Raw genomic sequence first — 57,348 nt, 5'->3', positions numbered from 1 at the left:
GGGTGCTGGAAGACAAGTTCGTCAATGGTCGCCCGGAGTGGGAAAAAGTCGGCGTGCAGTTCACCGATGACGTGACGCCCTATGAAGAGATGAAGATCAAACTGCTCAACGGCAGTCATCTTGCACTGACCTACCTGGGCTTCCTCAAGGGTTATCGTTTTGTACACGAAACCATGAATGACCCGCTGTTCGTGAGCTATATCCGCACCTACATGGACCTGGACGTGACCCCGCAACTGGCGTCGGTGCCAGGTATCGACCTAGAAGGTTACAAGGACACGCTGATCGAGCGCTTCTCCAACCAGGCGATTGCCGATCAGCTGGAACGGGTCTGCTCGGACGGATCGTCGAAATTTCCCAAGTTCACCATTCCGACGATCAATCGTCTGATTCTGGACGAAGGCAACCTTGCGCGCGCTTCACTGGTGGTCGCCGCGTGGGCGCTCTACCTGAAAGGTGTCGACGAGAACGGCGCGATCTACAAAATCCCTGACCCGCGAGCCGAGTTCTGTCAGGCGCTGGTGGCTGATGACGCGCTTATTACTCAGCGCTTGTTGGCAGTGGAAGAAATCTTTGGCTCGGCCATTCCGCAATCCGCAGCATTCGTGGCGGCCTTCGAGCAGAACCTCGATGATCTGCGCACACTGGGTGTGAGTGGCACACTGGAAAAACTTTTGGTTGCCAATGCCTGAGGGACTTCCCATGTTTCTTGGAATCGATTGCGGGACCCAGGGCACCAAGGTGTTGGTGCTCGATACCGAAAGCGGCACCGTACTGGGCGAAGGCTCGGCGCCGCACAGCCTGATCAGCGACCATAATGGCCGCCGTGAACAAGACGTACAGCAATGGCTGGACGCGCTGCAACAGGCGACCCGCGATGCACTCGCAGCGGCGGGCATTTCCGGCCAGCAGATTCAGGGCATCGGCGTCTCGGGCCAGCAACATGGCCTGGTGCTGCTCGATGCCCAGGGCCAGGTACTGCGCCCGGCCAAGCTGTGGTGTGACACCGAGTCGGCACCGGAGAACCAGCGCCTGCTGGACTACCTGGGCGGCGCGCAGGGGTCGCTGCAACGCCTTGGCCTGGTTATCGCCCCAGGTTATACCGTGTCCAAGCTGTTATGGACCAAGGAGCAATACCCGGACCTGTTCGAGCGGATCGACAAGGTGCTGCTGCCCCACGACTACCTCAACTATTGGCTGACCGGCCGCTGCTGCACCGAGTTTGGCGACGCGTCGGGCACCGGCTATTTCAACGTGCGCACTCGCGAGTGGGACCTGCCATTGCTCGCGCACATCGACCCGAGCGGTCGTCTGGGCAAGGCACTTCCACAGCTGTTGCAAGCCCACGAATCGGTGGGCGTACTGCGTCCTGAAGTCGCCAGATTGCTGGGCCTGAACCCTGACGCGCTGGTCTCCAGTGGCGGCGGCGACAACATGATGGGCGCGATCGGCACAGGCAATATCCAGCCGGGGTTGATCACCATGAGCCTCGGCTCTTCGGGCACGGTGTATGCCTACGCCGAGGAGGCGCGGGTCAGCGAGCATGAGTCGGTCGCGACTTTCTGCTCATCCTCCGGCGGCTGGTTGCCGCTGATCTGCACGATGAATCTGACCAACGCGACGACCGCCATTCGCGAGTTGTTCGCCCTCGACATCGCCGGCTTCAATCAGGCAGTCGCCCGGGCGCCGATCGGTGCCGAAGGCGTACTGATGCTGCCCTTTCTGAACGGCGAACGCGTGCCCGCCCTGCCCGATGCGACCGGCAGCATCGTCGGGCTGGACAGCACCAATCTGACCCAGGCCAACCTGTCTCGTGCGGTGGTCGAAGGCACTACCTTCGGCCTTCGCTACGGGCTGGACCTGTTGCGCGACAGCGGCATAAAAAGCGAAAAGATCCGTCTGATCGGCGGTGGCTCCAAAAGTGCAGTGTGGCGGCAGATCGTGGCCGACATCATGAACACACCGGTGATCTGCACCGACCACTCGGAGGCCGCCGCACTGGGCGCCGCCATTCAAGCGGCCTGGTGCTGGTCGCGCGCCAACGGCAAGGCTCAGGACCTGCAGCAACTCTGCGAACGCTGCGTGAGTCTCGACCAAGGCAGTGAGACGCATCCTGTGGTGCATAATGTGGCCGCCTATCAGCAGGTCTATCAGCGTTATCAGGCGCAATTGCGCAAGGTTTGAAGCGTTTTTTCATGGAGCACTTATGTTTCTGGTTTGTGGCGAAGCACTGTTCGATATTTTCACCCGCGCGGATGACAGCGGTTCCCTGAACAGATTGGGGTTCGATGCGATTGCCGGCGGCTCTCCGTTCAACGTTGCGATTGGCCTGCGCCGTCTGGGCGTGGACGCAAGCTTCCTTGCCGGGCTGTCCACCGACTATCTGGGTCGCCGTCTGCGTGCCGTGCTGGAAAAGGAAACGGTCAATACCGACCACCTGATCGACTTCGACGCGCCCACCACGCTGGCCATGGTCGCCGTGGGCAGCGATGGATCGCCGACTTACAGCTTTCGAGGCGAGGGCTGCGCGGACCGCCAGTTGCGTCTGGAACACCTGCCGGAACTCGACGGGCAGGTACGCGGCATTCACGTCGGCTCGTTTTCACTGGTGGTGCAGCCGATTGCCGACACGCTGTTGGCGCTGGTCGCCCGTGAAAGCGGCACACGGCTGATCTCGCTCGACCCCAACGTGCGCCTCAACCCGGAACCGGACATTCAGCGCTGGCGCAGCCAGGTCGCAGCGTTCGCCGAGCATGCGCACCTGATCAAGGTCAGCGACGAAGACCTGCACCTGCTGTACCCGGACAGCGATCCACAAAAGATCGCCGAAGGCTGGCTCGGCAAGCGTACGCAACTGGTCATCATCACTCGCGGCACACAAGGTGCCAGCGTCTTCACCCGCCAGCACGGCACCTGGTCGGTGCCGGCAAGAACCGTGGTCACCGCCGATACCGTCGGGGCTGGAGATACTTTTCAGGCCGCACTGCTGACCTTCCTCAGCGAACGCCAGCTCGACACGCCACAAGGCTTGTCAACGCTGTCACGGGAAACACTGGACGAGATGCTGAATTTCGCCGTCGGCGCGGCCGCGCTGACCTGCACAAAGGTCGGGCCGGACTTGCCGTACAGGCATCAATTGGGGTGAGAAGGCTTAAACGCTACCTCCATACACCCGCATCAACTGCGGTGTATGGACGGTAGTCTTCGTGAGCAAGCTCACGAAAAGGCCATCAAAGTCGCCGAACAAACATCAAGCCACCATACCGGCCTTGATACCTCTGATGCGGGTGTTGATGTCATCCGCAACGTCGTTCTGCTTGTCCTTGAGCGCGTCCTGAACCTTCTGGTCAATCGCCAGTTGGTCCTGAGGTGCCATGGCGTCATAGTCTTTCTGGGTAATACCCGTCAGCTTTTCGCGCACTTTCTCTTCGGCTGTCTGCTTCAGAGAGTCCATGAATTTCTGTTGCACCGAATCTGTCGATGCCGTGTCAGTGATACTGGTGCTGCCAGCCACTGAACCGATGACACCGTTGTCACGGTCAGCCGTCTTTTCCGACAGTGACGTATCACCGGCGGACTTCAGGTTGATCATCATCCGTGCAAAGGATTCGTTGTAACCGCTGTTTTCCTGCTTGCTGTCTTGCGATGTCGAACTGCTGGTCTGCGCGGTAACCGGTGCCGAACCTGATGTCAGGCCAGCGGCAGCGACCGAGCTGAAGGCGTCCTGGGACACCTCATCTACGGTCTTGCGCCCGACAACAGCCCGGGAAACAAGCTGCTCAAGCGCACTCGTGCCAATAATCATCTCTCACCTCCTGATGAACCTGTTGCGCAGGTTCAAAAGCAAGTCCAGTGCCAACTGTCTTGAAAACCAATAACCTGTTGATTTTAAAAGCTTAAATAAAAAACAGGCAAATCGAGCGCGTCAAAGAACGGATACAGCCTGCCGTCTGCGGCAAACTCCGGCCAAGTGTCAGCCTGCCGCAGGGCCGGTATTGATATCCAGCAGCTCAATCGGCAACGGCTCGGAAAAGTAGTAGCCCTGCGCCTGTGTGGCGCCGATTTCGCGCAGCAGCTCGAGCGTTTCAAGGTCTTCGACGCCTTCGGCCACTACGGTCAGATCGAGGGATTCGGCCATGCGCACAATGGCACGCACGATAGCGCGGCTACGCACACTGGAGGTCAGCCCGAAGATAAACGACTTGTCGATTTTCAATCCGCTGAAGTGGTACTGATGCACGTAGCTGAGCGAAGAGAAGCCTGCGCCGAAATCGTCGAGCATGACCGACATGCCTTGCTCGGCCAGGAGCTTCATTGACAGGCGTGCCTGCTCGGGATCGACCACCAGTGCGCCTTCGGTGAGTTCCAGGCACAGACGTTCAGGCGCGACATTCTGCTCGGCAAGCAGTGCCAGTACTTCCGCGGCGAACGCCGGGCGGGTGATGCTGTAACTCGAACAGTTCACATGTACGGGTGGCCAATGACTATTCTCGGGTTGCGCCAGGATGGAAATCACACGTTTGAGCATATAAAGGTCCAGACGGCCAATCAGGCGCAGTCCCTCGAGCGCAGGCAGAAAGCTCTCTGGTCCGACGATCCGCCCATCCGGCATACGCCAGCGGATCAACGCCTCGAACGCCAGCAACTTTCCGCTATTGACGCAGATCACCGGCTGAAAATAGGGAATCAACTGGTCCGTACGTTTCAGCGCCGTGCGCAGCGCACCTTCCTGCTCGACCTGATCAGACACCTCGCGGCGTAACGCCTGATTGAACACCGCGAAGCTGTCCCGCCCGCCGTTCTTGACCCGGTACATGGCGGTATCGGCATCGCGCAGCAGGTCAGCCGGTTCCTGATGGAAGCGACTGTCGGCACCCACCACACCGATACTGCAGGAAGAGAACACCGTGTGATCATCGATCACGAACGGCTGCTCTAACGCAGTCAGTATTCGCTGAGCGATCTCCGTCCCGGTCTGCAGCGGCGTGTCGATGCTCAACACGGCGAACTCGTCACCGCCCAGCCGCGCCAGCAGGTCGCGTTCGCGCATGCAACTGCGCAGGCGCTCAGCGGCCTGCACCAGAAGGATGTCGCCGCAGTGATGACCCAGGCTGTCATTGATCATCTTGAAGCGATCCAGATCGATGAACATTACGATCACTTGCTGGCCATTGCTGCAGAAGTCCTGCCATGCCTGCCTCAGACGATGTTGGAGATGGCTACGATTGGGCAGCCCGGTGAGTGAGTCATGGGAGTTTTCGTGCTGCAGCCTGGCGTTTGCCTGGTCCAGCTCACGGGTCCGGTCTCGAACCCTGGCTTCAAGCAGAACATTGGCGGTATGGATCGCTTCTGCCGCGCTGCGCCGGGACAGTGCCGTATCGATGTGACGAGAAACAAAGGTGAGCAGCTCCTGATCGCGCAAGGTATAGCTCACATCCTTGGAATAACTCTGCACCACCAGCACGCCGCGCACCTGCCCACCTTCGAACAGCGGAATGCCCAGCCATGAAGAGCAACGACCGGATTGTCGCTGTACCTCGATCTCGCCAAGGCCTTCCAGCCTGCGAGCTTCCTCGTAATCGATCAGGCACGGTCGCCGCTGGCCTATCACATACTCGGTAAACCCCCGCTGCCCGCGCCGTGAGCGCGGCGGCGCGGGCTTGAACTCGTCAATGTAGTACGGAAAGGTCACTTCGCCCGTCGCACTGTCGTAAAGCGCGATGTAGAAATTGAGCGCCACCAGCAACTCGCCGACGATCATGTGCAGGCTGCGAAAAAGCTCGTTCATGTCACCGGGCTGGCTGGAAAGCTCGGCAATCTGGAACAGGGCATTCTGCAGATGCTCGGCGCGCTCGCGGTCCCTGACCTCCTGACGTAACGCGTCGTTGGCTGCAGAAAGCTGTTGCGTGCGCAGAGCCACTACCTGCTCCAGGTCAGTGCGATGCAACTGCCGGTCCAGTGCCATGGCCACGTGGCGCGACACCACGGCGAACAATGCACGATCCTGGGCACTGTAGACACGAGACACGTCATAAACCTGCATCGCGACCATGCCAAAGACTTCGTCCGATGCGTTTTTCAAGGGCGCGCCCATCCAGAACTCGGGTAGACGTCCAACGCTGTAAAACCGGTTGTCGGCTTTGGCCTGTTCGATGCAGGCAGCATCGAGAAACAAAGGCTGCCCGCTGCTCAAGACATACCCGGTGAGCGACATCCGGTCAGCGTCGATAAACTCGAACGTCTCGTGTGCCATTGCCTCGCCATCGAATCGGTCAATGTAATAAGGATAGGTGATCTTGCCGCTTTGCCGGTCATACAGCGCAACGTAGAAGTTCTCGGCATCGATCAGAGTCCCGAGTTGCTCATGAATGCCTTGCAGAAAAGCGCTGCGGTCCAGCGTAGTGCTGGCCAGCAGGCTGATTTCATACAGAACACGCTGCGTGTTCTGCGCGCGGATCAACGCCGCGGTCTGCAACAGCGAGCCCAGCCTGACAGCCAGATCCAACAGCAAGGGATGGTCTTTTTCAGCCATCGGTGCCAACACCCAACCCAGCACGCCCTCGCCCTGCCCTGCGACCCGGCAATGCAGCTGCAATTGAGTGCAATACGTCTCGAAGTCTTCAGCGGCGATGTGTGCAGGCCAGACAACGGTGTCGTCGCCCTGCCCGAGCAGGCATTTCAGTTCACCCGCGGCGTAGGCAGCCCAGGCAATGGCTCCTGTCTGCTCCCTTGCCACGCTTATGAGGGCTTCGATAGAGGCCTGACAGGAGAATCGGTCGCGGTTGGCTGGCAACGCGCTGCAGGGAGCAATTGAGGTGCGAGCTACGCTTGAGCAGAGGCCCGTGGCCAGAAGTGAGACTGTCATGGAAACACCAGATGCATGAGCCAACGGCGGTCATCCTTTAAACCATGACCAAAGATTACAAGCGTAAAAACGCATTGTTGCAAAGTTCATACCTTTTTGGCAGACCCTTCGGCGTACCGATGACGCTTGTGTGACGCGGGGCACTACATGGCTGCCCCATGGGTCAGATTCATGTGCATCGCCAGACAGCGAGGTCAATGAGCGAGGCTCGGCTATGCTGTCGTACGGCGTTACACTTATCCCCATTGAACAGGTGACAGTAATGGTCAAGACATACAGCTACGCAGCTCAATCGGCTCAGGACACACTCAAGCCCCATCAATTCGAACGTCGCTCGCCCGGCGCTGACGATGTTCAGATCGACATCCTTTACTGCGGCGTGTGCCACTCCGATCTGCATACTGCGCGCAATGAGTGGCACAACACACTCTATCCTTCTGTTCCGGGTCACGAAATCGTCGGCCGGGTCACGGCGGTCGGCTCCGACGTCAAGCAATTCAAGGTCGGCGACCTGGCTGGCGTCGGTTGCATGGTCGACAGTTGCCAGCAATGTACATCGTGCGCCGAAGGTGACGAGCAGTACTGTGAGAGTGGCTTCACCGGCACCTACAATGGCCCGGTGTTTGGCGGCGAGAATACATTTGGCGGCTACTCCGACAAGATCGTGGTCAAGGAAAAGTTCGTCCTGCGCATCTCTCATGATGCCAACCTGGCTGCCGTCGCGCCGCTGTTGTGCGCAGGTATCACCACCTATTCCCCGTTGCGCCACTGGAAGGTCGGCCCGGGCAAGAAAGTCGGCATTGTCGGGCTTGGCGGTCTCGGCCACATGGGCGTCAAGATCGCCCACGCCATGGGTGCCCATGTGGTGCTGTTCACGACCTCCCCCAACAAGCGCGAAGATGGCTTGCGTCTGGGCGCCGACGAAGTGGTCGTATCCAAAGACGCGGCACAAATGGCCGCTCAGGCGAACAGTCTGGACTTTATCCTCAACACAGTGGCAGCGCCGCATGATCTGGACGCCTTTCTGTCTCTTCTCAAGCGCGACGGCACCATGACACTGGTCGGCGCGCCGGCAGAGCCGCATCCGTCGCCCGCGGTGTTCAACCTGATCTTCAAGCGTCGCAGCCTGGCTGGCTCGTTGATCGGGGGCATTCAGGAAACCCAGGAAATGCTGGACTTCTGCGCCGAGCACGGCATCGTTTCCGACATCGAAATGATCAACATGCAGGACATCAACGAGGCTTACGAGCGGATGCTCAAGGGCGACGTCAAGTATCGCTTCGTCATCGACATGGACAGCCTCAAGCAGGAAGCGGCTGCCGACTCGAACGCTGCCTGATGCGCACCTGGCAGCCATGGACGGCTGCGATTTGACATGCCGTACGTCGCCCCCGGTGAACCGATCGCCGCCAATCGCCCACTGATGTCCATACTCTAGTTGCAGGACTCTGATTGCAGGCATCGGCATCCCACCTGCTGCGCGATCCGCTTTGGCCGTTTCCCTTTACGGCCTGAGCGGCCCGCACTAAAAAATGAACTATTAATTACATTTTTGTGACTATTACTGACAGTCTTTGAGTCTCAAGTTCACGCAGTCCTTGCAGATACTCATGTCAACGGACGTTTAACAGGCCAACGGATTATGAAACAACGCGCGACAGTCATCTGCAAACGTGACGGCCAGGTCCTCTATGTGCGCAAACCGAAATCGCGCTGGGCGTTACCTGGTGGCAAGATAGAAGCGGGTGAAACGCCCTTTCAGGCCGCAGTACGTGAACTGTGCGAGGAAACCGGGCTCGCTGACCTTGATCTTCTGTACCTTGATGTGTACGAGAAGGATCAAGTGGCCCATTACGTTTTCACCGCCCAGGTCCCAGCCTCCAGCGAGCCATCGCCGCAGAACGAAATTGCCGCCTGCAAATGGCTTGCGCCGCAAAAACTTGGTGACTTGAAAGCCAGCAGTGCGACCAAAACCATCGTCAAGTCATATGCAACCGAGTCCGAAGGCGGTCCCGGTACCCGGAGCCACGTTACAGGGTAATCGGGACAATCGGGTTGAACGGTATGGCCTGATGCTGTTCTGAGACAGCAGACGGTTCATTACTTTCTTCCCCGTCTCAGGAGACCCCCATGACTCAGACCGCCCTGGTTGTTGGCGCAAGTGGCATTGTCGGCAGCGCAATCACGCAGTTGTTACTGGAAAACGATTGGCAGGTTGCCGCCCTCTCCCGTAGCCCGTCAGCGCGGCCCGGCGTGATACCGGTAGCTGCAGACCTGCAGAACCCGGAGTCCGTGCATGCGGCTCTGGCTGATGTGAAGCCCACCCACATTTTCATCACTACATGGTCGCGTCAGGCCACTGAAGCAGAAAACATCCGCGTCAATGCCGCGATGGTGCGTAACGTGCTGGACGCTGTGCGGCCCGCTGGCAGTGTTCAGCATGTTGCGCTGGTGACCGGCCTCAAGCATTACCTTGGCCCGTTCGAAGCTTATGGCAAAGGCACCCTGCCGCAAACGCCGTTCAGAGAGTCACAGGCGCGCCTGGATATCGAGAACTTCTACTACGCCCAGGAAGACGAAGTCTTCGCTGCCGCCGAGAAGGATGGCTTTACCTGGAGCGTCCATCGCCCGCACACCGTGACCGGTGTCGCCGTCGGCAACGCGATGAACATGGCGACGACCCTGGCCGTCTACGCCTCGATCTGTAAAGCCACGGGCCGACCTTTCGTGTTCCCGGGCTCACGCGTACAGTGGGACAGCCTGACCGACATGACCGATGCGCGGCAGTTGGCCCGCCAGCAACTGTGGGCCGCGACCACACCTGCAGCCGCCAATCAGGCGTTCAACATCACCAACGGCGATGTGTTTCGCTGGAGCTGGATGTGGGGACAGATCGCCAAATACTTCGGCTTGCAGCCAGCCGATTTCCCGAGCGAGCCTGCCCCGCTGGAAACGCAGATGGCCAACGATCAGGCGGTCTGGGATAACATCGTTCGCGAGCATCAGCTCAAGGAAAGTGACATCAACCGCCTGATTTCACCATGGCACAGCGATGCCGATCTCGGCCGTCCGATTGAAGTTGTCACTGACATGTCGAAGAGCCGCAAGCTTGGCTTCACGGCGTTTCAGGCCAGTGACGATGCGTTCTTCGACGTGTTTGAAAAGCTGCGTCGTGACCGCCTGATTCCCTGAGGCAACTTGCCCTCTCGTGCCAATGCTCGCGTTGGCACGAGAGCCGGCACTGGCTACGGGTAAAGCGAGCACAACAAAAAAGGGTCAACCTCTCGGTTGACCCTTTTTTTACCGCCCAGCAGAGCGGATTTTGTTTGGTAGGCGCGATTGGACTCGAACCAACGACCCCCACCATGTCAAGGTGGTGCTCTAACCAACTGAGCTACGTGCCTGCTGTGGGTCGGCATTCTACGGATATTCGAATGCCTGTCAAACGCTTTTTTGCAGTAACTCTCTGAATACGTGAATTTTTTAAGGCCCATGTCAATGATCGCGCAGCATCAGAAATTCCGCCCGTCCTTCCAGAGCCCTGATCGAGCGACCTCTCTGTGTTCACGCCCTTTTCGAAACCTTACCTAGCACGTTTACTAGTATCACTCATCACCCAGTCCCAATAACCTTGCTAGCGTCATAGGCGTCGAACTACACGTTAAGCAGGAGAAAAATCATGGACGATGACGTGGCCGCAATAGTGGTTGATAACGGCTCAGGCTCGGTTCAGAGCAACAATGAAAGCAACGCTGCCTCCGCAGACAGGGCCGCTATCACGAATCGCTATGCAAGAGTGGGAAGTGACGGGATCGTCATTATCATTCAAAACATCCCGGGCCCGCCCCCGACGCCTGACTGGAAACTATGCAAGGCAGATACAAAGGTGGGCTCGAAGTACTGACAGGCCACTGATGAGATCTTTGATTTCCTGGCTAGCCGGCGTCGTCAAAAGCCTGCCGGCAGTCAAACGCATCGTGGCCATTGTCGATGACAGAATCCAATCTACTGCCTGCAGCAATCCAGACAGAGCGTTTGTTGATTCGCGTCGCAAAGCCAGGTGACGTCATCGTGTTCAATCAGGCTGTTGCCGAATCGGCCGAGCATTTGCAGAAATGGTTGGCCTGGGCAACGCCGACTCCTGGTATCGATCAGTCCGAACTGATCTGCCGCGATGCCTACGCCCGGTTCCTCCTGAATGAGGATCTCAGGGCTCTTCTCTTTCTGAAAAACAACGGCGCATTAGTAGGAAGCAGCGGCTTGCATAATGCCAACTGGCAGTTGCGAAGCTTTGAAGTAGGCTATTGGGGCAGAACTCAATACCTTGGCGCCGGCCTGATAAGTGAGGGCGTTGCAGCATTGGTCAGCTATGCGCTGGACAACTTGATGGCTAATCGCGTGTTTCTGGCAATGGATGAAAGAAACCTGGCGAGCCAGAGACTCGCCGAGCGGGTCGGATTTGAGTACGAAGGCACGCTTAGACATGATCGCATGAGCATTCAGGGAGGATTGCGCAACACGCGCGTCTACTCGATCATTGGCACCTGACAGCAAAACAAAAAAGGGCCAGCCTCTCGGCTGACCCTTTTCTTACCGCCCAGCAGAGCGGATTTTGTCTGGTAGGCGCGATTGGACTCGAACCAACGACCCCCACCATGTCAAGGTGGTGCTCTAACCAACTGAGCTACGTGCCTGCTGTGGGTCGTTATTCTACGGATATGCGAATACCTGTCAATCTGTTTTTTTTTGCTAACCCTATGAAATACAGCGTTTTTTGCCAATCAACAGCCAACGGCTCTTTTTGCCCGCTGCTGGCAGAGCTTCTGTATCTCGGGTACGATTGCGGCCATCGTCAAGAATATTAAACGGAGTCTCAGGATGGCAAACACGCCCTACCCGCAGTCCTACTATGCGGCTTCAGCCAATGCCGCCCCGGAACGTCCCGTGCTGCAGGGCGAAGTCGAAACTGACGTGTGTGTCATCGGAGCCGGTTACACAGGCTTGTCCAGCGCGCTGTTCCTGCTGGAAAACGGATTTCGGGTCACGGTACTGGAAGCGGCGAAAGTCGGCTTCGGCGCATCGGGGCGCAATGGCGGGCAGATCGTCAACAGCTACAGCCGCGACATCGATGTCATCGAGCGAACCGTGGGGCCACGCCAGGCGCAATTGCTCGGGCAGATGGCCTTCGAAGGCGCGTCCATCATTCGCGATCGGGTTTCCCGTTATGGCATTCAGTGCGACCTGAAAGATGGCGGTGTATTCGCAGCGCTGACCAGCAAGCAACTGGCGCATCTCGAGGCCCAGCAGCGGCTCTGGGAGCGCTACGGGCATACCGGCCTCGAGCTGATGGACAAGCGCCGGATCAATGAAGTCGTGGCCTGTGATCAATACATCGGCGGCTTGCTGGACATGACCGGCGGGCATATTCATCCACTTAACCTCGCACTGGGTGAAGCCGCGGCCGTTGAAACGCTGGGCGGAACCATTTACGAGCAGTCGGCGGCGATTCGTATCGAGCGCGGGGCAAACCCTGTGGTGCATACGGCGCAAGGCAGGGTCCGGGCCAAGTTCATTATCGTGGCCGGCAATGCCTACCTGGGCAATCTGGTCCCGGAGCTGGCGGCCAAATCGATGCCGTGCGGCACTCAGGTCATCACCACCGAGCCGTTGAACGATGAACTGGCCAAGACACTTCTGCCGCAGGATTACTGCGTCGAAGACTGTAATTACCTGCTGGATTACTACCGCCTCAGCGCCGACAAGCGCCTGATCTTCGGCGGCGGTGTGGTATACGGCGCCAGAGATCCCGCCAATATCGAAGCCATTATCCGGCCGAAAATGCTTAAGGCATTCCCGCAGCTCAAGAACGTGAAGATCGACTACGCGTGGACCGGCAACTTCCTGCTGACCCTGTCTCGTTTGCCCCAGGTTGGACGATTGGGCGACAACATCTATTACTCGCAGGGCTGCAGCGGACACGGTGTGACCTACACCCACCTGGCCGGCAAGGTGTTGGCCGAGGCGCTGCGCGGTCAGGCAGAGCGCTTCGATGCGTTCGCCGACCTGCCACACTATCCGTTCCCCGGCGGACAGATGCTGCGCACCCCGCTGACTGCGCTGGGCGCGTGGTATTACAGCCTGCGTGACCGACTCGGTTTCTAGGTTCGCTGAACGTAAAACGGCACCTTCTCGGTGCCGTTTTTGTTCCTGCCGCGTTGATTTCATTTAACGCCGCGTGCCAGCGTTCTTTTCGCCTCGCCCGCCGCCTGCTCCTGTCCTGATGTGGATAACGCTTCAGCCGCCTGCAGCCAGCGCTGCGCATCGACATTGGCCGGCAACTGCCGAGGCGACTGAATCAGCACCGCCCAACTGCCCGCGTCTTTCCATGCCGACGTGAAGCTGCTGAAACTCATTGAATAGCGACGATCCATGCCTGCGTTGAGCAGCACGGTCTCTTTGACGCGGTTGTAGCCGATCAACACCGCATAACGCGGCCCTTTCCAAAGCACAGAGCCCTGGGCGAAACGCAGCATCACCGGGTACCCCGCCGAGACCTGGGTCAGCAGGTCCTGCAACTGGCCATCAAGCGGGTACACCATGAAACCGTACTCACGCGCGACCTTCTGCATGTTCTGCTCGAGCCGGTCCTCGGCACCCGGCAATTGCAACGGCTTGTCGAGCAAACCGGGCGTCGTCTGCACCTGCTGGTTGGCCAGCATGCTAGCCAGCACCATCGGGCCGCTTTGATAGGCATTGCCCCGAAAGAACGGAATCGACGTCAGCTCGACCCGGTCCGGAAGACGTTTCATCTCCGGCGTAACCATTGACGAACAACCGGCAAGGCCTATCAGCAAGGCCGCAATCAGCCATGAACGCAGCGCACCGGGAGTACCGGTAAAGAAAGAAACCGACAGCATGTTCACTCACTTCAACTGTTGTCGGGCAACCCGCGACCCGACCTGAACACCGATGATAGAGCCGACAGGGTTCCGGGGATAGCCGCGCGTGGCACCTCGGTCAGTAGAGTGACGAAAATAATTCATAGCCCGATGCCACTGGTCAATTAACCGAAACATGCCCCGTACTAGACTGTCAGTTATCAAGACCGCAACAAAAAGCAGGAATGTGGAGGCACTTATGAGCCTGGAATTGACAATAGTGATGCTGATCGCTTCGTGGCTTGCCGTCGCCAGCGCGATGCTGTGGGGGGTGATGCGTGTATCCCGTCGCCGTCATCAGCCGCGCAGCGTCGAACCGCGTGCGGTACAACCGGCTGTACTTGCAAAACACATCAAGGCCCCCGCTGTAACAGCCAGCTGATTTACAGGGGTATGCGCAGCGCTTAGCTGATCTGCCTGCGTCAGCGTATTTGCCCGCACCTTGAATGCAAAAGGTCGACCCTGTTGCCAAGGTCGACCTTTTTTACAGCTTCGCCAGTTATCAGTGCGTGGACACCTGGTTAACCGCTTTCTTGCGTCTTGCCCTGCGTACCAGCATGTTCAAGGCTTCAACGGCTGCCGAGAAGGCCATGGCCGCGTAGATGTAACCCTTGGGTACGTGGGCGCCAAAGCCTTCGGCGATCAGCGTCATACCGATCATGATCAGGAAGCCCAGAGCCAGCATGACCACCGTCGGGTTGTCGTTGATGAATTTCGCCAGCGGGTTGGCTGCGACAAGCATCACCACGACCGCAGAGATGACCGCGATGACCATGATCGGCAGGTGTTCGGTCATGCCCACGGCAGTGATGATACTGTCGATGGAGAACACCAGGTCCAGCATCAGGATCTGTACGATCGCCGCGCTCATGCTCAACATCACCACCGAACCCAGGGCTTTCTCTTCCTCGGTCTTGATGTCCATGCTGTGGTGAATTTCCGTGGTTGCCTTCCAGACCAGGAACAGGCCACCGGCGATCAGGATCATGTCCTTCCATGAGAACGCCTGACCGAACACCTCGAAAACCGGCTCTGTCAGTTGCACGATGTACGCAACGGTACTGAGCAGGCCCAGGCGCATCACCAGCGCCATGCCGATACCCAGCTTGCGAGCCTTCTCGCGCTGATGTTCAGGCAGCTTGTTGGTGAGAATCGAGATGAAAATCAGGTTATCGATGCCCAGTACGACTTCCATCACCACCAGTGTCGCCAGCGCGATCCAGGCTGCCGGACTTGTCGCGAGTTCCAATAGGTATTCCATAGATCACTGCCCTGCCTGCGCCAATAGTTGTAAGTCAGATTTCTTTATCAGACGTGTTTTCGGTTTCAGCCGAGTTTGGTGGTGATTCCTGCAACGAAAGTTCCTGCCTGGCCTCGTCCAGTGCCTGGGTTGCGGCTTTATGGGTGTCATCGACCACCTGTTTTGCACTGTCAGCGGCGGCGTTCACCACATGCTTGGTGGAGGACTCTAGCTGATCGCATCCTGCTACTACCAGCAGTGAACCGCTCAGTAATACAGCGTAAAGGACTTTGTTCATGGGCTCCTCAATCAGTGAAACCGGACGGCCTGTTCAGCCCGGCGTTGGAGCGGATTCTAGACATCTTGAAACATAAGGAAAATTCGATTTTATAAGGCATATACTTCGGTTTTACCGAATCGGCAGAAAATATGCTCAATTACCGCCAACTTCACTACTTCTGGGTCGTAGCCAAGACCGGCAGCATCGTGCGCGCCTGTGAACAACTGAATCTGACCGCGCAGACCGTCAGCGGGCAGATCAGCCTGCTGGAGGCGTCACTGGGCGTCGATCTGTTCCAGCGCGTCGGTCGGCAGCTGGAAATGACCGAAGCAGGTCGCCTCGCCCTGCCCTACGCCGAACAAATGTTCCAGCTAGGCAATGACCTGGAAAACCTGCTGCGCTCGCAGCCGGATGAACAGCAATTGTTGTTGCGCATTGGCGTAGCAGACGTTGTGCCCAAGTCCATTGTCTACCGCCTGATCGCTCCGACCATGACGCTGGATGAGTCCATCCGCATCACCTGTCGCGAGGACAAGCTGGAACGATTGCTGGCAGATCTGGCCATCCAGCGTCTCGACCTGGTGATTTCCGACAGCCCCATGCCGCCGCACCTGGACATCAAGGGCTATAGCCAGAAGCTGGGAGAATGCGGGGTCAGTTTTTTCGCCACGCGTGAAATGGCGGAGCGCATCGGGACCGATTTTCCGCAGTGCATGCACGGTGCCCCCCTGCTGATTCCGGGTCAGGAAACCGTGGTTCGCGGCAGACTGATGCGCTGGTTTGCCGAACAGGCCATCCAGCCGCGCATCATTGGTGAATTCGATGACAGCGCGCTGATGAAGGCGTTTGGCAAATCCGGCAGCGGCGTGTTCGTGGCGCCCAGCGTGATCGCCGACGAAGTGGAGGACCAGTATGGCGTACAAGTGATTGGCCATACTGACGCGGTGACCGAATCGTTCTATGCCATTACCGTGGAACGCAAGGTCAAGCACCCCGGCGTTGTCGCCATTGCCGAAAGTGCTCGAAACCAACTGTTCACCGATGCAGGCTAAGCAGGGAGCGGCCCCGGATCACGCTTGATCAACAACAGCGCCAGCACAATCGCCAGCACGATGATGCCCGCAGCGGCAAAACCGACGTTGCCCAGCCCCAGGTGATCAATGACCCTGCCGCCAATCATCGCGCCGATGCCTATGCCAAGGTTGGCACCGGCGATGTTCAGTGACGCCGCGAACGCAGGTGCCTGCGGCGCGGCCTTGATCAACCGCACATGACTGATCAGAAACAAGGCCGCCTGGGTGATGCCCCAGACCGCCAGCGCGAGTGGCAAGGCCACCACCGAATGGATACTCGGCACCACCGCGACCATGCCGACCACCATGAAGGCGCAAAACACCAGGCTGGCAATCAACGGGTGGCGGTCGACCATGCGCCCGCCCAGCGAGTTGCCCAGCAAGCCGACAGCGCCAAAGCCCATCAGGCACCAGCCCACCAGAGCGCCGTCGAAACCGGCAAGGCGCTCGAGCATGTCCGCCAGGTAGGTATATGCCGTGAACATGCCGCTGAACACCAGCACCGAGAGCAGCACGTGCCCCTGCATCATCCGGCTGCGCAAGATGCCGAACTGTTTAAGGATTGATACCGGGTTCAACTTGGCAGGCGTCTTCGGCAGATAGACCGTCAGCAACAGTGCCTTGGCAAACGCCAGAACGGCCAGCACCAGAAAGGCCGTGCGCCAGCCGAATGCGTCGGAGATCAGGGTGCCGATGGGAATGCCAAACACCGTGGCGCAAACGATACCGAAACCGATCCTGGCAATCGCCCGGCCTGCAAACTGCGGACCGACAATGTCCACGGCAGTCTCGCTGGCCAGCGCCCAGAACACCGGCAACCCCAACGCCGGAATCAGCCGGGCGATACCCATCACGGCGATATTGGGCGCCAGCGCCGCCAGGACATTTGCAAAACCGAACAGCACCAGGATGCTGACAAACAGGCGCTTGCGCTCGAAGCGCGAAAAATAGGCGGTCAGAAAAGGACCAAAGGCGGCGACGGTGAACGCAAACAGCGTCACCAGCAGCCCTGCCTGCGAGACCGTGACATTCAGGTCGCGGGCAACGGCTGGCAAAAGACCGACGATGACGAATTCTGTGGTCAGCACGGTAAACCCGGCAGCTGACAGCAGAAGGATGGGCAACAACATGAATACTCCTGAACAACAACAGAGCCCGCTGCAACAGCGCGGCCTGCGGGAGGGGGATTAAATAGCTTGAAGGTGACTGTCACGCCAATGCTCCGCACTGGCATGCAGTTAGTGAGACTGAGCCCGAAAAACGAGGGGGTGGGGGAACACTCCGGTAATTCTCGCTCCCACGCTCCGCGCGGTAATGCATTTCGTGACGCTCTGCGTCACCCAATGCATACCAACTCGGAGCATTGGCACGAGAGTCAGTTGGCTTTGTGTATATCGTTGAGGGCCGAGAACATCAACGAGGCTTCAGCCCTCCACTGTTTAGAACTTGCCCATGAAATCACGCTTGCCGATTTCAACGCCGTTATGGCGCAGCAGATCGTAGGCAGTCGTGACGTGAAAGAAGAACTGTGGCAAGGCGTAGCTAAGCAGATAAGCCTGACCGTTCAGGCGTTTTTCCTTTTCCGTGCCGGGACGCAGGACGATTTCGATGCCTTCCTTGCCGTCGACCTGATCCGGGGTGATGCTGCCGATGAATGCGAGTGTCTTGGCAAGCAGTGCCTGCAATTCGGCAAAGGTGGTTTCGGTGTCATCGTATTGCGGGATCTCGACGCCTGCCAGGCGAGCCGAGGCACCCTTGGCAAAATCGACGGCGATCTGCACCTGACGGGTGAACGGCAGCATGTCCGGGTACAGTCGCGCCTGCAGCAAGGCTGGCGGCTGAATTTTCTTCTCGGTCGCGTAGGCTTCGGCTTTGGTCAGAACGTCGCTCAGCGCGTTAAGCATTTGCTGAAAGACAGGAATGGAAGCGGCGTACAGGGAAATAGACATGACATATCCTGATTGAGAAAGGCGCAATTATAGACCTACATGACGCCAAACGCCGTGACACTTTTCAGCGCCCCTGCAGATCCGTGCAGCAGACACTGGCAATAATTTCCGCCACGCCCTACGCTGATCCACCGCCATCACTCAGGGAAGCGTCATGTCCATCGAATCGTCCTCCACCGAATCCTCCCCGAATGCCGAGGCGTTACAACTCAACGGCACTGAAGTGCGCATTCTGGGCTGCCTGATCGAAAAACAGGCGACCAACCCGGAAACCTACCCGCTGACCCTCAATGCTCTGATGACTGCCTGCAACCAGAAGACCAGTCGTGACCCGGTCATGAACCTCACCCAGGGTCAGGTCGGCCAGAGCCTTCGAGCCCTGGAAGGCCGCGGCCTGACGCGGCTGGTCATGGGCAGTCGCGCCGATCGCTGGGAGCACAGGGTCGACAAGGGGCTCGAGCTGGTCCCGGCGCAGGTGATACTCACGGGTCTGTTGCTGCTGCGCGGGCCGCAGACCGTCAACGAGTTGCTGACCCGCAGTAGCCGCATGCACGACTTCGAGGACAGCGAGCAGGTCGTCCACCAGCTGGAACGTCTGATTGCCAGAGGTCTGGCGATGCTCGTGCCGCGCCAATCAGGCCAGCGCGAAGACCGTTATATGCATCTGCTCGGTGACCCTGAATCGCTGCAGGAGCTGCTTGCCGCTCGCCAACAGGCACCGGAGCGACATTCGGCAAGCCCGGCGGCCAACTCGCGTATCGATGAGCTGGAGGCACGGGTCGCGGCCCTTGAAGAACGCCTGGCCAGACTGGAACACACCGAGGAGTAATGTGCCCTGTCCGGCCTGCCGACTACCCGGCTCTGGCGAAGGCTGCAGCCTGCTGATACTGCTCGTCGGTCGGACGCACCCCGGTATAGAGCACAAACTGCTCCAATGCCTGGATCGCCGCCACTTCATCACCACTTACCACACGTTTACCCAAGCGACGTGCCGCCTGGATCAGCGGCGTGTCGGCGGGGGTAGCCACCACATCGAAAACCGTTTCAGCGGCTTCGATGGCTTGCAGGTCAAACGACAACTCGTCAGCTTGCGCGCCCTGCATTCCTAATGGAGTGACATTGACCAGCAACGGTGGCCGCGCGCTGCCCAGCTCCGCCTGCCAGCGAAAGCCGCACGCCTCTGCCAGGCGCCGTCCAGCCTGCTCGTTGCGGGCCACGATCAGACCCTCGGTGAAACCCGCGTCACGCAGCGCGAACGCAACTGCCTTGGCCATCCCCCCGCTTCCGCGCAGGGCAAAAGCGCTGCGCGGCACCGCATGGCTCTCCATCAGCTGAGCGACGGCGATGTAATCGGTGTTGAACGCCTTGAGATGTCCGTCGGTGTTGACGATGGTATTGATCGACTGGATAGCGGCGGCCGAGGCGTCCAGCTCGTCGACCAGCTGGATACAGGCCTCCTTGAAGGGCATCGAAACTGCGCTGCCGCGAATCCCCAGCGAGCGTATGCCGGCCACGGCGGCGGCAAGGTCATTGGGAGCGAAGGTCTTGTAATAGAAGTTCAAGCCCAGTTGCTGGTAAAGATGATTATGGAAACGCACACCAAAGTTGCCAGGACGGGCGGCCATGGACATGCACAATAATGTCTCCCTGTTAGCAGTGACGGGCATCGGTGTTTCCTCCAGACGGTAATGGCTTGAATCTTCGGTAGAAGCGTATGCTACGCGCCAGTGAACGCGAGGACATACGCGGCGCACCTTACATAAAATTTACTCAGCACTTTCGCAGATTCTTACAATTTCGGTGTCATAGTGTTATCCCGTGGCAGTGCTTGAGAGTGATGCAGGCGCGCGACAACGGGTTGAGAGCGAGGAACAGTCATGATTCGTCAAATCCCCAAGATCGCCTTGTTTGTAGGTGCCCTGGCCCTTGCTGGCCAGGCGAATGCTGACCGTGGCTGGGGTGGCCCTGCCGTGGTAGGTGCTATCGTTGGCGCTGCCGTTGTCGGGGCGGCGGTATCTTCAGGTCGCGACAGAACGGTGTACGTCGAACGCGAGCCAGTGTATGTGCAGCAGCGGCCGGTCTACTACGCGCCGCCACCGGTCTATTACCAGCCGGCCCCGGTCTATCAGGTTGTTGAGCGCTACCCACCGCCTCCACCGCCTGGCTACTACCATCATTATTACGGGCCACCACCAGGCCCCGGCTATTACTACGGCCCGCCACGCGGCCGCTGGTAACAGAACAAAAAACCCGCCTTTTCAGGCGGGTTTTTCGTTGCTGTGCTCACACTATGGGCTGCCAATGCAATGCGCCAAACCCTCGTTGTTATCAATGACCACTATTGAGAGCGTCGATTTCTGACTTGCCCGCCTGCCCTCTACAGTAGCGCCATGGATTGAGGAGGCACTTATGACCAAGGTACACATCATGTCCGTCGTCGGTAGCGCAGTTCCAGCCCCGCTCAGAGAGCGCGGCCTGTTGGCTTGCTGGTACCTGATTCAGGATGGCGAACCCGTCAGCGGCCCGCTCGCGTCATTGCCTGTTGCAGAGGCCCTGTCCCGGCAAATGCAGTGCCAGCCCCTCAACAGCTGACTTCTTCTGCAAACCTCGTGCGTTGCTCCGCACATCCCTTGCCCGCCTCTTTGATGGCGGGCTTTTTTTTGCCACGGAAAAAGCCGGTGATCAGACTCAGCCGCGCTCGGCCATGGCCGCATTGACCTGACAGCGATGGGTGAGTTTCTGCAGGCGTTTCTCCAACGCCATGAACACCACGCGATCGGTACGGCCGCTGTCGAGTTCATCGATCAGGTCATTGGCGACCTGACGCAATTCATAAGCCAGCACCACGCGGTCATCGTTAAGATCCTGTTTATGTGACTCGAACAGGCGATGCAGGTAATCCTGTAACGTGTATTTCAGGCTGTGCCGGTCACTGGCGCGCAGATGGGTCAGGTTGAGGCTGATGCGACCCTGCAGTTCGCTCAGCTCGCCGCACAGGTACTGCATGCGCCGCGCGTAGCCCACTTCCCGGTCACGTATCTGCTTGTGCGCCAGTTGCGCTTCCTGCTTGCGCTGGATGGCCGGTACTGCAACGGCCGCCATCAGCCCGACAATCAGGCCGATCGCCTGCATCCAGCCCGCCCAGTCGCTTGGACGTGAGGTAAAGCCGACACCCAGCAGCAGAATGACGATCAATGACGCGATGATCACCAGTACTGCGTAATCCTTGCTGACAAACCCCTTGAGCATTGCATGACTCCTGAATCGGTGACCTGAATGGCATGGAATGCTAATCGGTGCGGGCCTTGCGCACCACGAATATTCAATTGAGAGGCGGTTTTTGGCAGGTTGCAGAACAGAAAGCGACTTAACAGCAACTTAATGAACGACCGATTGCGTCAATTATTGCGCAAACGTCCACCCCAGCCCATCGACATACCGCAAAGTCTGCTCATAAAATGCAGCGTTTTGACGCGATCCCTTCCATTTACCACCTTTTATCAAGTGAGCCTTGCTCTTGAAAATCCGTCTGTCTCTTTTGGGCCTATTATTTGTACTTACCGGCCCCGTGCTTTCCACCCCTACGCTGGCAAACGAACCTGCCGTCCTGAGCCGTGATCCTTCAAACCTGCACCTTGCCTCGGGCAGCGCAATGGTCATCGACCTGCAGACCGACAAGGTGCTGTATTCCAGCAACCCGGATGTGATCGTGCCGATTGCCTCGGTCACCAAGCTGATGACCGCGATGGTCGTGCTGGATGCCAAGCAGCCGATGGACGAAGTCATTCCGGTGAACATTTCCCAGACCCCGGAAATGAAAGGCGTCTTCTCCCGCGTCAAACTCGGCAGTGAAATGAACCGTCGGGACATGTTGCTGATTACCCTGATGTCCTCGGAAAACCGCGCGGCGGCCAGCCTGGCGCACAGCTATCCGGGTGGCTATCCGGCGTTCATTCTGGCGATGAACGCCAAGGCCAAGGCGCTGGGCATGAAACACACGGCCTACGTCGAACCCACCGGTCTGTCGGTGTACAACGTGTCGACCGCGCGCGACCTCACCAAGCTGGTGATGGCGGCGCGCAAATACCCTCTGCTCAGTGAACTGAGCACCACCGAGCAGAAGACCGTGACCTTCCGCAAACCGACCTACACCCTCGGTTTCAGCAACACCGATCATCTGGTGCGCAAGGACAACTGGGACATCAAGCTGACCAAGACCGGCTTTACCAATCAGGCCGGTCACTGCCTGGTGCTGCTGACCAGCATGGCCAACCGCCCGGTTTCAGTGGTGATTCTTGATGCGTTCGGCAAGTACACACACTTCGCCGACGCCGGCCGCATACGCAAGTGGATGGAAACCGGCCAGAGCGGCCCGGCCCCCGAAGTGGCCCTGCAGTACAAGAAGGACAAGAATCTGGTCATGAGACAGACCGGTATTCAAGCCAGAGACTGAGTCACACAGGCAACGAAAAACGGTCGCGATGCTTGCACATCGCGACCGTTTTTATTTACCCGACAGCACTCAGTTGTATTGAGTGACCAGCTTGGTATTCAGGTAGGCCTCAATGGCCTCGGTGCCACCTTCGGAACCGTAACCGGAATCCTTGATCCCGCCGAACGGCACTTCCGGCAAACCAATACCCTGATGGTTGATCGACAGCATGCCCGCTTCGATATAGGTGCTCAGCGCCTGGGCAGTCTTCATTGACGTGGTGAAGGCATAGGATGCCAGCCCGAACGGCACGCGGTTGGACTCGGCGATGGCCTCCTCCAGCGTGTCGAACGGCACCAGTAGCGCGACAGGGCCGAAAGGCTCCTCATTCATGATGCGCATGTGCGGCTTCAGGCCACTCAACACGGTCGGCTCGAAGAAATAGCCAGGTCCTTCGACAGCCTTGCCACCGGCAGACAACGTCGCCCCACCAAGCACCGCGTCGTCGACCAGATCGACCAGCGCAGGAATACGTCGATCATTGGCCACCGGCCCCATGGTGGTGCCTGCCTCCAGACCGTTACCGACCTTGATTTCGCGAGTCAGGCCGACGAACTTCTCGGTAAACGCATCGAGCACCTTGCGCTGCACCAGAATCCGCGTGGGCGACACGCAGACCTGTCCGGCGTTACGGAACTTGGCCGTGGCCAGCACGCGAGCGGCGAGGTCGATATCCGCATCATCGAACACCAGCGCCGGTGCATGACCGCCCAGCTCCATGGTCGCCCGTTTCATGTGTTTGCCAGCCAATGCGGCCAATTGTTTGCCGACCGGCGTGGAACCGGTAAACGTGACCTTGCGGATGACCGGATGCGGGATCAGGTAACCGGAGATTTCTGCCGGATCACCGTAAACCAGACCAATGACGCCGGCCGGCACACCGGCATCAGCGAAGGCGCGAATCAGTTCGGCAGGCGACGCCGGCGTTTCTTCCGGGGCCTTGACGATGATCGAGCAGCCCGCAGCCAATGCCGAGGACAACTTGCGCACCACTTGGTTGATCGGGAAATTCCAGGGTGTGAACGCAGCGACCGGACCGACCGGCTCCTTGATGACTTTCTGTTCGATGGACACGCCCCGCGATGGCACGAGACGGCCATAACTGCGACGCCCTTCTTCGGCCAGCCAGTCGATGATGTCCGCCGCCGACAGGGTTTCCATGCGCGCTTCGGCCAGCGGCTTGCCCTGCTCCTGCGTCATGATTCGGGCGATGCTGTCTGCACGCTCGCGAATCAGGTTCGCCGCTTTCTGCATCAGCTTGTAGCGATCATAAGCCGAGGTCGCGCGCCAGGTGGCAAAGCCACGCTCGGCCGCCGCCAGGGCTTCGTCAAGATCGGCGATACCGGCATGCGCCACAGTGCCCAGCGCCTCGCCCGTCGCCGGGTTGATGACTGACAGCGTGCGGTTGTCGCGGCTCGCGCGCCACTGACCATCGATATAAAGCCGTACGTCTGGATACATGAACAATTTCTCCATAAGTCGCTGAAAGGAACGGTGTTGCCGATGGATCAGACTCGCTGATCAGCACCGGCCATCGGCAAAAATGCCAAGTGCTACGGCTCGTCGATTTTGCGACGCGTCGTGACGCGCGTCGACAAGCTAACAAGACGTTTAGGGCCGATGGTCTCATTGGCCTGCGCTATGCTGCACTCACGACGATACTTTACTTACATAGCCTGGGCTCAAGTCACCAGTCAGGGATGACGTGATCATGAACGTACAGTCTGCCGCACTGCATCATCATACGCCCCGCCTGAATGTCGTTGATCCACGCGGTCTGGAGATTCGCGCGATTGAATTTTGGCGCAACCAGGCCACGGATACGCCGCAACGACTTGTAAACCGCGTGGCTCATGATGCTGCCGGGCATCCGGTCAACTGCTGGGATGCAAGGCTCTGGGAAAGCCAGGCTGCGGTCAATCTTGCTACTGTGTTTTCCCTGAGTGGTCAGGCGCTTCTGAGCGACAGTGTCGATGCCGGTTGGCGGCTGATGTTGGCCGGTGACAGCGGCGCGGTCGTGGCTGGCTGGGATGGCCGTGGGACTGAGCGGAGCGTGCAGTATGACGCCCTGCTCAGACCCGTCGCCATCATTGAAAACGGACGCTGCGTCGAGCGGCGGCAATACGGCGGGCCGGATACCAAGGGCCATAACCAGTGCGGCCAATGTATACGCCATGATGACCCGGCTGGTTCGCGAATGGATGACGAGTTCGCCCTGGCAGGTGGCGTGCTTGAACAGACGCGGCATTTTCTCTTCAATCCTGAAAATGTCGACTGGCCAGAACCGCTGGCAGAACGTGACGCCCTGCTCGAACCTGGTCCAGGCGCGACTACGCGCTGGGCACACAGTCCGCTTGGCGATGTCATCTCGCAGACGGACGCCCAGCGTAACGTCCAGACCTTTGCCCATACTGTGGCAGGTCATGTTGAGGCCATTTCACTTGGCCTCCCCGGACAGACAGAGCAAGTTCTGGTTCACAGTATCGATTACGACGCTCAAGGCTACGTAACCTCGGAAACTGCTGGCAACGGCGTTGTAACCAAGGCGCTGCACGACGCCGCAAATGGCCGTCTGATCGAACTCAAAGGCACACGGGCAGATGGCCAACTGCTGCAACATCTGCTGTATGACTACGACCCGCTGGGCAATGTCCTGCGTATTAATGATCGCGCCCAGCCGACACGGTGTTGTGCCGGTCAGCGCATCGAGCCGGTGTCGACTTATCAATACGACACGCTTTATCAGTTGATCCAGGCTACCGGCAGGGAGGCCAAGAAAGTCAACCAAGGCCCTGTTTTTCCATCCTTCCAGACTCCCCTCGATCCGACGCAAATGGCCAATTACACGCAAACCTACCGCTATGATGCGAGCGGCAATCTGCTGCAACTGACCCACACGGGCACCCAGTCCCACTCGCGCACCCTGGTCACTTCGCAAACCAGCAATCGCAGCCTGCCGGTTATCAACGATCGACCGCCGGATGAAGCGGCCATCGCTGCCGCGTTCGACGCCAATGGCAATCTGAATGAGTTGCAAGCCGGGCAAGCGATGAGCTGGGACTGGCGCAATCAGTTGCAGCAAGTGCGGCCTGTGGTTCGGGAAGCGGGTGACGACGACAAAGAGCGCTATGTCTACGACGCCAGTGGGCAACGCCTGCGCAAAATCCATACGACCAAGGCGAAAGCCGTTGTCCACAATGCCGAAGTGCGCTACTTACCAGGCCTGGAGGTGCACAGCAACAGCGCCGCAGCCGAGACTTTGCACGTTATCGTTACCCAGGCCGGGCGCAACGAGGTACGGGTGCTGCACTGGCAGGCGGGTCAACCCGAAGGACTTGAAAACGATCAGGTTCGCTACAGCTTCGCCGATCATCTGGGGTCCGGCGCCCTGGAGCTGGACAAAAATGCGCACATCATCAGCCAGGAAAGTTACTACCCGTTTGGTGGTACCTCGTGGTGGGCAGGACGCAGTACGGTTGAAGCCAGCTATAAAACCATTCGTTATTCCGGCAAGGAACGCGATGCGACGGGGCTGTACTACTACGGCCTGCGCTATTACGCGCCGTGGTTGCAGCGATGGATCAATCCGGATCCGGCGGGCACAGTGGACGGGATGAATCTGTATCGTTTTGTCAGGAATTCGCCTTTGCGGTTTGCTGATCAACAAGGAGCTGCTCCCTACGACGTGCCCGTTACCGTTGTCGTTGCAAAGGACCTTTCCGAGTTCTCGCCTGAGCAGCTATCCAAAATGTATGACGCCAGGGATGCTGCCGTTTCGTTATTGGGGTTCACGCGTTCCGAGCTGCTAAAAGCATCACCGAGGCGAGACGTAAACAAGGCTTTCGACGCAACTTTTGGCGCGCTGGCCCCGAGTGCTCGCGCCGCTACGAGTATCGACGTGGAGGATTCGTTACGGCAGATGCAGGAGCTCATTGAGTCCATCGGCGGTCCAGAATCTGATCTGACTCTGTTCCTTTTTGATGGACCCGAGCACACTCTCGCTTCGACTGATTTTCATGGCGAGTTTCACGAAGCGGTCGAACGGATCGGGGTGTCCGCCTCTCTTCTTGCCAACTACGATGTGCTGGAAGTTGCACAAACCCTTATTCACGAGGCCTCCCATGTTCGCCTGAATACAGTGGATGCGTTTTATTATCTGACGGGTACTGATAGGCTCCTCGCCGATGGAGCGGATACCTCACAGGTCAAGGCGTGGTCCGGCGAGTTCAGAAAGTCATTAAGAAAAATCTCTAAGCATGGCCCCAACGAAGAAAAATTTGATCCTGCCGACTATATAGCCGCCATGCAGGCGTTGAGCGTGAATGCGCACACACCAGCACAACGAAAACAAGAGTTCTTGAGCAACACAACGACCCGGACTTCATTATTGCTGATGAATGCCGATACGCTGCCTTCGTTCGTCATGGCGACCGGAAAACCTGCCCGATATGCGAAAAAAAGAATGAATCAGTCTGGAAATTAGACTGATCAGTGGCAGCCCGCTTGGGCAGATACAGAGTGTCATTGACGCCTGAAAAAACGGCGCCTGTTCGGGCACCGTTTCAACAAAAAAGGCGTTGTCGGGGTAATTACAGAATCGGCTTGCCGCCCGTCACTGCATAGCGCGAGCCGGAAATGTAACTGGCTTCGTCCGAGGCCAGCAGCACATAGATCGGCGAAACTTCCACAGGCTGCCCCGGGCGTCCCAGCGGTGTCTCGCTACCGAAGCTTTTCACGTCTTCGTCAGTCATGGTCGCCGGGATCAGTGGCGTCCAGATCGGGCCGGGAGCAACGCTGTTCACGCGGATGCCCTTCTCGCCCAGCAACTGCGCCAGACCGCCAGTGAAGTTGGCAATCGCGCCCTTGGTGGTCGCGTAGGCCAGCAGCGTCGGCTTGGGCATGTCCGAATTCACCGAACTGGTATTGATGATCGAGCCGCCCCGCGGCATATGCGGGACCGCAGCCTTGCAGATGCGAAACATCGCGGTGATGTTGATATCGAAGGTCTTGACCCACTCTTCGTCGGAGATTTCGTCCAGCGTTTCATGCGTCATCTGGAACGCAGCGTTGTTGACCAGTACATCAATGCGACCAAACTCTGCAACGGTCTTGCTCACGATGTCTTCGCACTGCTGCTTCTGTGCCAGGTCGCCTGGCAACAGCAGGCATTTACGGCCCGCCTCTTCGACCCAGCGCTTGGTTTCTTGCGCGTCCTCATGCTCGTTCAAGTAGGAGATCGCGACCTGCGCGCCTTCACGTGCAAAGGCGATCGCGACTGCACGACCGATGCCGCTGTCCGCGCCGGTGATCAGCGCGATCTTGCCCTGCAGGCGTCCGGAGCCCTTGTAGCTCTTTTCACCGCAATCGGGATAGGGGTCCATCTTGCCCTGCAGGCCTGGAACGTCCTGTGGCTGACTGGCAAATGGCGGCTTTGGGTATTCTTCGTTCATTTGAAAAAATCTCTCTGAATAAAACGTTGTGACTGAAGCGCTGATGCCCTTGTCGATCACCTGTGGCAGATACGACAAGGGCTCTCAAGCCAAGCCTGGTCAACTGCGCTTATCACGCACCTGGCTTGAGCACCACCTTGGTCCAGCCTTCATCACGTGCATCGAAGTGCTTGTAGGCGTCAGGGCCTTCTTCAAGCTTCAGACGATGGGAAATGATCTGCGAAGGCTTGGCGCGTCCGTGGTGAATCAGCTCGGCGAGGCGACGGTTGTAAGCCTTGACGTTGGCCTGACCGGTGCGTATATGTTGGCCCTTGAACCAGAACGAACCGAAGTCGAAGGCCATCTTGCCTTCCTTCGCGAGGTCGTTTTTGGCACCCGGATCCTGCGGCACGAAAACGCCCACGACACCGATTCCACCCGTCGCCTTGGTCGAGGCAACGAGGTTGTTCATGGTGACGTGGTTGGCCTCGTGACCGTGACGGTCGCAGCACTGATAACCGACGCACTCACAGCCTCGGTCAGTACCTTTACCGTCGGTCAGATTGAGGATCTGATCCACTGCGCCCTGCTCCAGCGAGTTGATCGGCGTCGCGCCCATCTTCGCCGCGAGTGCCAGACGATCTGGATGGTTGTCGACCACGAACACCTGCGAGGCGCCCTTGATCATTGCCGAGTGGGCGGCCATCAGACCGACCGGACCGGCGCCATAGATGGCAACGCTTTCGCCAGGCAGCAGCCCGGCCAGCTCGGTGGCATGCCAACCGGTCGGAAAGATGTCCGAGAGCATGACGTAATCCTCTTCACGCTCGGCGGCATCTTCGGGCAACAGCAGGCAGTTGAAGTCGGCATACGGCACACGCAACAGCTCGGCCTGGCCACCTTCATGATCGCCCATGTCGGCAAAGCCGTAAGCCGCACCCGCGCTGCCGGGGTTGGCGGTCAGACAATAACCGGTCAGGCCCTTCTCACAGTTTTCGCAAAAGCCGCAGCCAATATTGAACGGCAGGCACACCCAGTCGCCCACCTTGATACGGTCGACGCCGGCGCCGACTTCAATCACCTGGCCGAGGTTCTCATGGCCGAAAATGCGCCCGGTCTCGAAAGACGTGCGGCCTTCATACATGTGCAGGTCCGAGCCACAGATATTGGTGGAGGTCACTCTGACAAGAGCATCTGTTGGCTTCTGAATCTTCGCATCCGGTACGTTTTTGACACTGACGTCACGCGGACCGCCATAGACGATGGCTTTCATGTTCGGAGTCTCCTTAGTGAAAAATTCGATGGGGCTTTTTAGGGCTCACCGAATATCTGTCACAACCAGAAGACGCCTGTTCAAAGCGATTGCCTTCGCACCTGACGAATGGTCATTGATGAGTGCGAGCTAGAGCTGTGCGCGAGTATGGATCGAGGAAAATGAGGTGAACGACAAGCCCGGTAGCCGCCGCAAATAAAGGATTTGCATGCACAGTCTTATGGTATACCATCAGACGAAATACAAAGACATCTGCTCCGGGAGTCGTTCATGAGCTTTGAAATTCGCAAGATCGTCAAGTACACCGAAGAAACCTTCATCGAGGGCGGCAAGGCCACCGACAAGCCGGTCACCATGATCGGGCTGGCCGCGGTGATCAAAAACCCCTGGCTGGGCCGTGGTTTCGTCGAAGACCTGAAACCGGAGATTCGCGCCAACTGCTCCGCACTGGGCGAGTTGATGGTCAAACGCCTCACCGACGCGATTGGCGGTGCAGAGAAGATCGAGGCCTACGGCAAGGCTGCCGTGGTCGGTGCGGAAGGCGAAATCGAACACGCATCAGCCGTGATTCATACCCTGCGCTTTGGCAATCATTACCGTGATGCCGTCAAGGCCAAGAGCTACCTGAGCTTCACTAACAAACGCGGCGGCCCGGGTACGTCGATCCAGATACCGATGATGCACAAGGACGATGAAGGGCTGCGCTCGCACTACATCACCCTGGAAATGCACATCGAGGATTCGCCGCGTGCCGACGAAATCATCGTAGTCCTTGGCGCCGCCAATGGCGGACGCCTGCACCCGCGAATCGGCAATCGCTATATCGACCTGGAAGAGCTGGCGGCCGAAAAAGCCCAGTAACTCATGAAGGGCTCGTGGCCCGATCATCTTTAACCTCTGCGCAGGAGCGATCCATGATTCAGCTCACCGCTGAACACACCCCGGCGGGTACCAGCTATCTGGCTACCGGCCAAGGTCACCCCGTGGTGTTGATTCACGGGGTGGGCCTGAACAAGGAAATGTGGGGCGGCCAGATCGTCGGTCTGGCCACGCATTACAAGGTCATCGCCTATGACATGCTCGGCCACGGTGCCAGCCCCCGCCCCGACCCGGAGACGGGCCTGCCGGGCTACGCCGAACAACTGCACGAGTTGCTGACGCATTTGCAGCTGCCGCAGGCGGCGGTCGTCGGTTTCTCGATGGGCGGTCTGGTGGCGCGTGCGTTCGCGCTGGAGTTCCCTCAGCACCTGTCGGGGCTGGTGGTGCTCAACAGCGTGTTCAATCGCAGCGCGGAACAACGTGCCAGCGTCATTGCGCGCACCAGCCAGGCTGCCGAGCATGGCCCGGACGCCAATGCGGGCGAGGCGCTTTCACGCTGGTTCAGCCGTGAGTATCAGGCAGCCAGCCCGGCGCAGATTGCGGCCATTCGGCACAACCTGGCCAGCAACGATCCGCAGGGTTACCTGACCACGTACAAGCTGTTCGCCACTCAGGATATGTACCGCGCCGAGGATCTGGGCGATATTCGCGCACCGACGTTGATCGCCACGGGCGAACTTGACCCGGGATCGACGCCGCAAATGGCCCGCGAACTGGCCGCGCGTATCCCCGGTGCCGACGTCGCTATATTGCCCGATCAACGCCATATGATGCCGGTTGAATCGCCACGTCTGGTCAACCAGGTGCTGCTCGGTTTCTTCGAAAAGATCGGCCTCGACAAACCGGCTTCCGCTCACCATTCGATCAAGGGGATTGTTGCATGAGCCTTACCCGCTTTCAGATGTGCATCGACGGCCAGTGGGTCGACGCGCTGTCCGGCAACACCTTCGAGAGCCTCGACCCGGCGCTGGCCGAACCCTGGGCGCAACTGCCGGATGCTGACGAAGCCGATGTCGAGCGGGCCGTTCAGGCCGCCCAGAAAGCCTTCGAGGGTCAGGCCTGGCGCGGCCTGACGGCCACGGCACGCGGCAAGCTGCTGCGCAAGCTGGGCGACCTGATCACCGATAACAAGGAGCAACTGGCGCAGCTGGAAAGCCGCGACAACGGCAAACTGATTCGCGAGACCCGCGGGCAGGTCGGCTACCTGCCGGAGTTCTTTCATTACACCGCAGGGCTGGCTGACAAGCTCGAAGGCGGCACCCTGCCCCTCGACAAGCCGGATCTGTTCGCCTACACCGTGCACGAACCGATGGGCGTGGTGGCCGGGATCATCCCCTGGAACAGCCCGCTGTACCTGACCGCCATCAAGCTGGCACCAGCACTGGCTGCTGGCAACACCATCGTCCTCAAACCTTCGGAACACGCCTCCGCCACCGTGCTTGAACTGGCGCGTCTGGCACTTGAAGCCGGCATTCCGCCTGGCGTGGTCAACGTCATCACCGGTTACGGCCCGACCACTGGCGCGACCCTCACCCGGCACCCGCTGGTGCGCAAGATAGCCTTCACCGGTGGCGCGGCTACTGCGCGACATGTGGTGCGCAGCAGCGCGGAGAACTTTGCCAAACTGTCACTGGAGCTGGGCGGAAAATCACCCAATATCATCTTCGCCGACGCCGACCTGGACAGCGCCATCAATGGCGCCGTCGCCGGCATCTACGCGGCGTCTGGACAAAGCTGTGTTTCTGGCTCGCGACTGCTGGTGCAGGACGAAATCTACAACGAGTTCGTCGAACGCCTGGCCGAGCGCGCCAGCCGGATTCGCATAGGCAATCCGCAGGATGAAGACACTGAAATGGGCCCGATGGCCACTGCCCAGCAACTGGCTGTGGTAGAAGGCCTGGTGGCCGACGCGCTGGCCGAAGGTGCACGCCTGCGCCTGGGCGGCAAGCGACCGACGCTGGACAGCAAAGGCTGGTTCTATGAACCTACACTGTTCGAGTGCGATCACAATTCGATGAAGATCATGCAGGAAGAAGTGTTCGGCCCGGTGGCATCGGTGATTCGTTTCAAGGACGAAGCCGAAGCGCTGGCCATCGCCAACGACTCCCAGTTCGGCCTCGCCGCCGGAATCTGGACCCGCGACCTGGGACGCGCGCACCGTCTGGCGCGGGATATTCGCTCAGGTATCATCTGGGTGAATACGTATCGAGCCGTGTCGGCCATGGCGCCTATCGGTGGTTTCAAAAATAGCGGCTACGGTCGCGAGAGCGGGATAGACTCCGTGCTGGCCTACACCGAACTGAAAACGGTGTGGATCAACCTTTCGCAGGCGCCCATGCCTGATCCATTTGTCATGCGTTAAAGAGGCCGCTGCGATGATAGAACCCGGTATTTACAAAGAAGTCATGGCGTCATTCCCTTCGGGCGTGACCATCGTCACCACCCTGGACCCAGAGGGCAACCTGTTCGGTATTACTGCCAGCGCATTCAGTGCGCTGTCCATCGACCCGGCACTGGTGCTGTTCTGCCCCAACTACGAATCGGACACTTACCCGGTGTTGCGCGACAGCAAGAAATTCGCGATTCACCTGCTGTCTGCCGATCAACAGACAGAAGCCTATGCCTTCGCCAGCAAGGGCAAGGACAAGACCAAGGGCATCGAGTGGCAGTTGAGCGAGCTGGGCAACCCGTTGCTCAGCAACGCCACGGCGATTATCGAGTGTGAGCTGTGGCGCGAATACGACGGCGGCGATCACGCGATCATTGTCGGTCAGGTGAAAAACCTGATCCTGCCGGCGACACCGGTCACACCGATGGTCTATCACCGGGGCAAGATGGGTGCACTGCCAGCCATCGTCTGAGGCGGCTCAGGGCGGTTTTGGTGGTTGCAGGCATGGGCGTGATAAACTCGGCCGCGACCCGGGTTCATCCGTCCGGGCCATGCAGCAGCCCGCGCAGTGTGCAGGTTGCCGACATGAGCGAGACTTTATTTCCAGTCACGTTTTTACTTTGACAGCCCCATTCCGAGCACACCCGATGAAACGCCTGCCTCTCGACGACACCTTCAAGGTCAACCGCAACCCCGTCACGCTGCGCGAGATCGTGCTGGACAAGCTGCGCAGCGCAATCATGAACTTTCAGCTGCTGCCGGGTGATCGTCTGGTCGAGCGTGATCTGTGTGACCGCCTCGGTGTGAGCCGCACCTCGGTGCGCGAAGCACTGCGCCACCTGGAATCCGAAGGTCTGGTCGAGTTCGCCGATGCCAAAGGCCCGCGTGTTGCAATTATCACGCTGGCTGATGCATGCGATATCTACGAACTGCGTTGCGTGCTGGAAGGCCTGATCGTTCAGTTGTTTACCCTGCGCGCCAAGCCCAAGGACATCCGTGCACTTGAAAAGGCCCTGGAGGAAAATCGCCAGGCGCTCAAGGAAGGCGAACTGCAGCAGGTGATCGACTCGGTCCAGGGTTTCTACGATGTATTGCTGGAAGGCTCGGGCAACCATGTGGCCGCGACCCAGCTACGCCAATTGCAGGCGCGCATCAGCTACCTGCGCGCCACCTCGGTATCCCAGGAAAACCGCCGCGGAGCCAGCAACAAGGAAATGGAACTCATGGTCGAAGCGATCAAGAGCGGCGACCCACTGGCAGCGCATCAGGCGTCGGTCGATCACGTACGCAACGCCGCGCGCGTGGCGCTGGAATACCTCAAATCCAAGCAGGACGAAGACAGCAAAGTCCGCGACATCGTCGCCCCCGTCGCGCTGAAAGAACCTCGCATAGGTCGCTGAAATGGCCACACCGCGCTTCTGTCCCCAGTGCGGTAGCGCTGATCTGGCTAAGCGTGTGCCGTCGGGCGATACACACGTGCGGCTGGTCTGTGGTGGCTGTCAGTACATTCACTACGTCAACCCGAAGATCATCGCGGGTTGCATCATCGAGCAGGAAGGCAAGTACCTGCTCTGCCAGCGTGCCATCCCGCCGCGCCCCGGCACCTGGACACTGCCTGCCGGCTTCATGGAAAGCGGCGAAACCACCGAGCAGGCGGCGCTGCGCGAAGTCTGGGAAGAAACCGGTGTACGCGCCGAGATCCTTTCGCCCTACTCTATTTTCAGCGTGCCGCGCATCAGCGAAGTCTACATCGTGTTCCGTGCCATCGCGCTGGAGGTAACCGGCCGGTTCGGCCCGGAAACCCTGGACTACAGATTCTTCGCCCCCGAAGACATCCCGTGGGACAGCATCTATTACCCCGCCATTCGCCAGATACTGGAACGCTATATCGAAGAACGTCAGGCGGGTGTCTACGGCATTTATATCGGTAACGACGACACCGGCAAAGTGCACTTCATCCGATGAACGCCTGAAGCTTTCAGCTCGCAACTGAACGCTTAAAACTGCCCCTCGACGATCACGATCTCGGCCTTTGAAGCGCCCTGCCTGTGGCTCATCGCATGCTGGTACTCGGGCGACCGATAACAGGCCACCGCTTTCTCGTAGGATTCAAATTCGATAATCACCGTGCGCTGCGGCGTATCACGCCCTTCGAGCGCCTCGGAACGCCCGCCGCGCGCAAGGAACCTGCCACCAAACAGCTCGAAAGCCGCGGGCGCGCGCTGGGTGTATTCGCTGTACTGCTGGGGGTCGGTCACATCAACGTGTGCAATCCAATAGGCTTTCATCGCGATCTCACTGTTTCATTGATAGGCAATCTGTGAAATATTCTGTCTTATGGTATACCACGATTCATTCACCCATAAAACCGGGAAACTGACTATGGCGTTCGATCGCATCGAAGACATCATTGAAGACTACCGCCAGGGCAAGATGGTGTTGCTGGTCGACGATGAGGATCGGGAAAACGAAGGCGATCTACTGCTCGCCGCCGATTGCTGTTCGCCGCAGGCAATCAGTTTCATGGCCCGCGAGGCGCGCGGTCTGATCTGCCTGACGCTGACCGACGAACACTGCCAGCGTTTGGGCCTGGAGCAGATGGTGCCCAGCAACGGCAGCGTATTCGCCACGGCGTTCACAGTGTCCATCGAAGCCACCACGGGGGTGACCACCGGTATCAGCGCGGCAGATCGTGCGCGTACCGTTCAGGCCGCCGTCAACCCGCACGCAGTACCGGAAGACCTGGTGCAGCCAGGGCATATCTTTCCATTGCGCGCGCGTGACGGCGGCGTGCTGACCCGCGCCGGACATACCGAAGCGGGCTGCGACCTGGCCCGCCTGGCCGGTTTCACGCCAGCGTCGGTCATCGTTGAAGTCATGAATGATGACGGCAGCATGGCCAGAAGACCTGACCTGGAAGTGTTCGCCAAAAAGCACGGCATCCGCATCGGCACCATCGCCGACCTGATCCATTACCGCCTGAGCACCGAACACACCATCGTCAGGATTGGCGAGCGCGAACTGCCGACCGTGCACGGCACCTTCCGTCTGTTCAGCTACGAAGACCGCATCGAAGGTGGCGTGCACATGGCCATGGTGATGGGCGACATCCGTCGCGACGCCACCACACTGGTGCGCGTGCATGTTGTCGACCCGCTGCGTGACCTGGTGGGTGCCGAATACAACGGCCCTGCCAACTGGACACTCTGGGCCGCCCTGCAACGTGTCGCGCAAGAAGGTCACGGTGTGGTAGTGGTGCTGGCCAATCACGAATCGTCTCAAGCGCTGCTGGAGCGCATTCCGCAGCTCACCCAGCCGCCCCGCCAATACACCCGCTCGCAATCACGCATTTATTCCGAGGTCGGCACGGGCGCACAGATCTTGCAGGACCTGGGCGTCGGCAAGCTGCGCCACCTTGGTCCACCCCTGAAATACGCCGGGTTGACCGGCTACGATCTGGAAGTGATTGAAAGTATTCCGTTTCCCGGCTGACCACGTAAACGCCTGGCACGCGAGCCCGATAATCCGCCGCCTGCAACCACAGGCACTGATCAGAAAACCCACCGTGAAGGCGTTTTGACAGGGCAAAACGCTTGCAGAAAGTTTGGAATACCATAATATGACATTCCATAAGTATAAGATCTGGTCAGACGCGCCCGGCAAGGGACAGCACTAATAACAGCACCTGACCCGTACAAGGTTTCAAGGCCCATTGGACCTACTGCTCCCGATTACGCGGGCAAGTAAAGCCCGCTCAAAACACAACAAATGAGGGCGTAAAAATGGTGTTGAACAAACGTGCAACAGCAGTCCTGGCCGCAGGCGTGCTGGCTTTCTCGAGTGTCGCCGCTATTGCCGCCGAGAGCGTCAACTTCGTGAGCTGGGGCGGCTCCACGCAGGACTTCCAGAAGGAGGCCTGGGCGGCTCCATTCAGCAAGGCCAGTGGCATCACCGTCGTGCAGGACGGTCCTACTGACTACGGCAAACTCAAGGCCATGGTCGAAAGCGGCAACGTGCAGTGGGACGTTGTCGATGTTGAAGCCGACTTCGCCCTGCGCGCCGCCAGCGAAGGCCTGCTGGAGCCTCTGGACTTCACCACCATCAAACGCGACGAGATCGACAAACGCTTCGTGACTGACCACGGCACCGGTTCGTTCTTCTTCTCCTTCGTGCTCGGCTACAACGAAAGCAAAGTCGGCGGCAAGGCGCCTGGTGACTGGGCCGCGATGTTCGACACCAAGACCTACCCTGGCAAGCGCGCGCTGTACAAGTGGCCAAGCCCCGGCGTGCTGGAACTGGCCCTGCTGGCCGATGGTGTAGCCCCCGACAAGCTTTACCCGCTGGACCTCGACCGCGCCTTCAAGAAACTCGACACCATCAAGAAGGACATCGTCTGGTGGGGCGGCGGTGCGCAGTCCCAGCAACTGCTGGCCTCCGGTGAAGTGTCGATGGGGCAGATGTGGAACGGGCGGGTCTACGCCCTGCAACAGGATGGCGCCCCGGTGGGGGTGAGCTGGAAGCAGAACCTGGTCATGGCGGACTTTCTGGTCGTCCCCAAGGGCGCAAAAAACAAGGACGCCGCGATGAAGTTCATCGCCAATGCGACCAGCGCCAAAGGCCAGGCGGACTTCTCCAACCTCAGTGCCTATGCCCCGGTCAATACCCAGAGCATTGCGCGCCTGGACTCTACGCTGGCACCTAACCTGCCGACCGCGCACGTTGCCGATCAAATCACTCTCGACTTCGCATACTGGGCCAAGAATGGCGCTGATATCGCGACACGGTGGAACGAATGGCTGGTCAAGTAAAAATGACAGCGGTTGCTCCTCGTCAATCCATGCCGGCCGGGGGTGCTTCCAGCACCGCTGGCGCGGCCAGCCAGAAGGCGTCGGGCATGCTGCCATCCCCTTCCCTCGCGCAGCGCTGGCGCGGCAGCCGCAATCTGCTTCCGGCGTTGATCTTCCTCGGGCTGTTCTTCTTCGCCCCACTGATCGCCCTGCTGCTGCGGGGCGTGCTTGAACCGGTGCCGGGCCTTGGCAACTATGAGCAACTGTTTGCCAACTCGGCCTACTCGCGGGTGCTGCTCAATACCTTTTCCGTAGCGGGCCTGGTGACGCTGTTCAGCCTGCTGCTGGGCTTCCCGCTCGCTTGGGTGATCACCCTGGTGCCACGCGGCTGGGGACGCTGGATTCTGAATATCGTGCTGTTGTCGATGTGGACCAGCTTGCTGGCCCGCACTTATTCGTGGCTGGTGCTGTTGCAGGCCTCCGGGGTCGTCAACAAGGCCTTGATGGTCATGGGCATCATCGATCAACCGCTGGAAATGGTGCACAACCTGACCGGTGTGGTGATCGGCATGAGCTACATCATGATTCCGTTCATCGTCCTGCCGTTGCAGGCGACCATGCAGGCCATCGATCCGATGGTGCTGCAGGCGGGTTCGATCTGCGGGGCCAGCCCGTGGAGCAATTTTTTCAGAGTGTTTCTGCCACTGTGCCGTCCGGGGCTGTTTTCCGGAGGCCTGATGGTGTTTGTCATGTCGCTCGGTTACTACGTCACCCCGGCGCTGCTCGGCGGCGCGCAGAACATGATGCTGCCCGAATTCATCGTCCAGCAGGTGCAATCGTTCCTCAACTGGGGGCTGGCCAGTGCCGCCGCTGCGTTGCTGGTGCTGATCACGCTGGTGCTGTTCTACTTCTACCTGAAGCTCCAGCCGGAATCACCGGTCGGCGCCAGCAACGCGAGGTAAACCGCCATGCTCCTGACACCCAATGCCATGAGCCCCGGCTTGCGTACGGGCCTGTACCTGACCACCGCCCTGATCGCGCTGTTCCTGTTGCTGCCGATCCTGTTCATCGTCCTGCTGTCGTTCGGTTCATCGCAGTGGCTGGTGTTTCCGCCGCCCGGCTGGACGCTGAAATGGTATCAGCAGTTTTTTTCCAATCCGGACTGGATGGCCGCGGCCATGTCCAGCTTCAAGGTCGCGATCCTGACCACTTTCGCCTCGGTGGCGTTGGGCCTGCCCACTGCGTTCGCGCTGGTGCGTGGCCGGTTTCCGGGGCGTGACCTTCTGTACGGCGTCTTCACACTGCCGATGATCGTGCCGCTGGTGATCATCGCTGTCGCGGTCTACGCGCTGTTTCTCAAGCTCGGTTACACCGGCACGCTGTTTTCCTTCGTCGTCAGCCATGTGATCGTTGCCTTGCCGTTCACCATCATCTCGATCATCAATTCGCTGAAGCTGTTCGACCAGTCCATCGAGGATGCCGCGGTCATCTGCGGCGCTTCACGCTTGCAGGCCATCTACAAGGTGACCTTTCCCGGCATCCGGCCGGGCATGATGGCCGGTGCGCTGTTCGCGTTCCTGGTGTCGTGGGACGAGGTGGTGTTGAGCGTGATGATGGCCAGCCCGACCCTGCAAACCCTTCCCGTGAAAATGTGGACCACCCTGCGTCAGGACCTGACGCCGGTCATCGCCGTCGCCTCAACGCTGCTGATCGCCCTGTCGGTGCTGATCATGTTCATCGCCGCGACCCTGCGTCGCCGCAACGAAGCCAGGAGTACTTCATGAGTGCCGTGATCAAAGACCCCGCCCATCAGCACCAGAACACACTGGTCAGCCTGTGTAATCTGAACAAGCACTACGGAAATTTCGCCGCTGTCGACGACATTTCTCTGGACATCCAGGACGGTGAATTCCTGACCTTCCTGGGCTCCAGCGGCTCGGGAAAAAGCACCACGCTGTCGATGCTCGCCGGCTTCGAAACGCCCAGCTCGGGCGAGATTCTGGTGGGCGGCAAATCGCTGGTGAATGTGCCGCCGCACAGGCGTGACATCGGCATGGTGTTCCAGCGCTACTCGCTGTTCCCGCACCTGTCGGTACGCGACAACATTGCCTTTCCGCTGGCAATCCGCAAGTTGCCTGCGGCCGAGCGCGAGAAGAAAGTCGATGCGATGCTCAAGCTGGTTCAGCTGGAAGCCTTCGCTCATCGTCGCCCTTCGCAACTGTCAGGCGGCCAGCAGCAGCGGGTCGCCATCGCCCGGGCGCTGGTTTACGAGCCGCGCATCCTGCTGATGGACGAGCCTCTGGGCGCACTGGACAAGAAACTGCGCGAAGACCTGCAGGACGAACTGCGTCAGTTGCATCGCCGGCTGGGCATCACCATCGTTTACGTGACCCATGATCAGGAAGAAGCCATGCGCCTGTCACAGCGCATCGCCATCTTCAGCCATGGCAAGATCGTCGGTCTGGGCTCGGGCTATGACCTGTACCAGGATCCGCCGAATGCCTTCGTCGCCTCGTTTCTCGGCAACTCGAACTTCCTCAGGCTCAAGGCCCAGGGCAATGCCGTGGCGACCTTCGAAGGCAGCACACTGGCGATTCGCCTGACCGCAGGGCTGAAGACCGATCAGGACGTGCTGCTGATGGTGCGCCCGGAGAAAGCCCAGGCGCTGAGCGTGTCCCAGGCAGCCGCCATGCCGCTCGAAGCAGGCTGGAATGAGGTGAACGCCACGGTCACTGAAGTGCTTTTCCTCGGCGAGAGCCAGACGTGCTCGGTGGTCACTGCCGGAGGCACTGCCATGACCGTCAAGGCGCTTTCCGCGAACGGCATGTCACTCAAGACGGGCGACCCGGTGCGCGTGCGTTGGGCAGCCGCAGACGCGTGCATCTACACCGAGTGGACCGACAGCGACCTGAACAAGGCGGCCGGCACGCACTGACGCTGCGTGGCGTGCCTCAGTGGTTGACGGGCGAAGGATGCAGGGCAAGGTAGTCGCGCAGAAACTCCACCGTGACGCGCACCTTGGCCGAACTCATCAGCGGCGAGGTGTGCACCGCCCAGATGTCTGCATCCTGGCGGTAATCCGGCAACACCTGAACCAGCCGGCCCTCGGCCAGGTCAGTGCGCACATCCCACAGCGAACGCAGCAACACCCCGCGCCCGTCCAGGCACCACTGACGGGCGATTTCGCCGTGGTTGGTAGACAGGCTGCCGGTCACCTTGACGGTTTCGGCACCCTGCGGCCCGTTGAGGTGCCAGATGCCGAATGGCCGGTCGCGCTCCTTGATCACCAGGCAATCGTGATTGGCCAGTTCGCCAAGATTGAGCGGTGTGCCGTGAAGGTTGAGGTAGCCGGGGCTCGCGCACAGAACCCTCCAGTTGCTGGCCAGATGCCTGGCGCGCAGGTGCGGGGCGATTTCGTTGCCGACACGGATATCCAGATCGACGCCCTCCTCGATCAGATCGACCAGCCGGTCCTGAATGTCCAGACGGATATCCAGCTTCGGATAACGCGACGCCAGTTCCGACAACGCCGGCGCGACGAAACGCCGGCCGAAGCCCTGACTGCTGACGACCCGCAACAAGCCACTCGGCTCGCCATGCAATGCAGCCACCTCTTCGCCCATCTGCTGCACTGAGTCGAGCATACCCCTGGCCCACTCGTAGACGCGCTCTCCATCCTCGGTAATCGACACCTGCCGGGTCGAGCGGTGCAGCAACACCACACCCATGCCCTGCTCCAGCAAACGAATACGCTTGCTGACATAAGCAGCGGACATGCCCAGCTCATCCGCAGCCCCGACGAAGCTCGAGCGCCGGGCCACATGAACGAACACATTCAAATCATCGAGGCTGGGGTGTTTATTCACGATTCGTGTTTTCTCAGTGCATTAATCAGCTGATTATCTTTATATCGTGCGCTTATAGCATGGATGGCCTGTGCAACTCATTCATCGCACACCCGTAATGGATCGATTCAGAGAGAGCGCCGCCATGAACAACAAGAAACTGCGTATTGCTGCCATCGCCGGTGACGGCATCGGCCTGGAAGTGCTGCCCGAAGGCGTACGTGTGGTGCAGGCCGCTGCCGCACGGCACGGGCTGGACCTGGAGTTCGAGTACTTCGAATGGGCCAGCTGCGATTACTACCTGAAGCACGGCAAGATGATGCCGGACGACTGGTTCGAACAGCTCAAAGGCTTTGACTCGATCTTCTTCGGCGCCGTCGGCTGGCCGGAAAAGGTCCCGGATCACATCTCGCTGTGGGGCTCGCTGCTCAAGTTCCGCCGCGAATTCGACCAGTACGCGAATATCCGTCCGGTGCGGCTGTTTCCCGGCGTGCCCTGCCCGCTGGCCAATCGCAAACCGGGCGACATCGACTTTGTCGTGGTCCGGGAAAACACCGAAGGTGAATACTCGTCGCTGGGCGGGATCATGTTCGAAAACACCGACAACGAATTCGTGTTGCAGGAATCGGTGTTCACCCGTCGCGGCGTCGACCGCATTCTCAAATTCGCCTTCGAGATGGCCAGCAAACGCGAGCGCAAGCACGTGACCTCGGCGACCAAATCCAATGGCATGGCCATCAGCATGCCGTACTGGGACAAACGCACCGAAGCGATGGCCAGCCAGTACCCCGGCATCAGCTGGGACAAGCAACACATCGACATTCTCTGCGCCCGTTTCGTGCTGCAACCCGAGCGCTTCGACGTGGTGGTGGCGTCCAACCTGTTCGGCGACATCCTCAGCGACCTCGGCCCGGCCTGCGCGGGCACCATCGGCATTGCGCCGTCAGCCAACCTCAACCCCGAGCGTCACTTCCCGTCGCTGTTCGAACCGGTTCACGGCTCGGCCCCGGACATCTTCGGCCAGAACATCGCCAACCCGATCGCGATGATCTGGTCGGGTGCGCTCATGCTCGAATTCCTCGGCCAGGGCGACCAACGCTTCACCGCGGCCCATGACGAAATCATCACCGCCATCGAGCAAGTGATCGCCAACGGCGACGTCACGCCGGATCTGGGCGGCACGCTTTCGACTCAGCAAGTCGGTGCGGCGATTGCCGAGCGGGTTTCTGCAGCCCGTTAAACGTTTTCTGGCTCGCTGCGCTGTTCCAGCAACTCGACGAAGCGGGTCAGGCTGCGTGACACCGTGCCGCGGCGCCAGATCAGCCAGGTGTGCAGGTAGCGAAACTTCTCGGACAGCGGCCAGATACTGACCGTGGCGCAGCCGGGCATACTTTCCAGCATGCTGCGCGGCATCAGCGCCAGCCCGGCACCGGCGCTGACGCAGGCGAGCATGCCGTGGTAGGACTCCATTTCGTGGATCTTGCCCGGCACTGCCGCGTCATCGGTGAACCAGCGTTCAAAGTGATGGCGGTACGAGCAGTTGGCACGAAACGCATAGATACTCTCTCCGCTGACATCCCGCCCGCGCTTGACCGGTGCATGATTGAGCGGCGCGATGATGACCATTTCCTCTTCGAAGACCGGCACGCCGTCAAGCGATGGATGCTGCACCGGCCCGTCGACGAACGCAGCGACCAGTCGACCGGCCAGCACGCCGTCGATCATGGTTCCGGACGGGCCGGTGGACAGGTCCAGCTCGACCTTGGCGTTCTGCTGGTTGTAGGCGGCCAGCAGCGCAGGAATCCTGACCGCAGCCGTGCTTTCCAGCGACCCCAGTGCAAAAGGCCCCTGTGGCTCCTCCCCGGAAACGGCGGAGCGCGCTTCCTGCACCAGATCCAGGATGCGTCGCGTGTAGTCGAGAAAATTCCAGCCTGCGGGAGACAGGCGCAAGCGGTGCTTCTCGCGAATGAACAGGTCGACGCCCAGATCCTGCTCCAGCTGCTTGATGCGCGTGGTCAGGTTCGAGGGCACCCGGTGGATGTGCTGCGCGGCGGCGCTGATGCTGCCGTGTTCAGCCACCGCCTTGAAGATCTCCAGCTGAACCAGATCCATATCATTCTCCAAAAATGAACATTATGCTCATTATTATTCAGTTTTAGAAAGCATTGCACGCCTATATTCTGGTCCCACTTCCACCTCAACAGGATGGCGCAATGACTACTGTCACCGGCAACACCCATGCAATCTCGATCAATCCTGCCACCGGCGAGCAAATCAGCCACTACGCCTTTGAATCCGCCGCCGCGCTGGATCAAAGCCTGTCGCGGGCGGCTGCCGGGTTTGCCGGCTGGAAGCGCACGCCGGTTCAGCAACGTGCGCAATTGATCGTCGCCATGGGTCAGGCCCTGCGCGATGACGTCGACAACATCGCACGCATGATCAGCCAGGAAATGGGCAAGCCCGTTGCCCAGGCCAAAGGCGAGGTAGAGAAATGCGCGCAGTTGTGCGACTGGTACGCGGCGCAAGGCCCGGCGATGCTGGTGGCCGAAGCGACTCAGGTCGAGCATGACAAGGCGCGGATCGAATACCGTCCACTGGGCCCGATTCTCGCGGTAATGCCGTGGAATTTCCCGATCTGGCAAGTGCTGCGCGGTGCGATTCCGACCCTGCTGGCCGGTAATACGTACGTGCTCAAGCACGCGCCCAACGTAATGGGCTGCGCTTACCTGATGCTTGAGGCGTTCAAGCGTGCCGGTTTTCCGGAGGGTGTGTTCGAAGTCATCAACGTGAGCCCGGAAGGCGTTTCAAGCGCCATTGCCGACCCACGCATCGCAGCGGTCACCCTGACCGGCAGCGTGCGTGCTGGCCAAGCCATCGGCGCCCAGGCCGGTGCGGCACTGAAGAAGTGCGTGCTGGAACTCGGCGGTTCCGACCCGTTCATCGTGCTAAATGACGCGGACCTGGATCAGGCTGTGAAGGCGGCGGTGATTGGCCGCTTCCAGAACACCGGGCAGGTCTGTGCAGCGGCCAAGCGTCTGATCATCGAGCAAGGCGTGGTCGAGGAGTTCACCCGCAGGTTCGTCGAGCAAACGCGTCAACTGGTAACGGGCGATCCTCTTTCCAGCGAAACCTACATTGGCCCCATGGCGCGCTTCGATCTGCGCGACGAGCTGGATGCCCAGGTACAGGACACGCTCACCGAAGGCGCCACGCTGTTGCTGGGCGGCAAAAAGGCCGAAGGCCAGGGCAATTATTATCAGCCTACCGTGCTCGGTGACGTCACCGATAAGATGACTTCGTTCCGGCAAGAGCTGTTCGGCCCTGTAGCGTCGATCATCACCGCGCGTGACGCACAGCACGCCCTGGAGCTGGCCAATAACAGCGACTTCGGCCTGACCGCGACGATTTATACCCGCGACCTGAAACAGGCCGAGCGCATGACCGAGGAACTGGAAACCGGCGGTGTGTTCATCAACGGCTACAGCGCTTCAGACCCGCGCGTGAGCTTCGGCGGCGTGAAGAAAAGCGGCTTTGGTCGTGAGCTGTCGCACTTCGGTGTACGCGAGTTCTGCAATGCGCAGACCGTATGGCGGGATCGTCAGTGAGGGTGCAGAAGATACAAAGCCCTTGCGGGACTGGCTGGTATGGCGATCCGCGTTGCTCACCAAGGAGCAGGTGTAGCCGCTGAGTATTTGCTGATCAGTCAGTCCCCCTTCGCGAGCAAGCTCGCTCCCACGGGAGCCATCTGTGGGAGCGATGAGTGTGCTTGTGTGGGAGTGAGCTTGCTCACGAAGAGACTGATGCAGCCGCTGAGTAATTTGCTGATCAATCAATCCGCCTTCGCGAGCAAGCTCCCACGGGGTCATCTTTGGGAGCGATGAGTGTGCTTGTGTGGGAGCTTGCTCACGAAGAGGCCCTTACGGTCGGCGAGAGTCGTCAGAGCCAGACATCGCGATTACTCGTCGCCTGTTTCTACCACCGCAGGCTCACCAATCGTGTAGAAATGCCCGCCCGCGATGTAATGCAGGCTGCGCCATTTCGGATCGGCTTTTTCAAATTCCCAGTGCCCGTCTTTGAACACACGGGTATCAGCCCATGCGCCCACCACTTCGCCAATGAACAGGTCGTAAGTCTGCTGATTGTGCGGCTCGGGAATGACCTGACAGATCAGCCACGCCGAGCAGCCTGCGACCAGCGGCGAGTCGTGACCGTCGATGCGGAACAGATCCACATTGGCCTTGTCCAGCTTGTCCGGGGTGAAGACCTTGCTCTGGGTGCCGACGTCGAAGGTCATCTGCAATTGATCCAGGTTGGGCACCTGCAGGGCAAAGTAGCCACTCTTCTCCACCAGCTCACGGGTCTTGGTCATCTTGTCGATGACCAGCGTCACCTTGGGGGGCGAGAAGTCCAGCGCACAGGCCCAGGCCGCAGCCATGACATTATGCGTGCCCTCGTGGCTGGATGAGACCAGCACGGTCGGCCCGTGGTTGAGCAAACGGTAGGCTTTTTCCAGCTCGACAGGACGAATATGATTGTCCACTTGAAACCCTCGAAAACATGATTCTTGCCGCTACCGGCAAGGCAGCGAAATAAGGCATTGTGCGTGCATCAGCAGAACTGCAGGGTGCGACGGGTAAGCCGCGCGCGCCCTCTCCTTTCACCCACTCATAAGGTTTCGGATTGAGCAGCATAGACAGCCAGATCCCCGAAGTGTTCGCCCTGGTCCTCGCAGCGGGCCGCAGCAGGCGCTTTGCTGGTGACAAACGACAGGCGCTTCTGCCGAGCGGTCGAACACTGCTCACGGCAAGCCTGGAAAACGCGCAAAATGCATTCGGCAAAACGGCGGTGGTATTGCGCCCTGACGACCAGGCGGATGCGCTGGGGATTGCCTCGAACGTCACGATCATCCGCAGCGAAAACGCCCAACTGGGGATGGGCCACAGCCTGGCAAGCGCGGTTGCGGCAGTGATGGACTCCTCTGCCGATGCGGTTGCCATTGTTCTTGCTGACATGCCCTGGATACAGCCGCAGACATTGCATGACCTGGCCAGAATGGCCGATCCCCAGCGCATCGTCCTGCCCATGCACGAGGGCCAACGCGGCCATCCGGTGATCATCGGCCGCCGGTTCTGGCCAGCGCTGCTCAAGCTGGAAGGCGACCAGGGCGCGAAGGCCCTGATCATCAACAACCCCGAGGCGTGTGACCTACTGCATTGCGATGATCCTGGCATCCTGCGCGATGCCGACACCCCGTCAGCGCTGGCACAAGCCTGCCGGCAACACCTTACACTTCGGCACGACTGACACCGTTGGCCACCCGCAGGATGTCAGCCATCACCGCAATGGCGATCTCGGAAGGTGTCTTGCTGCCCAGGTTCAGGCCGATGGGCGCGTGGATCCGGTCCAGGACCTGAGCGTCAAGCCCGCCAATCCGCCCCAGACGCTCCAGACGTTTGCTGCTGGTGCGCATCGAGCCCATCGCGCCGATGTAGAACGCCTCGGTACGTACCGCCTCGAGCATGCTCAGATCATCAAGCTTCGGATCGTGCGTCAGCGCCAGTACGGCCGTCGAACTGTGGCAGCCGCCCTCGGCAATAAACACCGCAGGCAGCACGCCGCGCACCTCGACACCCGGCATTGAAAACCCCGATGTGACCTCGACACGAGGGTCACAGACGATCACCTCATAACCCATGGCAACGGCAAAACTGGCGCAGAACTCTGCCACCGGCGACAGACCGGCGAGCAGCACGCGATACACCGCGCCCATGCGGATACTGATGCTTTCGCCATCGACCTGCACACGCGACTCGCCCATCGTCGCAGGCCCAATCGATCTCTGCACGCCGCCCAGTTGCACCTGCCTGCTGACCAACTCGCGTCCGGCGAGCGCCTGCTCGATGGCCGCCAGATGTGCATCGGCTTCAGGCCCTGGCGCGATGAACTCGATCAGCACATCCAGCACACCGCCGCACGGCAAGGCCCGCGTCGGCGCAAAACCGCCGTCGCCGTAGCGAACCACCTGATTGACCGGCTCGAACTGCCCCACGGCAACGCGCTCGAGAAAGTCCTCTTCCACGCAACCACCCGACAGAGAGCCACGATGCTCGCCGCTGCCCAGCGCCACCAGCATCGCACCCGGCCCGCGCGGGGCCGAACCGAATGTGGAAAGAACCGTACACAACCAAACGGCCTTGCCGCTGGCCAGCCAGTCCCGTGCCTGTTGTACAACCTGCAAGTCAAGCTGTTTCATCGTTACAACCCTGCCATCAGTTTTTCCTTGCTGATCGGCAGGCTGCGCACCCGTTTGCCCGTCGCGTGATACACCGCATTGGCCACTGCTGCGGCCAGCCCGGTCACACCGATCTCGCCGATGCCTCGTGCGCCGAATTCACCCAGGTTGTAGTCCGGATAATCAAGCAGCAAGACGTCGATGTCCGGTTGATCCGCATGCACCGGTACCACGTACTCGGCATAGTTGTTATTGACCGGCATGCCGCTGCGCGGATCGTATTCACCGGCCTCGAACAAGGCCATGCCGATGCCCATCACAATCGCGCCTTCCACCTGATTGCGTGCCGCCAGCGGGTTGACCACTTTGCCCACGTCAATGGCGCTGACCACCCGCGAGACGCGCAGGCTGGAAATACCCGGGTCCCAGCGCACCTCGACAAAATGCACACCGAACGAGCGGAATGAGTACTTGCCCGCCTCGGGCATGCCGCTTTGAAAAGTGCCCTCGGCACGCGATAAACGCTGGCCGTTCAGGACATCGACGAAGCTCGCCCGTTGCTCACCCATGACCAGTTGACCGTTCTCGACCTTGATCGCTTCGGCGTCCTGCCCGGCGAACACTGCATCCTTGCTGACGGCGTACTGGCGCAGCTTATGCAACGCTTCGCGGGTGGCGCCGGCAATTGCCGGCATCACGCTGGCGGTCACCCATGAGCCGCCGGACACCGGGCCTGCCGGGAACGACGAGCTGCCCAGTTCCACTTCGACGCGCTCCATGGGAATGCCGGTCAACTGGCTGACGGTCTGCGCGACGATGGTGTACGTGCCGGTGCCGATGTCCTGCAAGCCACACTGAGCCAGCGCCGTGCCGTCGGAACGCAGAATGACCCGCGCATCGGTAGGCACCTGATAGGCTTCCCAATTGCAGGCGCCCATGCCGTAACCAATGATTTCATCGCCTTCGCGCATTGAACCGACTTCAGCCTTGCGCGCGTGCCAGCCAAACCGTTCGGCGGCCTTGTCGATGGCTTCGGGCAGGTGGTTACTGGACCACGGCAGCCCTGCGCTCTGATCCTTGTCAGAGAGGTTCAGCTTGCGGAATGCCAGAGGGTCCATGCCACTGGCCAGGGCCATTTCATCAATGGCCGACTCCAGTGCAAACAGGCCCGGGGCCGCGCCCGGCGAGCGCATGGAGGTCGGCGTACCGCGATTGATGGGGCTGATCTTGTGGCTGACCAGCACGTTATCGCAGGCATACAGGCTTTTGGTCACGCCGCCGCAGTTTTCGGTGTAGTCATCGAGCATCGAGGTGTTGTTGAACGACTCGTGACGAATCGACACCAGCTTGCCGCTCGCATCGGTGGCCAGACGCAGGCGCTGGCGAGTTTCCGGACGGTGGCCTACGGTGGTGAACATCTGCGCACGCGGCAACACCAGTTGCACCGGGCGCCCGGTGACTTTAGCAGCGGCGCACGCGGCGACCGAATGCGGCCACGGCCACAGCTTGCCGCCAAAGCCCGAGCCTATGAAGGGCGCACGCACTTCCACCTGGTCGGGGGAAAGGTCAAAGACGTTGGCCAGTAGGTTGCGGTGATTGACCACGCCCTGAGTGCTTTCATAGACAAACAGCTTGCCGTCCTGCCACCAGGCGGTGCTGGCGTGCATTTCCATCGGGTTATGCACTTCTACCGGCGTGGTGTAAGTCTGATCGACCTTCACTTTTGCGCCCTCGAAGGCGCTGTCCGGATTGCCGCGATTGTGCCCTGCACCGCCATCGCGGGCGCCATTGACGCGCATGCCTTCGGCAAGGTCCTTGACCGCCGGACGCTGGTCATACTCAACCGTCACGCGATAGGCCGCGGCCCTCGCCTGCTCGAAGCTCTCAGCCACCACAAGGGCCACGAACTGGCCAGGATAATAGACGCGGTCATCCTCGAACGGCAGGCGATGCTCGTCCGCCTTGCTGGCCGAGAGCATCTTGGCAAAGCTCAGTTTGGTATTAGGAGTACGGTGCAGCGAGGGGAAGTTGTCGTGGTGAAAGATATCGACCACGCCAGGCATCGCCTTGGCCTGCTGATCCTTTATGGCTACCACGCGCCCGTTGGCGATGGTGCTGTAGACGCCATAGGCGTAAAGCATCTTGCCCATCGGATGGTCTGCGGCATAGCGCGCCTGACCACTGACTTTCTTGCCGCCGTCGATACGACGCTGCGGCACACCAATGATGTTTTCGCTCATGAGAAATTCCTAGGCCGTGAGGTCACGAAGGTTGCGGACGATGACCTGCTGACCCAGCGGGATCTTGAAGGCGTTGTGTTCATAGGCCCGCGAGCCTTTCATCGCCAGCGCTGCGACCTGCGCAAAGGTGTCCAGATCGGCACGCTGACCGATCAGCGCACGTTCGGCGTCCAGCGCACGCCACGGCTTGGTGCCCACACCGCCCAGTGCAATGCGCGCATCGGTAATACGTTTGCCGTCCATCACCAGAATCACCGCGCTGGACGCCAGGGCGAACTGGTAAGAAGTGCGGTCGCGCAGCTTCAGGTAAGACGAGCGGCTGCCTGACAGCGGCGCGTCGAGGGTCACATGGGTGATGAGCTCGTGTGGCGCCAGCGCATGTTCGCGCTCTGGCGTATCACCAGGCAGCAAATGAAAGTCAGCGAACGGGATATCCCGCGAGCCATTGGCGCCCTGAACGGTAACCTGCCCGCCGATCGCCGCCATGCCGACACACATGTCTGACGGATGCGTGGCAATACAATGCTCGCTGGTGCCCAGCACTGCGTGCACACTACGGTTCATCCCGCCAATGGCTGCACAACCGGAGCCCGGTTGGCGCTTGTTACAGGCTGAAATACCATCGCGAAAATACGGGCAGCGCACACGCTGCATAAGATTGCCGGCGGTGGTCGCCTTGTTGCGCAATTGGGTCGAAGCACCGGCAAGAATCGCTTCGGACAACACCGGGTAGCGCTGCTGCACCAGCGGGTGGCTGGCCAGGTCGGTGTTGCTGACCAGCGCGCCGATGCGCAGGCGGCCATCAGGCAGCGACTCGACCTGCTTAAACGCCAGATGGTTGATGTCCACCAGTTGCTGCGGTTGCATCACGTCGAGCTTGACCAGGTCCAGCAGTGTGGTGCCACCGGCCAGATAAAAGCGTTGCCCTTCACCGGACGCTGTGCTGAAAGCCTGCGCGGGCGAAGCGGCGCGAGCGTAGTCGAAAGTTCGCATCAGGCAGCACCTCCCATTTTCGAGCGCGCAGATTGCACGGCAGACAGAATGTTCTTGTAGGCACCGCAACGGCAGATATTGCCGCTCATGGCCTCTCTGACGCTGGCGTCATCGGACGCAATGTTCGGGTCTTTGAGAATCGCAACTGCGCTCATGATCTGTCCGGAGGTGCAATAACCGCATTGGTAAGCGTCGTGTTCCCAGAACGCTTCCTGTACCGGGTGCAGCTTGCCGTTCTCGGCCAGCCCTTCGATGGTGGTAATGCTGTCGCCCTGATGCTGAACGGCGATCGACAGACAGGAGTTGATTGCCAGGCCGTTGACCAGCAGCGTGCAAGCGCCGCACTGGCCGTGGTCGCAGCCCTTCTTGGTGCCCGTCAGTTGCAGACGGTCACGCAGCACGTCGAGCAGAACGGCATTGGCTGGCACGTTCAGGGTATGAACCTGGCCGTTGACCTTCAACTGGATGCGTTGCTCACCCGCTGCGGGCGCGTCACTGTCTTCGACCACGGGGGCCGCAGGTGCCAGAGGCGCAGCCTGCAGCAGGCCGTCGGACGGGATCCAGGTAGACAGCGTGGCCGCAGCAATGCCGGAGGCACCAAACTTGAGAAAGTTTCGGCGCGAGGGCTGCACGGCGCTGCTGTCGACAGCAGTTTCCTTGTGCTTCTTGGGTTCGGTCATCAGGATCACTCTGTAATAGCCGTCACTGCTGTAAAGCGACGGGCGTTATGGTGTGGTCAGCGGCCCGGGCGTACTCCTGCCCACTGACGCGCTGCCTTTATTTCCAAGGGTAATCAAAGCCAAAACGCTATCACCCGTTACAAGTGTTTAACTGGTCTGCGCTTCTAAAGTTCCAACTGTTTGACGGACGTCTGTATCCGAACATTGCGTCCACGGGCATGGCAGCCATATACGGACCCTAACAGGAGGTGGGAGCGCTGATTAGCCAGGCAAAGTCGCACGCCGTTATGAGCCTGGCTCATGAATGCACGAGAGCCGGATGAGCGCGCTGTTCGGGGAGATGTTCAGATCGAGCGAAGGCCATATCCGTCTGACGGCTAAAGACCCGGGCGAAAATGCCGATACAGATAGGCAGTGGAAGGCTGTGAAGTGTCTAAATCAAGGCATTCGTGGCCAATTTGATGGTGGCACCTCGCAACCGGGGTGCACATTATGCGAAAATACCGCGTCTTTGCCGGTATGCCACCGAGGGTGTGTCGCAGTACGCGTACATAAAATTGCGCGTCAAGCGTGCCTCCATGCTCCGACGCGGCGTCTCAGACTCCGTGAACAGGCTGACCAGGTGTGTCTTCGCAAGTGGCTCAGAGGGCAAGGCCCTCGGGCATCGCAGCACACCAACAGAGCAAATGTCACTCATGACGCTGAATCCAATGATGATAAGAAGTCAGCGCAGCAGGACATAAATTGAGGTCTCGAGCGGTATTATATTGGCCTTGTATGTCCACCTCTAGTCCCCGTGGGTGCGAGTGTTTGTCGCAGGCTTCGCTGCATGTGACAGGCCGTTTCCCCAGGAGTAGTCGGCGGATGGCGTTTATCAGATGGATGACAGAATGTTTAAGAAAGTGAACACGGCCCTCCTGGGTCTGGCCATTTCCATGGGCCTGATGCCCGTGCAGGCGGCTGAAACCAAGAAAGTCGACGTACTGCTCGTCGGCGGCGGCATCATGAGTGCAACCCTCGCTGTCTGGCTCAACGAGCTGGAGCCAAGCTGGTCGATGGAAATGGTCGAGCGTCTCGACGGCGTCGCCGAAGAAAGCTCCAACGGCTGGAACAACGCCGGTACCGGTCACTCGGCGCTCGCCGAACTGAACTACACCCCCGAAGACAAGAACGGCAACGTCGACATCTCCAAGGCCATCGAGATCAACGAAGCGTTCCAGATCTCCCGTCAGTTCTGGTCCTGGCAGGTCAAGACCGGCGTTCTGAAGGACCCGCGTTCGTTCATCAACTCCACACCGCACATGAGCTTTGTGTGGGGCGACAACAACATCCAGTTCCTGCGCAAGCGTTACGCAGCATTGCAAGCCAGCCCGCTGTTCAGCGGCATGCAGTACTCCGAAGACCACGAGCAGATCAAGAAGTGGGTCCCGTTGATGATGGAAGGTCGTGACCCGGCGCAGAAGCTGGCCGTGACCTGGAGCCCGATCGGCACCGACGTCAACTTCGGCGAGATCACCCGCCAGTTCGTCTCCAATCTGAAAGCCAAGCAGAATTTCAATCTGCAGTTGTCGAGCGAAGTCGAAGACATCAACCACAACGACGACGGCACCTGGCGCGTCAAGTACAAGAACCTGAAAGACGGCACCGTTACCGAAACCGACACCAAGTTCCTGTTCATCGGTGCCGGCGGTGCAGCTCTGCATCTGCTGCAGGAATCCGGTATTCCTGAAGCCAAGGAATACGGCGGCTTCCCGGTCGGCGGTTCGTGGCTTGTCACTGACAACCAGACCTTGGCCATGCAGCACATGGGCAAGGCCTACGGTATCGCGTCGACTGGCGCGCCACCCATGTCGGTTCCGCACCTGGACACCCGTGTTCTGGACGGCAAGCGCGTGATCCTGTTTGGCCCATTCGCGACCTTCTCGACCAAGTTCCTGAAAAACGGTTCTTACTTCGACCTGCTGACCAGCACCACCACGCATAACGTGTGGCCGATGACTCGCGTCGGTATCGAACAGTACCCGCTGATCGAATACCTCGCCGGTCAGGTGATGATGTCTGACGACGATCGCTTCGCGGCTCTGAAAGAGTACTTCCCGAACGCCAAGAAAGAAGACTGGCGCCTGATGCAAGCCGGTCAGCGCGTACAGATCATCAAGCGTGACGAAGAGAAAGGCGGCGTTCTGAAGCTGGGTACCGAAATCGTTGCTTCCAAGGACGGCAGCATTGCCGGCCTGCTGGGTGCTTCGCCAGGTGCCTCGACTGCAGCGCCGATCATGCTGGGCGTGCTTGAGAAAGTCTTCAAGGACAAGGTAGCGACTCCGGAATGGCAGGCAAAACTGCACCAGATCGTGCCTAGCTACGGCACCAAGCTGAACAACAATCCGGACCGTGTTGCCGAGGAATGGGCGTACACCGCCGAAGTCCTGCAACTGACTCCACCACCGCCGGTGAACAAGACAGGTAATGCTCCAACTGCTGCACCTGCTGCTCAGCCAGCGAAAAGCAATCCAGCCAGTGACATGGCGCTCTAAGGCTTTCACAGCTTGAGCAAAGCCCCGCCAGATCTTGTCTGGCGGGGCTTTTTTTTGCCCGCCGTTGCGCAGGCAAACCCTGCCGACATGAAAACATGTCGAACTCTTCGCGTCGTTCGTTCCTCCAACCAGGACGACACACTGAGAGGAACTGCAATGAGCAAGCATACTGACAAGCCTTCCAGCCAAACGCCTGAACAGTCCGCGCCAACGACAGACCAGTCCGGCAAGCCGGTCGATGTGGTGCGCAAGGACATTGCGCAGGAAAATCCCGAAACCGAAGGCGTGGACAAGGTCATCACCCCGACGTCCATCAAGGAAAAAGAGCAGGATGCCGAAACGCTTCGCGCAAAGAATCGTGAGCTCGAGCGCAAGTTGAACGGCCAGGGCTGATTGCCCAAGCGGGCCTGTGCAACCCAGCACTTGCCGGTAATTCGCTAAAAAATGGCAGGCAGGGCCTCAAAGGCCCACACCTGCCAACTTGCAGGCATTTCCCCGACATAGTCAGTTAAAGCTACGCGTCCAACGGGCACCTGTTATGGTGACCCACTTCCTTCTATCTCTGGCTTGTATCAGCAGAGCGCGTCATCCAGGTCTCCACGCCGCACTTTCGCGGCAACCTCGCATTTTCTTGCGCTGTCCATCCGGGCCGCTGGCCGCCCAAATTCCCGCTGCGGCCGACAAAAATCCATCTGAATCGCGTTTAGCGTCGAACGACTGCACGTCGTACCAAGCAGTGGCTGGCTGTTCCCGGCTGAAACACCCTGTGGAGTTCACGCAATTGATCAAGGACATGCTGGATGCAAAGCCTGACGCAGCGCTTGAGGCTGCGCTAGCCGAATGTGCCCGAGAGCCGATTCGTGTTCCTGGCGCGATTCAGCCGCACGGCATCTTGCTCAGCGTTGCAGGCGCTCCCCTTTGCATTGAACAGGTCAGCGCCAACTGCGCAACAGCACTCGGGATGACCGCTGACGAGTTGCTGGGCAAGCCTCTGTCATGGCTGCTGTCGCCTGAACATTCGGCCCTCATCGCCCATGCGTACAGCCACCCCGCTGCCCCGAACCTGGACCCGATAAAACTGACGCTCGGAACCGCCCACTACAGCGCCTCGCTGCAGCGTATCGACGATGTCCTGATTATCGAGCTGGAGGACTTCGTAGAAACCGATCACGGGCAATCCAGAATCCTTGCCCGGGTATTGCGCAACCTGCAGGCCGCCACAACGCTGGAAACGCTGTTCGATATCAGTGTGCACGAGATTCAGACGCTTACCGGCTACGACCGGGTCATGATTTACCGGTTCGAGCCCGAGGGCCATGGCAAAGTCGTCGCCCAGGCGCTGACCGGGCCATTGCCCAGCTATAGCGGCCTGAACTTCCCCGGTTCGGACATTCCCGCCCAGGCGCGGGAACTGTATCGGCTGAACTGGATTCGTGTGATTCCGGACGCCACCTACGTTCCCGTGCCCCTGATACCGACCTTGCGTCCGGCAATAGGGCTACCGCTCGACCTGGGTTTCTCGACGTTGCGCAGCGTGTCCCCGGTGCATTGTGAATACCTGAAGAACATGGGCGTGCGCTCGTCAATGAGTATCTCGTTGCTCGATGGCGGCGAGCTCTGGGGCCTGGTTGCCTGCGGTCACCCCGAACCGTTGCGGGTGTCCAGAGAGCTGCGCGATGCCTGCGCGATGATCGGTCAGTTACTGTCGGTGAAAATTTCCGCCATTGTCGCGACCGATGTGCAGCGCGAGCGGGAAGCGAAAGTTGCCCTGCTCGGACAACTGGCAGACGCCATGAGTCGCGCCAATCATGAAGTGCTCGACGGACTGGTCAGCCGGCCCGAGCTTCTCATGTCGCTGACCCTGGCAGACGGTGCGGCTGTGTTGATTGACGATCAGGTTCATCTGTTCGGCACCTGCCCTGCAATCGAACAAGTGCGTGAGCTGTACACCTGGATACGCGACACCGGCCTAGCGCATCAACGCACCAGACAGCGGGCGACGGGCTTGCAGGGTCTGGGGGTTTTCCACACCAACTCCATGCAGAGGGAGCTTGCCGCCAGCGCCGTTTACAGAGACGTCGCCAGCGGCGTCATCGCGTTCACGCTACCCAAGCCGATTGATAACGCTGTCATGTGGTTTCGTGCCCAACTCTCCTCCACGATGAACTGGAGCGGCGACCCGACCCACCACGTCAGTACCCGTCCGGAGAGTCCCGCGAGTCATCGTCTGCATCCAAGGCAGTCTTTCGATGTCTGGGAGCAAGAGGTTACCGGCATTGCCAGGCCGTGGTCGCGCGCAGATCTCTATGGCGCTGAAGACATACGTCGCTCTGCTCTGGAAAGCGATCTGGAGCGTCAGGTGCAGCGCGAGCAGGAGGCGGTTCGTTTGCGTGATGAACTGGTCGCCGTGGTCTCCCATGACCTGCGCAACCCAATGTCGATCATCATTATGCAGTGCGGCATGATGCAACGCTGGGCGTTGGGCGACACGCACTTCGAAAATCGCAATATCCGCCGTGCGCTGGGCACCATCGAGAAAGCCACGACGCGCATGAACAGCCTGCTGGAAGACCTGCTCGATACCGCGCAGATCGAAGCCGGCCGTTATCAGCTGTCGCGCCTGCCGCTGAGCGTCACCAGCCTGCTGGAAGAAGCCTGCAGCCTGCTGGTGATGCTGACCACCGAAAAGAACATCGAGCTCAACTGCACCGCAGCGCAAGGCCTGGTGGTCGATGCGGACCCGGAACGAATCTTTCAGGTACTTTCCAACCTGGTCGGTAACGCCATCAAGTTCACCCCGAAAGGTGGTCGGATCAACATCGATGCGGTCGCCGATCAGCACGAAGTGCTGTTCAGGGTGAGTGATGACGGGATCGGTATTCCGGTCGAACACCTGCCTTTCATTTTCCAGCGCTACTGGTCCGTCAAGGAAGGCAACCCACGCGGCAATGGCCTGGGACTGTATATATGCCAGGGCATTGTCACGGCTCACGGCGGGCGTCTGTGGGCTGACAGCTCACTGGATTCGGGAAGCGTATTTTCTTTCACCCTGCCCATGCATCAGGGGCTGGATACCGTTGGCGAAACGACATTTTTAAAGCAGAGCGGTACGACTCACCGGCTGGCGCAGTCCATTTCCAGCAAACTGGAACGCCAGCAACTGGAAGATCGTCTGACCCGCGCCGGGTTGCTGAATGAACTGAACCATCGAGTAAAAAACACCCTGGCAA

Annotated in this window: 53 protein-coding genes and 2 tRNA genes (2 of these 55 only partly in view); 33 read left to right on the top strand and 22 right to left on the bottom strand. The window is 59.5% G+C overall.

What is annotated here, in order from left to right; translation table 11 throughout:
* The 3 genes in view from V476_RS23450 to V476_RS23440 are tightly spaced (at most 22 nt apart) and all read left to right on the top strand, a layout consistent with a single transcriptional unit that may run on beyond the window.
* On the top strand, positions 1 to 692 hold the final stretch of the coding sequence (locus tag V476_RS23450) for a mannitol dehydrogenase family protein (RefSeq protein ID WP_024959839.1). Its footprint begins 790 nt before the window's first position; the window shows 692 of its 1,482 coding nt (coding positions 791-1,482); its start codon lies beyond the left edge, outside the window; its stop codon occupies positions 690 to 692.
* Between the two features lie 10 nt (positions 693 to 702).
* Positions 703 to 2,184: a xylulokinase gene (xylB, locus tag V476_RS23445; protein ID WP_024959838.1), complete on the top strand. Its 1,482-nt coding sequence runs from the start codon at positions 703 to 705 to the stop codon at positions 2,182 to 2,184.
* Between the two features lie 22 nt (positions 2,185 to 2,206).
* Entirely contained in the window at positions 2,207 to 3,145 is a 939-nt protein-coding gene (locus V476_RS23440) for a carbohydrate kinase family protein (RefSeq protein WP_024959837.1), read from the top strand.
* Between the two features lie 105 nt (positions 3,146 to 3,250).
* Here the strand turns inward: V476_RS23440 and V476_RS23435 are convergent, their stop codons facing one another.
* Both V476_RS23435 and V476_RS23430 read right to left on the bottom strand, forming a co-directional pair.
* Positions 3,251 to 3,805 carry a hypothetical protein gene (locus V476_RS23435; protein WP_024959836.1) on the bottom strand — a complete coding sequence of 185 codons (555 nt, stop codon included), beginning with the start codon at positions 3,803 to 3,805 and terminating at the stop codon, positions 3,251 to 3,253.
* 168 nt (positions 3,806 to 3,973) lie between these two features.
* The gene (locus V476_RS23430; RefSeq protein ID WP_024959835.1) at positions 3,974 to 6,865 is read right to left on the bottom strand and encodes a bifunctional diguanylate cyclase/phosphodiesterase; all 2,892 of its coding nucleotides are present in this window, start codon (positions 6,863 to 6,865) and stop codon (positions 3,974 to 3,976) included.
* A gap of 262 nt (positions 6,866 to 7,127) precedes the next feature.
* Between V476_RS23430 and V476_RS23425 the strand changes: the two genes are divergently transcribed.
* The 3 genes from V476_RS23425 (at position 7,128) to V476_RS23415 (ending at position 10,057) form a co-directional block, all read left to right on the top strand.
* Positions 7,128 to 8,204, top strand: coding sequence for an NAD(P)-dependent alcohol dehydrogenase (locus V476_RS23425; RefSeq protein WP_024959834.1), 1,077 nt, complete (start codon positions 7,128 to 7,130; stop codon positions 8,202 to 8,204).
* 303 nt (positions 8,205 to 8,507) lie between these two features.
* The gene (locus V476_RS23420) at positions 8,508 to 8,906 is read left to right on the top strand and encodes an NUDIX hydrolase (protein WP_024959833.1); all 399 of its coding nucleotides are present in this window, start codon (positions 8,508 to 8,510) and stop codon (positions 8,904 to 8,906) included.
* A gap of 89 nt (positions 8,907 to 8,995) precedes the next feature.
* Entirely contained in the window at positions 8,996 to 10,057 is a 1,062-nt protein-coding gene (locus V476_RS23415; RefSeq protein WP_024959832.1) for an SDR family oxidoreductase, read from the top strand.
* A 135-nt stretch (positions 10,058 to 10,192) separates the two neighbouring features.
* Here the strand turns inward: V476_RS23415 and V476_RS23410 are convergent.
* Positions 10,193 to 10,269, bottom strand: a tRNA-Val gene (locus V476_RS23410).
* A gap of 275 nt (positions 10,270 to 10,544) precedes the next feature.
* Between V476_RS23410 and V476_RS23405 the strand changes: the two genes are divergently transcribed.
* Positions 10,545 to 10,769 carry a hypothetical protein gene (locus tag V476_RS23405; RefSeq protein ID WP_024959831.1) on the top strand — a complete coding sequence of 75 codons (225 nt, stop codon included), beginning with the start codon at positions 10,545 to 10,547 and terminating at the stop codon, positions 10,767 to 10,769.
* Between the two features lie 86 nt (positions 10,770 to 10,855).
* Complete coding sequence (locus tag V476_RS23400; RefSeq protein ID WP_024959830.1) at positions 10,856 to 11,413, top strand: GNAT family N-acetyltransferase; 558 nt, start codon at positions 10,856 to 10,858, stop codon at positions 11,411 to 11,413.
* A gap of 69 nt (positions 11,414 to 11,482) precedes the next feature.
* Here V476_RS23400 and V476_RS23395 read toward each other — a convergent pair.
* Positions 11,483 to 11,559: transfer RNA gene (locus V476_RS23395), tRNA-Val, on the bottom strand.
* Positions 11,560 to 11,743: 184 nt separating this feature from the next.
* Here V476_RS23395 and V476_RS23390 point away from each other — a divergent pair.
* The gene (locus V476_RS23390; protein WP_024959829.1) at positions 11,744 to 13,027 is read left to right on the top strand and encodes an NAD(P)/FAD-dependent oxidoreductase; all 1,284 of its coding nucleotides are present in this window, start codon (positions 11,744 to 11,746) and stop codon (positions 13,025 to 13,027) included.
* Positions 13,028 to 13,086: 59 nt separating this feature from the next.
* Here the strand turns inward: V476_RS23390 and V476_RS23385 are convergent, their stop codons facing one another.
* Positions 13,087 to 13,782 carry a peptidase C39 family protein gene (locus V476_RS23385; RefSeq protein ID WP_024959828.1) on the bottom strand — a complete coding sequence of 232 codons (696 nt, stop codon included), beginning with the start codon at positions 13,780 to 13,782 and terminating at the stop codon, positions 13,087 to 13,089.
* Positions 13,783 to 14,002: 220 nt separating this feature from the next.
* Here V476_RS23385 and V476_RS23380 point away from each other — a divergent pair, with 220 nt between their 5' ends.
* Positions 14,003 to 14,185 carry a hypothetical protein gene (locus V476_RS23380; RefSeq protein ID WP_003318030.1) on the top strand — a complete coding sequence of 61 codons (183 nt, stop codon included), beginning with the start codon at positions 14,003 to 14,005 and terminating at the stop codon, positions 14,183 to 14,185.
* 120 nt (positions 14,186 to 14,305) lie between these two features.
* On the opposite strand, the gene V476_RS23375 is transcribed toward V476_RS23380, so the two are convergent.
* Together V476_RS23375 and V476_RS23370 are read right to left on the bottom strand one after the other, a co-directional pair.
* On the bottom strand, positions 14,306 to 15,064 hold the full coding sequence (locus tag V476_RS23375) for a TerC family protein (RefSeq protein WP_003318028.1): 759 nt from the start codon (positions 15,062 to 15,064) through the stop codon (positions 14,306 to 14,308).
* Positions 15,065 to 15,098: 34 nt separating this feature from the next.
* Positions 15,099 to 15,341 (bottom strand): hypothetical protein, encoded by a 243-nt coding sequence (locus V476_RS23370; protein WP_024959827.1) that lies wholly within the window; start codon positions 15,339 to 15,341, stop codon positions 15,099 to 15,101.
* Between the two features lie 131 nt (positions 15,342 to 15,472).
* On the opposite strand from V476_RS23370, the gene nhaR reads away from it, so the two are divergent.
* Positions 15,473 to 16,375, top strand: a complete 903-nt coding sequence (gene nhaR / locus V476_RS23365) for a transcriptional activator NhaR (RefSeq protein WP_004417904.1) — start codon at positions 15,473 to 15,475, stop codon at positions 16,373 to 16,375.
* Here nhaR and V476_RS23360 read toward each other — a convergent pair.
* Together V476_RS23360 and V476_RS23355 are read right to left on the bottom strand one after the other, a co-directional pair.
* Complete coding sequence (locus V476_RS23360; RefSeq protein WP_024959826.1) at positions 16,372 to 17,526, bottom strand: MFS transporter; 1,155 nt, start codon at positions 17,524 to 17,526, stop codon at positions 16,372 to 16,374. The genes nhaR and V476_RS23360 overlap by 4 nt on opposite strands.
* Before the next feature lie 309 nt (positions 17,527 to 17,835).
* Positions 17,836 to 18,345, bottom strand: a complete 510-nt coding sequence (locus V476_RS23355) for a DUF1993 domain-containing protein (protein WP_004403812.1) — start codon at positions 18,343 to 18,345, stop codon at positions 17,836 to 17,838.
* A 154-nt stretch (positions 18,346 to 18,499) separates the two neighbouring features.
* Between V476_RS23355 and V476_RS23350 the strand changes: the two genes are divergently transcribed.
* Positions 18,500 to 19,174: a YceH family protein gene (locus V476_RS23350; protein WP_024959825.1), complete on the top strand. Its 675-nt coding sequence runs from the start codon at positions 18,500 to 18,502 to the stop codon at positions 19,172 to 19,174.
* A 22-nt stretch (positions 19,175 to 19,196) separates the two neighbouring features.
* Here the strand turns inward: V476_RS23350 and V476_RS23345 are convergent, their stop codons facing one another.
* On the bottom strand, positions 19,197 to 20,012 hold the full coding sequence (locus tag V476_RS23345) for a shikimate 5-dehydrogenase (protein WP_024959824.1): 816 nt from the start codon (positions 20,010 to 20,012) through the stop codon (positions 19,197 to 19,199).
* Between the two features lie 210 nt (positions 20,013 to 20,222).
* On the opposite strand from V476_RS23345, the gene V476_RS23340 reads away from it, so the two are divergent.
* Both V476_RS23340 and V476_RS23335 read left to right on the top strand, forming a co-directional pair.
* Complete coding sequence (locus V476_RS23340) at positions 20,223 to 20,582, top strand: hypothetical protein (protein WP_003318019.1); 360 nt, start codon at positions 20,223 to 20,225, stop codon at positions 20,580 to 20,582.
* Between the two features lie 172 nt (positions 20,583 to 20,754).
* A complete protein-coding gene (locus V476_RS23335; protein WP_016982074.1) occupies positions 20,755 to 20,937 on the top strand; it encodes a hypothetical protein in 183 nt (60 codons plus the stop codon).
* A gap of 96 nt (positions 20,938 to 21,033) precedes the next feature.
* Here V476_RS23335 and V476_RS23330 read toward each other — a convergent pair whose 3' ends face one another.
* On the bottom strand, positions 21,034 to 21,594 hold the full coding sequence (locus tag V476_RS23330) for a hypothetical protein (protein ID WP_003318017.1): 561 nt from the start codon (positions 21,592 to 21,594) through the stop codon (positions 21,034 to 21,036).
* A gap of 268 nt (positions 21,595 to 21,862) precedes the next feature.
* Between V476_RS23330 and pbpG the strand changes: the two genes are divergently transcribed.
* Complete coding sequence (gene pbpG, locus V476_RS23325; RefSeq protein WP_003428593.1) at positions 21,863 to 22,798, top strand: D-alanyl-D-alanine endopeptidase; 936 nt, start codon at positions 21,863 to 21,865, stop codon at positions 22,796 to 22,798.
* 69 nt (positions 22,799 to 22,867) lie between these two features.
* Here pbpG and V476_RS23320 read toward each other — a convergent pair whose 3' ends face one another.
* On the bottom strand, positions 22,868 to 24,298 hold the full coding sequence (locus V476_RS23320) for an NAD-dependent succinate-semialdehyde dehydrogenase (protein ID WP_024959823.1): 1,431 nt from the start codon (positions 24,296 to 24,298) through the stop codon (positions 22,868 to 22,870).
* Between the two features lie 250 nt (positions 24,299 to 24,548).
* Between V476_RS23320 and V476_RS23315 the strand changes: the two genes are divergently transcribed.
* Positions 24,549 to 27,320, top strand: coding sequence for an RHS repeat domain-containing protein (locus V476_RS23315; RefSeq protein ID WP_024959822.1), 2,772 nt, complete (start codon positions 24,549 to 24,551; stop codon positions 27,318 to 27,320).
* Between the two features lie 106 nt (positions 27,321 to 27,426).
* Here the strand turns inward: V476_RS23315 and V476_RS23310 are convergent, their stop codons facing one another.
* The gene (locus V476_RS23310; RefSeq protein WP_003318012.1) at positions 27,427 to 28,287 is read right to left on the bottom strand and encodes an SDR family oxidoreductase; all 861 of its coding nucleotides are present in this window, start codon (positions 28,285 to 28,287) and stop codon (positions 27,427 to 27,429) included.
* 112 nt (positions 28,288 to 28,399) lie between these two features.
* Entirely contained in the window at positions 28,400 to 29,539 is a 1,140-nt protein-coding gene (locus tag V476_RS23305; protein WP_024959821.1) for a glutathione-independent formaldehyde dehydrogenase, read from the bottom strand.
* A 270-nt stretch (positions 29,540 to 29,809) separates the two neighbouring features.
* Here V476_RS23305 and V476_RS23300 point away from each other — a divergent pair, with 270 nt between their 5' ends.
* From V476_RS23300 to V476_RS23275, 6 genes are all read left to right on the top strand, one after another.
* Positions 29,810 to 30,400 (top strand): amino acid synthesis family protein, encoded by a 591-nt coding sequence (locus V476_RS23300; RefSeq protein WP_024959820.1) that lies wholly within the window; start codon positions 29,810 to 29,812, stop codon positions 30,398 to 30,400.
* A 53-nt stretch (positions 30,401 to 30,453) separates the two neighbouring features.
* The gene (locus V476_RS23295) at positions 30,454 to 31,302 is read left to right on the top strand and encodes an alpha/beta fold hydrolase (protein ID WP_003416402.1); all 849 of its coding nucleotides are present in this window, start codon (positions 30,454 to 30,456) and stop codon (positions 31,300 to 31,302) included.
* Entirely contained in the window at positions 31,299 to 32,780 is a 1,482-nt protein-coding gene (locus V476_RS23290) for an aldehyde dehydrogenase (protein WP_024959819.1), read from the top strand. Before V476_RS23295 ends, V476_RS23290 begins: the two co-directional genes overlap by 4 nt.
* A gap of 13 nt (positions 32,781 to 32,793) precedes the next feature.
* Entirely contained in the window at positions 32,794 to 33,279 is a 486-nt protein-coding gene (locus V476_RS23285; RefSeq protein ID WP_003420850.1) for a flavin reductase family protein, read from the top strand.
* Positions 33,280 to 33,454: 175 nt separating this feature from the next.
* Complete coding sequence (locus tag V476_RS23280; RefSeq protein WP_003410157.1) at positions 33,455 to 34,207, top strand: GntR family transcriptional regulator; 753 nt, start codon at positions 33,455 to 33,457, stop codon at positions 34,205 to 34,207.
* Between the two features lies 1 nt (position 34,208).
* Complete coding sequence (locus tag V476_RS23275) at positions 34,209 to 34,772, top strand: NUDIX hydrolase (protein WP_016568044.1); 564 nt, start codon at positions 34,209 to 34,211, stop codon at positions 34,770 to 34,772.
* Between the two features lie 32 nt (positions 34,773 to 34,804).
* On the opposite strand, the gene V476_RS23270 is transcribed toward V476_RS23275, so the two are convergent.
* A complete protein-coding gene (locus V476_RS23270) occupies positions 34,805 to 35,095 on the bottom strand; it encodes a DUF1330 domain-containing protein (RefSeq protein WP_003348666.1) in 291 nt (96 codons plus the stop codon).
* Between the two features lie 94 nt (positions 35,096 to 35,189).
* On the opposite strand from V476_RS23270, the gene ribBA reads away from it, so the two are divergent.
* The 5 genes from ribBA (at position 35,190) to V476_RS23245 (ending at position 40,529) form a co-directional block, all read left to right on the top strand.
* Positions 35,190 to 36,299, top strand: a complete 1,110-nt coding sequence (gene ribBA / locus V476_RS23265) for a bifunctional 3,4-dihydroxy-2-butanone-4-phosphate synthase/GTP cyclohydrolase II (RefSeq protein ID WP_010411300.1) — start codon at positions 35,190 to 35,192, stop codon at positions 36,297 to 36,299.
* 290 nt (positions 36,300 to 36,589) lie between these two features.
* A complete protein-coding gene (locus V476_RS23260; RefSeq protein ID WP_024959818.1) occupies positions 36,590 to 37,615 on the top strand; it encodes an ABC transporter substrate-binding protein in 1,026 nt (341 codons plus the stop codon).
* Complete coding sequence (locus V476_RS23255; protein ID WP_024959817.1) at positions 37,600 to 38,556, top strand: ABC transporter permease; 957 nt, start codon at positions 37,600 to 37,602, stop codon at positions 38,554 to 38,556. Before V476_RS23260 ends, V476_RS23255 begins: the two co-directional genes overlap by 16 nt.
* 6 nt (positions 38,557 to 38,562) lie before the next feature.
* Positions 38,563 to 39,378, top strand: coding sequence for an ABC transporter permease (locus V476_RS23250; RefSeq protein ID WP_003317997.1), 816 nt, complete (start codon positions 38,563 to 38,565; stop codon positions 39,376 to 39,378).
* Entirely contained in the window at positions 39,375 to 40,529 is a 1,155-nt protein-coding gene (locus V476_RS23245; RefSeq protein WP_024959816.1) for an ABC transporter ATP-binding protein, read from the top strand. Before V476_RS23250 ends, V476_RS23245 begins: the two co-directional genes overlap by 4 nt.
* A gap of 16 nt (positions 40,530 to 40,545) precedes the next feature.
* Here V476_RS23245 and V476_RS23240 read toward each other — a convergent pair whose 3' ends face one another.
* Complete coding sequence (locus tag V476_RS23240) at positions 40,546 to 41,460, bottom strand: LysR substrate-binding domain-containing protein (protein WP_024959815.1); 915 nt, start codon at positions 41,458 to 41,460, stop codon at positions 40,546 to 40,548.
* Between the two features lie 124 nt (positions 41,461 to 41,584).
* Here V476_RS23240 and V476_RS23235 point away from each other — a divergent pair, with 124 nt between their 5' ends.
* Positions 41,585 to 42,679, top strand: a complete 1,095-nt coding sequence (locus V476_RS23235; protein WP_024959814.1) for a tartrate dehydrogenase — start codon at positions 41,585 to 41,587, stop codon at positions 42,677 to 42,679.
* Here the strand turns inward: V476_RS23235 and ptrR are convergent.
* Positions 42,676 to 43,551: a putrescine utilization regulator PtrR gene (gene ptrR, locus V476_RS23230; RefSeq protein WP_003410140.1), complete on the bottom strand. Its 876-nt coding sequence runs from the start codon at positions 43,549 to 43,551 to the stop codon at positions 42,676 to 42,678. The two genes, V476_RS23235 and ptrR, sit on opposite strands and share 4 nt — an antisense overlap.
* Before the next feature lie 101 nt (positions 43,552 to 43,652).
* Between ptrR and V476_RS23225 the strand changes: the two genes are divergently transcribed.
* A complete protein-coding gene (locus tag V476_RS23225; protein ID WP_024959813.1) occupies positions 43,653 to 45,044 on the top strand; it encodes an aldehyde dehydrogenase family protein in 1,392 nt (463 codons plus the stop codon).
* Positions 45,045 to 45,394: 350 nt separating this feature from the next.
* Here the strand turns inward: V476_RS23225 and V476_RS23215 are convergent, their stop codons facing one another.
* Positions 45,395 to 45,979 (bottom strand): flavin reductase family protein, encoded by a 585-nt coding sequence (locus V476_RS23215; RefSeq protein WP_024959812.1) that lies wholly within the window; start codon positions 45,977 to 45,979, stop codon positions 45,395 to 45,397.
* 140 nt (positions 45,980 to 46,119) lie between these two features.
* Between V476_RS23215 and V476_RS23210 the strand changes: the two genes are divergently transcribed.
* Complete coding sequence (locus V476_RS23210) at positions 46,120 to 46,743, top strand: nucleotidyltransferase family protein (protein ID WP_024959811.1); 624 nt, start codon at positions 46,120 to 46,122, stop codon at positions 46,741 to 46,743.
* Here the strand turns inward: V476_RS23210 and V476_RS23205 are convergent.
* Genes V476_RS23205 through V476_RS23190 form a run of 4 tightly spaced genes read right to left on the bottom strand, consistent with a single transcriptional unit; the run spans position 46,724 to position 51,584 of the window.
* Entirely contained in the window at positions 46,724 to 47,692 is a 969-nt protein-coding gene (locus V476_RS23205; RefSeq protein WP_004417915.1) for an XdhC family protein, read from the bottom strand. The two genes, V476_RS23210 and V476_RS23205, sit on opposite strands and share 20 nt — an antisense overlap.
* Before the next feature lie 2 nt (positions 47,693 to 47,694).
* Complete coding sequence (locus V476_RS23200) at positions 47,695 to 49,911, bottom strand: xanthine dehydrogenase family protein molybdopterin-binding subunit (RefSeq protein WP_024959810.1); 2,217 nt, start codon at positions 49,909 to 49,911, stop codon at positions 47,695 to 47,697.
* Between the two features lie 9 nt (positions 49,912 to 49,920).
* Positions 49,921 to 50,904: an FAD binding domain-containing protein gene (locus V476_RS23195; protein WP_004417917.1), complete on the bottom strand. Its 984-nt coding sequence runs from the start codon at positions 50,902 to 50,904 to the stop codon at positions 49,921 to 49,923.
* Entirely contained in the window at positions 50,904 to 51,584 is a 681-nt protein-coding gene (locus V476_RS23190) for a (2Fe-2S)-binding protein (protein WP_003420887.1), read from the bottom strand. The genes V476_RS23195 and V476_RS23190 overlap by 1 nt, the downstream gene beginning before the upstream one ends.
* Before the next feature lie 890 nt (positions 51,585 to 52,474).
* Here V476_RS23190 and mqo point away from each other — a divergent pair.
* The 3 genes from mqo to V476_RS23175 form a co-directional block, all read left to right on the top strand.
* A complete protein-coding gene (gene mqo / locus V476_RS23185) occupies positions 52,475 to 54,118 on the top strand; it encodes a malate dehydrogenase (quinone) (protein WP_003420890.1) in 1,644 nt (547 codons plus the stop codon).
* 156 nt (positions 54,119 to 54,274) lie between these two features.
* Entirely contained in the window at positions 54,275 to 54,511 is a 237-nt protein-coding gene (locus V476_RS23180) for a hypothetical protein (RefSeq protein WP_003318404.1), read from the top strand.
* A 400-nt stretch (positions 54,512 to 54,911) separates the two neighbouring features.
* Positions 54,912 to 57,348: the 5' portion of an ATP-binding protein gene (locus tag V476_RS23175; RefSeq protein WP_032629035.1), read on the top strand. Its footprint extends 548 nt past the window's final position; 2,437 of the gene's 2,985 nt are visible here — the first part of the coding sequence; the start codon lies at positions 54,912 to 54,914; the stop codon falls past the right edge of the window.

The sequence above is a fragment of the Pseudomonas syringae KCTC 12500 genome (genome assembly GCF_000507185.2).
GTDB lineage: Bacteria > Pseudomonadota > Gammaproteobacteria > Pseudomonadales > Pseudomonadaceae > Aquipseudomonas > Aquipseudomonas syringae.
This window is presented reverse-complemented; position numbering and strand designations above follow the sequence as displayed.

Coding starts and splice junctions, on each gene's coding strand:
- xylB (WP_024959838.1), top strand. CDS start 703: ATGTTTCTTGGAATCGATTGCGGGACCCAGGGCACCAAGGTGTTGGTG.
- V476_RS23440 (WP_024959837.1), top strand. CDS start 2,207: ATGTTTCTGGTTTGTGGCGAAGCACTGTTCGATATTTTCACCCGCGCG.
- V476_RS23435 (WP_024959836.1), bottom strand. CDS start 3,805: ATGATTATTGGCACGAGTGCGCTTGAGCAGCTTGTTTCCCGGGCTGTT.
- V476_RS23430 (WP_024959835.1), bottom strand. CDS start 6,865: ATGACAGTCTCACTTCTGGCCACGGGCCTCTGCTCAAGCGTAGCTCGC.
- V476_RS23425 (WP_024959834.1), top strand. CDS start 7,128: ATGGTCAAGACATACAGCTACGCAGCTCAATCGGCTCAGGACACACTC.
- V476_RS23420 (WP_024959833.1), top strand. CDS start 8,508: ATGAAACAACGCGCGACAGTCATCTGCAAACGTGACGGCCAGGTCCTC.
- V476_RS23415 (WP_024959832.1), top strand. CDS start 8,996: ATGACTCAGACCGCCCTGGTTGTTGGCGCAAGTGGCATTGTCGGCAGC.
- V476_RS23405 (WP_024959831.1), top strand. CDS start 10,545: ATGGACGATGACGTGGCCGCAATAGTGGTTGATAACGGCTCAGGCTCG.
- V476_RS23400 (WP_024959830.1), top strand. CDS start 10,856: ATGACAGAATCCAATCTACTGCCTGCAGCAATCCAGACAGAGCGTTTG.
- V476_RS23390 (WP_024959829.1), top strand. CDS start 11,744: ATGGCAAACACGCCCTACCCGCAGTCCTACTATGCGGCTTCAGCCAAT.
- V476_RS23385 (WP_024959828.1), bottom strand. CDS start 13,782: ATGCTGTCGGTTTCTTTCTTTACCGGTACTCCCGGTGCGCTGCGTTCA.
- V476_RS23380 (WP_003318030.1), top strand. CDS start 14,003: ATGAGCCTGGAATTGACAATAGTGATGCTGATCGCTTCGTGGCTTGCC.
- V476_RS23375 (WP_003318028.1), bottom strand. CDS start 15,064: ATGGAATACCTATTGGAACTCGCGACAAGTCCGGCAGCCTGGATCGCG.
- V476_RS23370 (WP_024959827.1), bottom strand. CDS start 15,341: ATGAACAAAGTCCTTTACGCTGTATTACTGAGCGGTTCACTGCTGGTA.
- nhaR (WP_004417904.1), top strand. CDS start 15,473: ATGCTCAATTACCGCCAACTTCACTACTTCTGGGTCGTAGCCAAGACC.
- V476_RS23360 (WP_024959826.1), bottom strand. CDS start 17,526: ATGTTGTTGCCCATCCTTCTGCTGTCAGCTGCCGGGTTTACCGTGCTG.
- V476_RS23355 (WP_004403812.1), bottom strand. CDS start 18,345: ATGTCTATTTCCCTGTACGCCGCTTCCATTCCTGTCTTTCAGCAAATG.
- V476_RS23350 (WP_024959825.1), top strand. CDS start 18,500: ATGTCCATCGAATCGTCCTCCACCGAATCCTCCCCGAATGCCGAGGCG.
- V476_RS23345 (WP_024959824.1), bottom strand. CDS start 20,012: ATGCCCGTCACTGCTAACAGGGAGACATTATTGTGCATGTCCATGGCC.
- V476_RS23340 (WP_003318019.1), top strand. CDS start 20,223: ATGATTCGTCAAATCCCCAAGATCGCCTTGTTTGTAGGTGCCCTGGCC.
- V476_RS23335 (WP_016982074.1), top strand. CDS start 20,755: ATGACCAAGGTACACATCATGTCCGTCGTCGGTAGCGCAGTTCCAGCC.
- V476_RS23330 (WP_003318017.1), bottom strand. CDS start 21,594: ATGCTCAAGGGGTTTGTCAGCAAGGATTACGCAGTACTGGTGATCATC.
- V476_RS23320 (WP_024959823.1), bottom strand. CDS start 24,298: ATGTATCCAGACGTACGGCTTTATATCGATGGTCAGTGGCGCGCGAGC.
- V476_RS23315 (WP_024959822.1), top strand. CDS start 24,549: ATGAACGTACAGTCTGCCGCACTGCATCATCATACGCCCCGCCTGAAT.
- V476_RS23310 (WP_003318012.1), bottom strand. CDS start 28,287: ATGAACGAAGAATACCCAAAGCCGCCATTTGCCAGTCAGCCACAGGAC.
- V476_RS23305 (WP_024959821.1), bottom strand. CDS start 29,539: ATGAAAGCCATCGTCTATGGCGGTCCGCGTGACGTCAGTGTCAAAAAC.
- V476_RS23300 (WP_024959820.1), top strand. CDS start 29,810: ATGAGCTTTGAAATTCGCAAGATCGTCAAGTACACCGAAGAAACCTTC.
- V476_RS23295 (WP_003416402.1), top strand. CDS start 30,454: ATGATTCAGCTCACCGCTGAACACACCCCGGCGGGTACCAGCTATCTG.
- V476_RS23290 (WP_024959819.1), top strand. CDS start 31,299: ATGAGCCTTACCCGCTTTCAGATGTGCATCGACGGCCAGTGGGTCGAC.
- V476_RS23285 (WP_003420850.1), top strand. CDS start 32,794: ATGATAGAACCCGGTATTTACAAAGAAGTCATGGCGTCATTCCCTTCG.
- V476_RS23280 (WP_003410157.1), top strand. CDS start 33,455: ATGAAACGCCTGCCTCTCGACGACACCTTCAAGGTCAACCGCAACCCC.
- V476_RS23275 (WP_016568044.1), top strand. CDS start 34,209: ATGGCCACACCGCGCTTCTGTCCCCAGTGCGGTAGCGCTGATCTGGCT.
- V476_RS23270 (WP_003348666.1), bottom strand. CDS start 35,095: ATGAAAGCCTATTGGATTGCACACGTTGATGTGACCGACCCCCAGCAG.
- ribBA (WP_010411300.1), top strand. CDS start 35,190: ATGGCGTTCGATCGCATCGAAGACATCATTGAAGACTACCGCCAGGGC.
- V476_RS23260 (WP_024959818.1), top strand. CDS start 36,590: ATGGTGTTGAACAAACGTGCAACAGCAGTCCTGGCCGCAGGCGTGCTG.
- V476_RS23255 (WP_024959817.1), top strand. CDS start 37,600: ATGGCTGGTCAAGTAAAAATGACAGCGGTTGCTCCTCGTCAATCCATG.
- V476_RS23250 (WP_003317997.1), top strand. CDS start 38,563: ATGCTCCTGACACCCAATGCCATGAGCCCCGGCTTGCGTACGGGCCTG.
- V476_RS23245 (WP_024959816.1), top strand. CDS start 39,375: ATGAGTGCCGTGATCAAAGACCCCGCCCATCAGCACCAGAACACACTG.
- V476_RS23235 (WP_024959814.1), top strand. CDS start 41,585: ATGAACAACAAGAAACTGCGTATTGCTGCCATCGCCGGTGACGGCATC.
- ptrR (WP_003410140.1), bottom strand. CDS start 43,551: ATGGATCTGGTTCAGCTGGAGATCTTCAAGGCGGTGGCTGAACACGGC.
- V476_RS23225 (WP_024959813.1), top strand. CDS start 43,653: ATGACTACTGTCACCGGCAACACCCATGCAATCTCGATCAATCCTGCC.
- V476_RS23205 (WP_004417915.1), bottom strand. CDS start 47,692: ATGAAACAGCTTGACTTGCAGGTTGTACAACAGGCACGGGACTGGCTG.
- V476_RS23200 (WP_024959810.1), bottom strand. CDS start 49,911: ATGAGCGAAAACATCATTGGTGTGCCGCAGCGTCGTATCGACGGCGGC.
- V476_RS23195 (WP_004417917.1), bottom strand. CDS start 50,904: ATGCGAACTTTCGACTACGCTCGCGCCGCTTCGCCCGCGCAGGCTTTC.
- V476_RS23190 (WP_003420887.1), bottom strand. CDS start 51,584: ATGACCGAACCCAAGAAGCACAAGGAAACTGCTGTCGACAGCAGCGCC.
- mqo (WP_003420890.1), top strand. CDS start 52,475: ATGTTTAAGAAAGTGAACACGGCCCTCCTGGGTCTGGCCATTTCCATG.
- V476_RS23180 (WP_003318404.1), top strand. CDS start 54,275: ATGAGCAAGCATACTGACAAGCCTTCCAGCCAAACGCCTGAACAGTCC.